Raw genomic sequence first — 57,671 nt, forward strand, 5'->3', positions numbered from 1 at the left:
CCGCGTTGTCTGCGGTGAAGTCGGGGGTGTTGGCTGCGGGTGGTATCGGTGTGGTGGGTGACACGGTGGAGTATGTGGTGGTGGTGACGAACACGGGGAATGTGACGGTCACGGGTGGGGTGTTGGTGGATCCGATGGTGGGTCTGTATGACGTGTCGATCGTGTGGCCGGATGCGGGTGTTCCTGGTCGTGTGGGTGTGGGGGAGCAGGCGGTGGGTCGGGGGAAGTATGACCTGACTCAGGCGGATGTGGATCGTGGGTTCGTGGAGAACACGGCGTCGGTGGCGGCGTCGGCGCCTGGTGGGGGGCGGGTGTCTGCGGATACGAATACGGTGCGGGTGAATACGGTGTTGCCGGCTGCGGGGTTGGCGGTGTCGAAGTCGGGTGCGTTGGTCGGTGGTGGTGGTGTCGGTGATGTGGTGTCGTATGAGTTCGGGGTGACGAATACGGGCAATGTGACGGTGGGCGATGTGGTGCTCTCTGATGTGTTGCCGGGTGTGGCGTTGTCGGGTGTGGTGTGGCCGGATGCGGGTGCGCCGGGTGTGATCGCTCCGGGGGAGACGGCGTCGGCGTCGGGTGAGTATGTGTTGTCGCAGGCGGATGTGGATGCGGGTCGGGTGGTGAACTCGGCGTCGGCGTCTGGTGTGGCGGTGCGTGGTGGGCCGGTGTCTGCGGTGTCGGCGGAGAGTGTGGTGGTGACGGACGCGGCGGCGCCGGTGGTGTCGGTGGTGAATTCGGGGGTGTTGGCTCCGGGTGCTGCGGGTCGTGCGGGTGATGTGGTGACGTTCACGTATGTGTTGACCAACGAGGGCAATGTGTCGTTGTCGGGTGTGGTGTTGGCGGATGCGTTGGGTGGGGTGTCTGCGCCGTCGTATGTGTGGGAGGGTGCGGCGGGTGTGTTGGTGCCGGGGCAGTCGGTCACGGCGACGGCGTCGTATGTGCTGACGCAGGCGGATGTGGATGCGGGTGGGGTGACGAGTGTGGTCACCGGTACCGGCACACCACCCACCGGCGCACCGGCGACCGCCATCGCCCCGGCGACGGTCTCGCTGGCTCCCGCGCCGGGCCTCGTCTTCACGAAGACCGCAGCCCTCGACACTCCCGGAGCGAACGCCGCAGGCGACGGCGTCACCTTCGGCTTCCGCATCGAGAACACCGGCACGGTGACGCTGTCGGGCGTCGCCATCACCGATGACCTCGCCGGCATCGGACCGCTCACGATCGACTGGCCGGGTGCGGCGGGCACGCTGGCGCCGGGGCAGATCGCGCGCGGCACCGCGGCGTACGACATCAGCCAGGAGGATGTCGATCGCGGATCGGTGCAGAACACGGCATCCGTGCGGGCGACGACCCCCGCCGGCGGCGTGCTGACGAGCCGCTCGACGATCGAGCCGCTCAGCACTGCGGACCACGCGCCCTCCATCCAGACGGTCAAGGGCGGCAGTTACGTCAGCGGCACGGGCGGCGTGGGCAGCATCATCGAGTACACCTTCGACATCACCAACACGGGCAACGTCACGCTGCGTCTGATCCGGCTGCAGGACGACCTCGAAGGTCTCGGCATCCCACAGCTCGACTTCCCGTCGGCGACCGGCATCCTGCCGCCTGGGGGCACAGCGACCGGCGTCGCACGCTACACGGTGACGCAGGCCGACGTGGATGCCGGCTCGATCACGAACGTGGCCACCTCTTTCGGGACATCGCCGCGCGGCGTCGTCGTCTCGGACAGCTCGGCGCCGTTCACGATCGCCACCGACAGCCCGACGAATCCGGAGCAGGCGATCCGCACCACCCAGACCGCGCAGCTCGCCCCCGGTGACGTCGGGGAGCTCGGCGACGCGATCGACTACACCTTCACCATCGAGAACACCGGCAACAGGACGCTGACCGACGTGGCGCTGAGCAACACGCTCTCGGGTCTCGGCGGATTCGCCTACACCTGGCCGGACGCAGCGAACCCCGGCCGTCTGCTTCCGGGGCAGAGCGTGACGATCACCGCCTCGCACCCTGTCACGCAGGCGGAGGTGGACGCGGGCACGGTGCGCAACGTCGCGACCGGCAGTGGCACGCCGCCGACGGGTGCAGCGGTGGCGCATTCGACTGCCGCCACCATCGTCCCGCTCGCCGGCGGCACCGGATCGCTCGAGGTGACGAAGTCGGGCACGCGCCTCGGCGACGGCAGCGTCGGCACGGAGATCCGATACGACTTCGTGGTGCGCAACACCGGCACTCTCACCCTGTCGTCGGTCGCACTGACCGACGCCCTCGACGGACTCTCGGAGATCTCCTACGGCGACTGGCCGGCCACCGAGGGCACTCTTGCCCCTGGTCAGTCGGTCCTCGCCACGGCGACCTACACGCTCCGGCAGACCGACGTCGACGAAGGATCGGTCCGCAACATCGCGGCGGCCAGCGCTCGCACTCCCGGTGGCGACGCCATCGCCGTCGAGTCGCCGGAGTCCGTCGTGACGACCATCGGGGGTGCACCCGCGATCGATGTCGAGAAGCAGCAGGTGCTGGCGGACGGTGCCACCGGACGCCCCGGCGATGAGGTCGAGTACGCGTTCACGGTGACCAACTCCGGCAACGTCACGCTGCGCGGCGTCTCGCTCACCGACGCGCAGCCGGGCCTCGCCGGACTCGTGATCACCTGGCCGGGAGAGGTCGGCGTGCTCGCCCCCGGGCAGACCGCGACGGCGATCGCGCGGTACACGCTCACCAGGGCGGATGTCGATGCGGGCCGCATCCAGTCGCCGGCTGTGACGACGGGAACCGCAGGGGAGACGCTCGTCCGCGACGAGGATGCCGCGGAGACGCTGATCGCCGCGGCGCCTGCGCTGACCCTCGAGAAGACCGCCGAGCTCACCGGTGCTGCACAGCAGGGTGGCGGCATCCGCTACCTCGTCACCGCGACGAACACCGGCAACGTCACGCTCACCGATGTCGCCGTGACCGACGAGCTCGTCGGTCTCGGCTCGCCGACCGCCACCTGGCCCGGCACCCCCGGTGTCCTCGCGGCCGGCGAGAGCGTCACGGTGCGTGCCGACTATGTCATCACCTCGGCCGACGTCGTGCGCGAGCGCGTCGACAACACCGCATCCGTGACGGGAACCTCGCCGGGAGGTGCGACCGTCGAGGCATCCGATTCCGTCCGCGTGGACGTGCCGAACGAGCCGCGCATCCACCTCGGCATGAGCATCACGGTGAAGGACGGCCAGCAGGGCTATGCCGGCGACACCCTGATCTTCCGCTACACCGCCACGAACACCGGGACATCGGCGCTCACCGGCGTCCGGATCATCGATCCGTACCCCGGCCTGTCCGCACTCACCTATACCTGGCCGGGTGAGCCGGGCGTGCTGCTCCCCGGTCAGAGCGTGACCGCGATCGCGAGCGTCGTGATCACCGAAGCCATGGAGGGCACCGTGATAACGTCGCGTGCCGTGGTGACCAGTGTCGAGGCGGAGTCGGGTGTGCAGGTGCTCGACGTGGCCTCGGATGCGGTGAACCTCCCCGCTCCCGAGCCGACCGGCCTCCTGCCGTTCACGGGCGGTGACGACCCGATGCCCCTGGTGGCCGGATCCGCCGCGCTGCTCCTCGCCGGTCTCGTGCTGATGCTCCTCGCACGCCGCCGCCGTACTGAGCGCACCCCGAACCTCTTCTCCTAGCGATCTGCACTGAAAGGCGACACGATGCTGAACCTCCGCTCCTCCCTCCCCACCTCCTCCGGCCGCACGACGGCCAGAGGAGCGATCGTGGCCGGATTCGCCGTTGCGCTCGGTCTCGTGCTCGCCGGATGCACCGACTCCGCTCCGGAACCGAAGCCCACGCCCACGGCGACGGAGCAGGCAGAGGCCGGGATCACCGACATCCAGGACACCCCCGGCTCGGGAGAGGGCCTCGAGGGTGCGCTGGCCGATGCCGAGGTCAAGACCTGCGAGCTCGCGGGCGACCACTGGGAGGTCGCGGGAACCGTGACGAACTCGAGCGAGGCTGCGGCGTCGTACCGCATATACGTCTCGCTGCTCACCGAGGGCGGCGACACCCGGTCGCTGACGCAGGTCGACGTCGATCCGATCGACGCAGGGGAGAGCGCCGACTGGAAGACCTCGGTCGACGTGCAGGACGAGGCGCTGGACTGCGTGCTGCGGGTCGAGCGCTACGCCTCCTGACCCCTGTCGGTCGGCCCTTCGGGCGCGCGGTCAGGACGGCGTGGTCATCCGCCTGACGACCTCGTAGGCGGCGAGCGCCGCCTTGCGGGTCTCCGCGAGATCCACGATCGGCTCGGTCGGCGCATCGGCGGCCCACTGGGAGATGTAAAGGTTCTGCGGGTCGAACTTCTTCGCCTGCAGCTCGGGGTTGAACACCCGGAAATACGGTGCGGCGTCCGCGCCCGACCCCGCCACCCACTGCCAGTTGAACGGATTGCTCGCGCCGTCCGCGTCGACGAGCGTGTCCCAGAACCACTCCTCGCCGCGCCGCCAGTCGATCAGCAGGTTCTTGACGAGGAAGGATGCGGTCACCATGCGCACCCGATTGTGCATGAAGCCGGTGTGCCACAGTTCGCGCATGCCGGCATCGACGAGAGGGATGCCGGTCGATCCCCGCTGCCACGCGTCGAGATGAGAGGGCCTCAGCCGCGGCCACGGGAAGGCGTCGTACTGTCGGCGGAGGTTCTTCGTGGCGATGTCAGGCGCGTGGAACGTGGTGTGCCAGGCGAACTCGCGCCATCCGAGCTCCGAGAGGAACCCCGCCGTGCCGTGCGCTTCCACGGCCTCGTGCCACACGGTGAACGGACTCAGCTCGCCCCAGCGCAGGCGAGGGGAGAGGAGCGAGGTCGCTCCGGCCGAGGGTTCGTCGCGTGCGCGGTCGTACGAGGGGACGTCATCCTGCAGGAACGAGCGCAGCCGCGCGGCTGCGGCAGGTTCCCCCGGCTCCCAGGTCTCGCGCAGACCGCCGGCCCAGTCGGGGCGGGTGGGCAGCAGACCCCAGTCGTCCAGCTCGTCGGAGGACGGAGGCGGGGTCAGGCCGTCGAGTGCTCGCGGAGCAGGGAGCGGCGCGCGTGGGGCGGGAAGCGCCAGGCAGGCCCGCCAGAACGGTGTGAAGACCGAGAAGTGCGTGCCGCCCCCGGTCGTGACGGTCCACGGTTCGTGCAGCAGCGAGCCCTGGAAGGAGGCGACCTCGACGCCTTCCTCGCGGAGTGACGATTTGAGCGCTGCATCGATGTCGCGCTCCGCGCCTCCGTAGCGACGATTCCAGAACACGGCCCCGGCGCCGGTGTCCGTGACGGTCTGACGGACGACGCGCTCCGCGGGGCCGCGGCGGAGGGTGAGGACGCCGCCGAGTTCGCGCACCCGCTCGCCCAGGGACGCGAGGGAGTGGTGCAGCCACCAGCGCGCGGCGCCGCCGTGCGGGCGGATCCCGGGCGATTCTTCATCGAGCACGTAGAGGAGCACCACGGGTTCGCCGCGATCCATGGCCGCCCTCAGCGCGGGGTTGTCGGCGAGTCTGAGATCGTCGCGGAGCCAGACGAGTGAGGGGGAGGCCATGGCTCCATTCTCGCGCCCTGGTGCGACCCGCGGCTCGGGACGCGCCCGTTCGGCAGCGGGCAGCGGCAGCGGTCAGCGCGCGCGGCGTCGCGAGCGACGGCGCAGAGGAACGCGACGTGCCGGCTCGGCAGCCGTGCACCACAGTGCCCAGAGCACGAGGACCGGCTGCAGGAAGAGGCGTCCGAACCGCCGAGCCTCCGTGTCGAGGCCCGGCGTCGACCGGTGCGTCCGCCACTGGTGGACGTTCCCGGGGAGGACCGCGACGAAGAACGCGGCGGTGGCGATGCCGATCCGTCGGCGCTCTCGCGGCAGCGCCAGCAGCCCCGCAGCCAGAGCGACCTCTGCGGCCCCGGATGCGATCACGATCGCGTCCTTGTCCAGTCGAGTGACCCTGGTCGCCCAGTCGGGAACGACGACCCTGAACCCTCGTGTGCTCACGAAATGGACGACGCCGATGGCGCCCAGCGCGAGGGCGAGTATCCAACGGGCGGCTGCTCTGACCATCCGCTCACGCTACCGTGATCGCCCCGACACCCGACGCTTTGCCACACTGGGTGCATGACCGTCCTGCGCATCAGCATCCTCTTCGTGCTCGCCGCCGTCGCCGAGATCGGGGGCGCCTGGTTGATCTGGCAGGCCGTCAAGGAGAACAGGGGCTGGGTGTTCGCAGTGCTCGGCGTCATGGCGCTCGGGGCCTACGGCTTCCTCGCGGCCCTACAGCCGGACGCCAACTTCGGTCGTGTGCTCGCCTCCTACGGCGGCGTGTTCATCGCCGGGTCCCTCGCGTGGGGGATCATCGTCGACGGCTTCACGCCCACGATCTGGGACTGGGTCGGCTCCGCGATCGCGCTGGTCGGCGCGGCCATCATCATCCTGGCTCCGACGTCGACGGACGCGACGGCGGAGACCGCGCTGTAGCGGTCAGCGGCCCCCGGGCATGCGAGTAGCCTAGATCCAGACCCAGATGGAGTGTGCAGTGCCTGAAAATGCTCAGCCGAAAGACGGCTTCGCCCTGTTCTCTGACCGTTCCGTCGTCGCGATGCGCGTCGGCGGCGTCCTCAAGGACCTCGCCGCGACCGTGACGGATGCCGACGACGTCGAGCCCGTCACCATCGACAGCCCCGACGGGCTGAACATCCTCCGCCACTCGGCCGCGCACGTGCTCGCGCAGGCGGTGCAGCGGATCAACCCGCAGGCGAACCTCGGCATCGGCCCGCCCATCACCGACGGCTTCTACTACGACTTCGGCGTCGACACCCCGTTCACGCCCGAGGACATCAAGGCGATCACCAAGGAGATGCAGCGCATCATCCGCGAGGGGCAGCGCTTCGTGCGCCGCGTCGTCACCGACGACGAGGCACGGGCCGAGCTCGCCGACGAGCCGTTCAAGCTCGAGCTCATCGGACTCAAGGGCGGCAAGGAGGCCGCAGAGGGCGCATCGGTCGAGGTCGGCGAGGGCGAGCTGACGATCTACGACAACACCACGCGCGACGGCGAGGTCGTCTGGAAGGACCTCTGCCGCGGGCCGCACCTGCCCAACACCCGCATGATCGGCAACGGCTGGGACCTCACCCGCATCGCCGCCGCCTACTGGCGCGGCAGTGAGAAGAACCCGCAGCTGCAGCGCATCTACGGCACGGCGTGGCCGTCGAAGGATGAGCTGCGCGAGTACCAGCACCGCCTCGAGGAGGCCGCCAAGCGCGACCACCGCCGCCTCGGCAAGGAGCTCGATCTGTTCTCCTTCCCGGAGGAGATCGGCTCGGGGCTGTCGGTCTGGCACCCGCGCGGCGGCATCGTGCGCGGCGAGATGGAGCAGCACGCCCGCAAGCGCCACATCGCCGGCGGCTACACCTACGTGTACACCCCGCACATCTCGAAGGAAGACCTCTTCCTCACCTCGAACCACCTCGTCACGTACAAGGAAGGCATGTACCCGCCGATCGTCATGGACGAGGAGCGCGACGACGAGGGGAACATCACCAAGCAGGGCCAGGACTACTACCTGAAGCCGATGAACTGCCCGATGCACATCCTGATCTACAAGGAGCGCGCGCGCAGCTACCGCGATCTGCCCCTGCGGTTCGCGGAGAACGGCACGGTGTACCGCAACGAGCTGTCGGGTGCGCTGCACGGCCTCACCCGCGTGCGCGGCTTCACCCAGGACGACTCGCACCTCTTCGTCACCCCCGACCAGCTCGAGGGCGAGGTCGCGAAGGTCCTGGAGTTCATCCTCTCGATGCTCCGCGACTTCGGGCTCACCGACTTCGAGCTCGAGCTGTCGATGAAGGACGACGAGAAGTCGAAGTGGATCGGCTCCGACGAGTTCTGGGAGTCCTCGACGGATGCGCTGCGGCGCGTCGCCGTGGCATCCGGTCTGAAGCTCACCGAGGTGCCGGGAGAGGCCGCGTTCTACGGTCCGAAGATCGACCTGAAGACGCGCGACGCGATCGGCCGCACCTGGCAGCTGTCGACGGTGCAGGTCGACCCGAACCTCCCCGAGCGCTTCGAGCTCGAGTACATGGACAAGGACGGGCAGAAGAAGCGGCCCATCATGATCCACCGCGCTCTGTTCGGGTCGATCGAGCGGTTCTTCGCCATCCTCCTCGAGCACTACGCGGGTGACTTCCCGGTCTGGCTCTCGCCCGTCCAGGTCGTCGGCATCCCCGTCGCCGACGAGTTCGCCGACTACCTCGGCGAGGTCGTGGACACGCTGCGCAGCCACGGAGTACGTGCCGAGCTCGACACCTCCGATGACCGGATGCAGAAGAAGATCCGCACGCACACCACCGGCAAGGTGCCGCTGCTGCTGATCGCGGGGGAGAAGGACCGCGACGCGGGCACCGTCTCGTTCCGCTACCGCGACGGCACGCAGGAGAACGGCGTGCCGATCGCCGACGCGGTGGCGCGCATCCGTGCCGCGATCGACGCGCACACCCTCGTGCAGACAGCAGGGGACCTGGCGTGACGACGCCTTCGGAGCCGTGGGAGGACGCCGGCGAGTTCGCCGGCGTCCCCGACGAGTTCCAGCGGCTGTGGACCCCGCACCGGATGGCGTACATCCAGGCCGGTCCCGAGCCGCTGCGCGAGGAGTGCCCGTTCTGCGAGGCGCCGAAGTTCCCGGATGCCGAGCGGCTGATCGTCGCCCGCGGTGGGACGGCCTACGTGCTGCTCAACCTGTTCCCGTACAACTCCGGGCATCTGCTGGTGTGCCCGTACCGCCACATCGGCACGTATGACCAGGCCATGCCGGAAGAGGTCGCCGAGATCGGCGCCCTCACCCAGACGGCCATGCGGGTGCTGCGAGAGGTGTCGCGCTGCGACGGCTTCAATCTCGGCATGAATCAGGGTGCGGTCGCGGGCGCCGGCGTCGACGGCCACCTGCACCAGCACATCGTGCCGCGGTGGACGTCTGACGCGAACTTCTTCCCGATCATCGCGAAGACGAAGGCGCTCCCGCAGCTGCTGGGCGAGGTCCGCGACGCCGTCGCCGAGGCGTGGCCCCGGCCGTAGCGTCCTGCCGATCGGCAGCCCCGGCGGCACGCGCCCCGGCGGGCAGTGCCCTTCCGGGGAGCCGCCGTGCTCAGCGGACCTGGCGTGCCGTGAACTGCATCCGCGGGTGCGCGTAGTACTCCTGAGCCTCGACCAGCTGCAACTCGCGCTCGCCCGAGTCGAGCGTGGCGGAGAGCAGGTCGAAGACGCTGGATGCCGTACGCTCGAGCGCCGTCTTCGCATCGGACGTCTCGACGTAGTGCGCGGTGAAGAGCGCTGCGGTGACATCGCCGGAGCCGTTCGCCTTCATCGGCAGCCGAGGAGTCTGCACGATCCAGGCGCCGGTGGCGTCCGCGACGAGCATCTCGATCGTGCCCTCTTCGCGATCCGGGCGCTCGACGCTGGTCACGAGCACCGTCCGCGGACCCATCGCCATCGCGAGGTCGACCGAGGCGAGGGTGGATTCCAGCGTGTCGGGCTCGGTGTCGGTGAGGAATCCGAGCTCGAACTGGTTGGGCGTGATGATGTCCGCAACCGGGACGACCTTCTCGCGCAGCAGGATCGGGATCGCCGGGGCGACGAAGCAGCCGGACTTCGCGTTGCCCATCACCGGGTCGCAGGCGTAGATCGCGTCGGGGTTGGCCGCCTTGACCCTCGCGACCGCATCGATGATCACGTCGCCGATGCCTTCGCCGCCCTGGTATCCGCTGAGGACGGCATCGATGGAGCCGAAGACGCCGCGCTCCTCGATGCCGGTGATGACCTCGCGGACATCGTCGGGGGAGATCATCGGACCGCGCCACGCGCCGTATCCGGTGTGGTTGGAGAAGTTCACGGTGTAGACCGGCAGAACCTCGACGCCGATGCGCTGCAGGGGGAAGACGGCGGCGGAGTTGCCGACGTGTCCGTAGGCGACAGCGGACTGGATGGAGAGGACCTTCATTCTCCGATCCTTTCATTCAGGGCGGGACTGCTCCCGCGGCGGTGGGTCATCGCGCGGCGGCGACGAGGTCGGCGACGAGCGTGTCGGCATCCTCGTCCGACAGATCGTGCACGGTGAGGCGCAGGTGATGCGAGGGGTCGGCGCGCTCGTCGAGCGCGAAATCGTCTCCCGTGCGGGCGAGCCATCCACGCCGCATGAGTCCCTCCGCGACCACCCGGGCGGGCTTCGGCAGGCCGATCCACAGGCTCAGCCCGTCGGGTGTGGGGGAGTCGAGGCCGTGCTCGCGCAGACGCGCGGCGAAGGCGGCATTGCGTGCGGCATAGTGCTCGCGGGCGTCGGAGATCCGCGCCGTGACCGCTGGATCCGTGAGCTGGGTCAGGGTCAATCGCTGCAGCAGGTGGCTCACCCAGGTCGTGCCCGGGCTGAGCCGCATCGCCAGACGTTCAGCGGTGGTGGGGTCGGTCGCCGCGATGGCCAGGCACATGTCGGGGCCGAGGAACTTCGACACCGAGCGGACCAGGGCGAATCGCCGATGCGCCGGCCCGATGAGCGATTCGTACGGGCGCTGCGACAGCATCGAGAAGTGGTCGTCCTCGATGATCAGCACATACGGATGATCGGCCAGGACCGCTCGCAGCTCCGCTGCCCGCGTGGCGGTGAGGCTCGCGCCCGTGGGGTTCTGGGCGCGAGGCGTGCAGATCACGGCGCGGACGCCCGCATCCAGTGCCGCGCGCAGACCGTCGACCGTCATGCCCTCGTCGTCCACCGGCACCGGGACGGCGCGGTAGCCGCCGAGACGCACCGTGTGGATGCTGGCGAGGAAGCACGGGTCCTCCAGCGCCACCGCGTCGTCGCGCATCAGCGCCTGGGCGAGCAGTCGCTCGACCGCGTCCACCGCACCGCTCGTGATCGTGACGGCGAAGTCGAGGTGACCGAGGTCCTGTGCGATCCACTGACGCGCCCACTCGTCGAGTCCTCGGTCGATGACGGGCTCGCCGTACAGCACGGGGCGCCCGGCGACGGTCGCGAGCGCCTGCGACGGATCGGGGATCAATCGCGGGTCGGGATTGCCCGTCCCCACGTCGCGGAGCACGGTGTCGGACGCGTAGCCCTCCTGCGCGACGGATTCGTGACCGGTGATCACGGTCCCGGCGCGGCCGCGCGAGACGACCAGGCCGGCCTGCGCGAGCTGACGGTAGGCGGCGACGGCCGTGTTGCGATTCACGCCGAGGGTAGAGGCGAGCTCGCGCACCGGAGGCAGCGGGCTGCCGGGAACGAGGATTCCGCGGTCGCGCAGCGCACGCACACTGTCGGCGATGTCCGCTGCGGTCGTTCCGGTGATCTGGTCGCTCATGGGTCCTCGTGTCGATTCTAGGTCGTTGTGGACAGTGCTATCGTTTGGCCTAGATCAAACGAGATTTCGTTCGGTCCGACCCGAACCCGTGCTTCAGCCGACAGGAGCTCCCATGACCGAACAGACCACCATCGGATCCTCGCGCGTCAAGCGCGGTCTCGCCGAGATGCTCAAGGGCGGCGTCATCATGGACGTCGTCACCGCCGAGCAGGCGAAGATCGCCGAGGACGCCGGAGCGGTCGCCGTGATGGCGCTCGAGCGAGTGCCCGCCGACATCCGCGCCCAGGGCGGCGTCTCACGCATGAGCGATCCCGACATGATCGACAGCATCATCGATGCCGTCTCCATCCCCGTCATGGCCAAGGCCCGCATCGGTCACTTCGTCGAGGCCCAGATCCTGCAGGAGCTCGGCGTCGACTACATCGACGAGTCCGAGGTGCTGTCCCCGGCGGACTACGTGAACCACATCGACAAGTTCGGCTTCACGGTTCCCTTCGTCTGCGGCGCCACGAACCTCGGCGAGGCGCTGCGGCGCATCAACGAGGGTGCGGCGATGATCCGCTCCAAGGGCGAGGCCGGCACCGGTGACGTCTCAGAGGCGATGAAGCACATCCGCAAGATCCGCGGCGAGATCGCGGCCCTCACTGCGCTGCCGAAGGACGAGCTCTTCGTCGCCGCGAAGGAGCTGCAGGCACCGTACGAGCTGGTGGCGGAGATCGCCGAGACCGGCACACTGCCTGTGGTGCTGTTCGTCGCGGGCGGCGTGGCCACGCCGGCGGATGCCGCGATGATGATGCAGCTCGGTGCGGACGGCGTCTTCGTGGGGTCGGGCATCTTCAAGTCCGGCAACCCCGCTGAGCGCGCGAAGGCGATCGTCAAGGCCACCACCTTCTTCGACGACGCGAAGGTGATCGCCGAGGTCTCCCGCGGACTGGGCGAGGCGATGGTCGGGATCAACGTCTCCGACCTCCCCGCACCGCACCGCCTCGCCGAGCGTGGCTGGTAACCCTCGGGTCGGAGTCCTGGCGCTGCAGGGCGACGTGCGCGAGCACGCCGCCCTGCTGTCCGGGCTCGGTGCGGACGTCGTCCTGGTGCGTCGTCCTGAGGAGCTCGCTGCGGTCAGCGGCCTCGTGATCCCCGGGGGAGAGTCGAGCGTCATCGACAAGCTGTCCCGCGCCTTCGGCATGCAGAAGCCCATCCGCGATGCCGTCGCCGCAGGGCTCCCCGTCTACGGCACCTGCGCGGGACTGATCCTCCTCGCCGACGAGGTGCTCGACGGCATCGCCGGGCAGGAGTCGTTCGGGGGGATGGACATCGCGGTGCGCCGCAACGCGTTCGGGCGCCAGACGGAGTCGTTCGAGACGTCCCTGTCGGTTCCGGTGCTCGGGGATGCTCCGGTGCGGGCCACGTTCATCCGCGCGCCGATCGTCGATCGCGTCGGCCCACAGGTCGAGGTGCTCGCCGCGCTGCCGGACGGCGGAGTCGTCGCCGTACGGCAGGGAGCGCTGCTCGGGACGAGCTTCCATCCCGAAGTGGACGGGGAGACGCGCTTCCACGCGCTCTTCCTCGAGAACGCGCGCGCCTACCGTCGTTCGGACGCCTGAACGACGAGACCGCGGATGGCCGCGACCGTGCGGTCGATGTCATCCCGCGTTGTCGCCCAGGACGACATCGAGCACCGCAGTGCGGCGTGACCGTCCCAGGCGGCGCCGGTCAGCGCCGCCGTGCCCTCGAGGAGCACGGCCTCGCCGAGGGCCGTGGTCGCATCATCCGAATCCAGCCGGAACATCACCTGCGTGTAGTCGACCTCGTTCAGGACGCGGATGCCGTCGATCGCGGCGAGGCCGGCGGCCATGGCCACCGCGTTCTCGTGCAGCCGATCGATGAGGTCCGACACCCCGCGCCGACCGAGGCCGCGCAGCGCCGCCCACGCGGGCACTCCTCGCGCACGGCGGGAGAGCTCCGGGGTCACGTCCCACGGATCGAGGCTCGTATAGAGGAGGTAGTCGCCGCCGGTGCGGAAGGCGGCGATCGAGTCGGCCGGATCACGGACGATCGCCATGCCGCAGTCGTACGGCACATTGAGCGTCTTGTGGGCGTCCGTCGCCCAGGAGTCCGCCGCCTCCATCCCGGCGGTCAGCGGACGCAGCGACTCCGAGGCGGCGGCCCACAGGCCGAAGGCCCCGTCGACGTGCACCCAGGCGCCGTGCTCGTGGGCGATAGGGATGAGGGAGGAGAAGTCGTCGAAGGCGCCGGTGTGGACCTCGCCCGCCTGAAGGCACACGATCAACGGCCCCGATGCGTCGGCGAGGATCCGTTCGAGAGCGTCCGGACGCATCCTCCCCTGATCGTCGGAGTCGACGATCAGGAGTTCCTGCCTCCCGATGCCGAGGAAGCGGGCCGCTCTGTCGATCGAACCGTGACGGTGCGCGCCGACGACGAAGCGCAGCCGCGGCGAGTCGCGGATTCCCTGTTCGCTGAGGTCCCATCCGGCTCGGGCGAGGACCGCGTTGCGCGCGGTCGTCAGACACGTGAAGTTCGCCATCTGGCAGCCGGTGACGAAGCCGACGCTGGAGGAATCCGGAAGGCCGAGGATGTCGAGCATCCAGCGCCCGGCGACGCGCTCCATGGCGACCGTCGTCGGGGTGAGGGTCGCGGACCCGGAGTTCTGGTCCCACGCCGACACGAGCCAGTCGGCGGCCAAGGCCGCGGGATGTGTGCCGCCGATGACGAAGCCGAAGAATCGTCCTCCGGGGATGGCGACGAGTCCCGGATCCGCAAGACGCGCGATCTCCTCGATCACCGCCTCGGCGTCTGCGCCCTCGTCGGCGAGCGGGCCGCCGAACGCGTCCAGCATGTCGTCGAGGTTCGCACGCGGCCACACGGGCCGATCATCCAGCGTGCCGAGGAAGTCCACGGCGGCGCGGTGCGCGGCGTCGAGGCCGCGGGCTCTGTCTTCGGTGACATCGTCGTCCATGTGTCCGGACTACACCCGCGCACGGTCCCGCGCCAGAGGGATATCAGCGGAGACGCCGGTGGGAGAGCAACCAGTCGTAGAACCGGGGGTTCTCGTAGGTCGCGGTCCAGGAATCGTGACCGACGCCAGGGTAACGCGTGAACTGCACGTCAGCGCCGAGTGAACGGAGCTCGGTCACGATGTGCTCCGTGGCGGAGATCGGCACGACATCATCCGCATCTCCATGGAACGCCCAGACGGGCAAGCTGCGGATCGGTGCAGCGCTCTGCAGCCAGAGCCCGCCGCAGACGGGCGCGATTGCAGCGAACCGATCGGGATACCGCACCGCCAGGCTCCAGGTTCCGTAAGCGCCCATGCTGAGTCCGGTCACCGAAATGCGTGCGGCATCCACGCGATGCTCCGCGACGACCTCGTCGAGCAGCACGGAGAGCGTCGAGAGTTCCGCGACCCACTGGCTCGTCGCGCCGCACTGTGGCGTGACGAGGATGAAGGGGAACTCGTGGCCGGCATCCGCCAGCTTCGGTGGGCCGTGCAGCGCGGCCAGGTCGAGGTCGGAACCCCGTTCGCCTGCACCGTGCAGGAACAGCACGAGCGGCCAGCGCCTGTCCGGGTCGGCGTCGTAGTCGTCCGGCAGATGGATCAGGTATCGCAAGGTGTCGGCCGGCATCGGCTCGTGGGCGCGCACCTCGGATGTGCGGAGGACAGGGGCGACGTGTCGGGATCTGCGCATATGTCCATCCTGAACCACTCGCGTGGTTCGATAGAATGGACGATGCCCTGGGCCGAGCCCCCGGGCGGATACGACGAGCGGAGACTTATGTCCGGGCATTCCAAGTGGGCCACCACGAAGCACAAGAAGGCCATCATCGACTCCAGGCGCGCCAAGTCCTGGGCCAAGCTCATCAAGAACATCGAGGTCGCCGCGAAGCTCGGCGGACCCGACCTGCAGGGCAACCCGACTCTGTTCGACGCCGTGCAGAAGGCGAAGAAGACCTCGGTCCCGAAGGACAACATCGACCGCGCAGTGAAGCGCGGAGCGGGCATCGGCGGCGAAGCGGTCGAGTACACCTCGATCATGTACGAGGGCTACGGACCCAACGGCGTCGCGATGATGATCGAGTGTCTGACCGACAACAAGAACCGCGCAGCGGCAGAGGTGCGCACGGCGCTCAGCCGCAACGGCGGAACGCTCGCCGACCCCGGCAGCGTCGCCTACAACTTCAGCCGCAAGGGCGTCATCGTGGTCGGCTCCGAGGGCACAACCGAGGACGACGTCATGATGGCGGCGCTCGAGGCGGGCGCCGAGGAGATCGAGCCGCATGCCGAGGGCTTCGAGATCATCACCGAGGCGACCGATCTGGTCGCGGTGCGCAGCGCGCTGCAGGATGCCGGCATCGACTACGAGTCCGCCGACGTCGAGTTCGTCCCGAACCTCAAGGTCGAGATCGACGCCGACACCGCTCGCAAGATCTTCCGTCTGATCGACGCGCTCGAAGACAGCGAGGACGTGCAGAACGTCTTCACCAACTTCGATCTCAGCGCCGACGTCCAGGCAGAGCTCGAGAACGACGACGCGTAGGCGCGCCGGACGCCCTGGCGGCGGTACGCCGAATAGCCTGGGGGAGTGACCTCCTCTCTGCGCGTCCTCGGGATCGACCCTGGGCTCACCCGATGCGGCGTCGGCGTGGTCGACGTCGACAGGGCGCGACGAGGCACTCTGGTGCACGTCGGGGTCATCCGGTCCGCTCCGGAGATGCCGATCGGCGAGAGGCTCGCGCTGGTCGCCGCCGGCATCCGCGAGGTCATCGCCGAGCATCGTCCCGATGCCGTCGCGGTCGAGCGCGTATTCGCGCAGCAGAACACCCACACGGTGATGGGCACGGCCCAGGCGAGCGGTGTCGCTCTGCTGCTCGCGGCCGAGGCAGGACTGCCCGCCGCGACGCATACGCCGAGCGAGGTCAAGGCGGCCGTGACCGGCTACGGCTCCGCCGACAAGCGTCAGGTGCAGTCCATGATCGCCCGCATCCTGCGTCTGGATGCTCCGCCGCAGCCCGCGGATGCGGCCGACGCCCTCGCCATCGCGCTCTGCCACGCGTGGCGGCGCGGCGCGGCCGGCGCCCCCGGGCAGGAGGCGCTGACCCCGGCGCAGCAGGCCTGGGCCGACGCCGAGCGTGTCGCTCGAACATATCTACGATCCGGTGCGTAGGCTGGAGCGATGATCTCCTCGCTGCACGGCGCCGTCCTTCACTCGACCGCCGATCAGGTCATCATCGACGTCGGGGGAGTCGGGTTCTCCGTCGCGGTGCCCGCCGATGTCGCGCACACAGCGACGGTCGGCGAGAAGCTGCTGCTGCACACGAGTCTGATCGTCCGTGAGGACGCTCTGTCGCTGTACGGATTCATGGACCGCAGCGAGCTGGAGATCTTCGGACTCCTGATCAGCGTCACGGGCGTCGGGCCGAAGTCCGCGCTCGGGGTCCTGTCGCACCTCACCGTCGACCAGATCGCCGAGGCGGTCACCGCGGAAGACGACGCGCCCTTCCGCCGCGTCTCGGGGATCGGACCGAAGACGGCGAAGCTGATCGTCCTGCAGCTCGCCGGCAAGGTCCACCCGGTCGGAGCGCCCTCGAAGCAGGCTGCGAGCGGACCCGTCGATGTCGTCGACCAGGTCACCGCCGCGCTGGTCGGACTCGGCTGGTCCGAGAAGGTCGCCGCCGAAGCCGCAGCCCAGACCGCAGCAGAGGCGACCGAGGCCGAGCGCGCGACCGTCGCGCCGCTCCTGCGCCGCACTCTGGCACTGCTGGGGCCGGCGCGTGTCTGACGCGCGCGACGTGACGGAGCCCGTCGACGACACCGAGCTCGCGATCGAGGGTGCGTTGCGCCCGACGAGTCTCGACGAGTTCGTCGGTCAGCAGAAGGTGCGCGGCCAGCTGCAGCTCCTGCTCGACGCCGCGCGCATCCAGCACCGCCCACCGGACCACATCCTGCTCGCCGGTCCTCCCGGACTCGGGAAGACGACGCTCGCGATGATCGTCGCGCACGAGAGCGAGCGGCCGCTGCGCCTGTCGAGCGGTCCTGCGATCCAGCACGCCGGTGATCTGGCAGCCCTGCTGTCGAGCCTGGTGCCGGGTGAGGTGCTGTTCATCGACGAGATCCATCGGATGGCGCGCTCCGCAGAGGAGATGCTGTACCTCGCGATGGAGGACTTCCGCATCGACATCATGGTGGGCAAGGGGGCGGGAGCGACGAGCATCCCGCTGGAGCTCGCGCCCTTCACCCTCGTCGGCGCGACCACCCGCTCGGGCCTCCTGCCCAACCCGCTGCGCGACCGCTTCGGGTTCACCGGGCACCTGGAGTTCTACGACGAGCCTGAGCTCGAGAAGGTGATCGAGCGCTCGGCACTCGTGCTCGGTGTCGACGTGCCCAGGGACTCGCTCTCCGAGATCGCCCGGCGCTCGCGCGGCACGCCCCGAATCGCCAACCGCCTGCTGCGGCGTGTGCGCGACTATGCGCTCGTGCACGGGGGAGGGGCTGCGACTCTGCAGGGCGTCCAGGCGGCGCTCGAGCTGTACGACGTCGATCCGATCGGCCTGGACCGGCTCGACAGGGCGGTGCTCGAATCGCTCGTCCGCCGGTTCCGCGGCGGACCGGTGGGGCTCAGCACGCTCGCCGTCGCGGTCGGCGAAGAGGCCGAGACGGTCGAGAGCGTCGTGGAGCCCTACCTCGTTCGGATCGGCTTCCTCGGGCGCACTCCGCGCGGACGAGTCGCCATGCCCGAGGCATATGCGCATCTCGGCGTCGCGCACCCGGACGGGGCGCTTCGCCTCGATGACCTATAATCGCTGAAGACTTCCCCTGATAGAACTGCGCGTGCATTCCGGCGCGCGCACCTGAGAAAGGCCTTTCGCCACCATGCCCATGGAAATCCTGCTCTTCGGCCTTCTCGCCGTGCTCGTCGTGTTCATGTTCGTCAACGGGCGCAAGCGTCAGAAGCAGATGAAGGCGGAGCAGGAGGAGAAGGCGACCAAGACGGTCCCCGGCGTGAAGGTCCTGCTCCAGGGCGGCATCTACGGCACGATCGTCGCTTACGACCACGACGACCTCGACTCTCCCGCTCTCGTCGAGATCGCCCCCGGCACGGTCATCGAGGTGCACAGCCAGGCGATCCTCCGCATCGTGGAGCCCAAGGATGTCGTCGCAGACGACCTCGACTCCGACGTCGTGGTCGTCGACGAGACCCCGCTGGCCGATCAGGCGCCCCTGGCCGACCAGGCGCCTCTGACGGACGACGCACCCTCGATCGAGACCGCCGAAGAGACCCGCCGTCGCCTCGAGCGCGACGCCGACGACAAGTAACCGCCGCACCGCAGCGGCAGCTCGGCACTCCGGCATCTAAGAAAGCTGATCACACGTGGCCACTTCTTCCCCGGTCCGTCACGCCTGGCGGGTCCTTCTGGGCCTGCTCCTGGTGACGGGCGTCCTCTTCGGCATCAACGCGCTCGGCGTCCACGTCTTCGAGAAGAGCTCGTGGACTCCTGAGCTCGCGCTCGACCTGCAGGGTGGGACGCAGATCGTGCTGAGCGCCGAGACCGAGGACGGAGCGGCTCCCTCGAGCGAGCAGCTCGACCAGGCTGCGGCGATCATCCGTCAGCGCGTGGACGCATCGGGTGTGGCCGAGGCCGACATCACGACCGAGGGCGGCCGCAACATCGTGGTGCAGATCCCCGGTGTGGCGGATGAGCAGACCCGCGAGCGCATCCAGTCGAGCGCGCAGCTGCAGTTCCGTGCGGTGCTGTACACGACCGCAGGGACGAACACCTTCATCGGGGAGGACGGCAACGAGACGCCGTTCCCGACGCCGGACGAGTCGCTCAGCGACACCCCGACGGCGGAGCCGACCGACCCGAGCGACCTCTCCTGGGTCACCGAGAAGCTCGCGGCCGAGTTCCAGGCGTACGACTGCTCGAACCCCGAGAACGACCCGTCGCGCGAACCGGCGGACGAGCCGCTCATCGCCTGCGACCCTTCGGGTCAGGCCAAGTACATCCTCGGCCCGACCGAGCTCACTGGCACCGCGATCACGGATGCCACGGCCGGCCGCGACCCGAAGTCCGGCGCCTGGCTCGTGCAGCTCACGATGAACGGCGACGGCACCGAGGCGTTCGGCAAGGTCAGCACGCGCCTGAACCAGAACCGTCTGGCCAACCTGTCGCCTCGCGACCAGTTCGCCTTCGTGCTCGACGGCTCCGTCATCAGCGCGCCGCAGATGAACGGTCAGATCCTCGACGGTCGCCCCAGCATCTCGGGCAGCTTCACGCAGGAGACCGCGACGACGCTCGCCGACCAGCTGAAGTTCGGTGCGCTGCCGCTGAGCTTCGAGGTGCAGAGCTCCGACACCATCTCGGCGACCCTCGGCACGCAGCAGCTGCAGATCGGCCTCATCGCCGGCCTCATCGGTCTCGCGCTCGTCGCGATCTACTCGCTGATCGTCTATCGCGCGCTGGGATCGGTGATCATCGCCTCCATCGCGGTGATGGCCGTGCTGACGTACATCATCATCTGCATCCTCGCCTGGCGCCTGGGCTTCCGCCTGTCGCTGGCAGGTGTCGCCGGTCTCATCGTGTCGATCGGGTTCACGGCCGACTCGTTCATCGTGTACTTCGAGCGAATCCGAGACGAGCTCCGCGACGGGAAGTCGATCACCTCCGCGGTGGAGGACGGCTGGGGCAGGGCCAAGCGGACGATCTACATCTCGAAGTCGATCAACATCCTGGCGGCTGTCGTGCTGTACATCCTCGCGGACGCCACGGTGAAGGGCTTCGCCTTCACGCTCGGTCTCACGACCCTCATCGACGTGTTCATCTTCGTGATCTTCACGCACCCCGTGATGCAGCTGCTGGCACGCACGCGGTTCTTCGGCGGAGGGCACAAGCTGTCCGGGCTCGACCCCGAATCGCTCGGGGCCGTCTACCGCAGCCGCTCGCAGTTCCGCGAGGTCTCGTCCGCCACGGCGGGGCGAGGCGCGAAGAACTCGCGCGCCCGCGGCGAGGCCGAGCGCCGCCAGACCATCGCAGAGCGCAAGCGCGCCGAAGCACGAGCCGGTGACAGATCCACCAGCACCGGAAGCGAGGGGGACGCCTGATGGCTTCCATGAACGAGTTCGGCAACAACCTCTACACGGGAAAGACCTCCTTCCCGTTCGTCGGCAAGCGCCGCCTGTGGTTCATCATCGCGATCGCGCTCGTGGTCGGTTCGGCCCTCGTGCCGCTGATCCGCCCGATCCAGTTCTCGATCGAGTTCACCGGCGGATCGCAGTTCACCGTCCAGGCGCCCGACAGCACCGACCAGCAGACGGCGACGGATGCGGTGCAGTCGGTCGTTCCGGGAGCGGCGACCAAGGTCGTCGTGATCAGCGGCAACGACATCCGCGTGCAGACCGACCAGATGAGCGCGGACGAGACCCAGCAGGTCTCCAACGCCCTCGCTGAGGCGTACAGCGTCGAACCCGACAGCGTCACCTCGTCGTTCATCGGCCCGGCCTGGGGAGAGAACGTCACGAGGCAGTCGCTCTGGGGCCTCGCGATCTTCCTCGCGCTGACGTTCCTGATCCTCGCGATCTACTTCCGCACCTGGAAGATGTCCGCCGCCGCGATCATCGGCCTCCTCGACGTCCTCGTCATCACGGTCGGCGTCTACGCGCTGGCCGGCTTCGAGATCTCGCCGGCCGCCGTCATCGGCTTCCTGACGATCCTCTCCTACTCGCTGTACGACACCACGGTCGTCTTCGACAAGATCAGGGAGAACACGACAGAAGACGGCGAGCAATCGTCCCGGCTGTTCGGGGAGTCGGTCAACCTGGCGGTCAACCAGACGCTCGTGCGGTCGATCAACACGTCCGTCGTGGCTGCGCTGCCGGTCGGCGCGGTGCTCTTCATCGGAGCCTTCTGGCTCGGTGCGGAGTCGCTCACCGACATCTCGCTCTCGATCTTCGTCGGCATCCTCGTGGCGACGTACTCGACCCTGTTCGTGGCCGCCCCGCTGTACTCGCTGTTCCGCGAGAACGAGCCGGGGATCGCCGCCCGCGATGCCAGGATCCGCGAGTCGCGCAGCCGCGCCACCGTCGAGGCCTGATCGTTCCCGCTCTGCGGGGCCGCACCCCGCAGAGCACGCGTAAGATTGTGTGATTCGGAGGTGAGCGGATGGCGGAACCGCAGACGGCGTCGCAGGGATCGAGCCTGAGACGACTGGTTCCCCGCATCTTCTCCCGCGCGCCCAGGGTCAACGACCTCGACAATCTCACCCGCACGGTCCGCGCGAACCACCCCAAGGGTGATCTCGCGGTCATCGAGCGGGCATACGCGGTCGCCAAGGAGAAGCACTCCGGGCAGCAGCGTCAGAGTGGCGAGCCGTACATCACCCACCCGCTCGCGGTCGCGCAGATCCTCGCGGAGATGGGCCTCGGTCCTCGGGCGATCGCCGCAGCGCTGCTGCACGACACCGTCGAGGACACCGGCTACGCGCTCACCGACCTGACCGCCGAGTTCGGCGACGAGGTCGCGATGCTGGTCGACGGCGTCACGAAGCTCGACAAGGTCAAGTACGGTGAGAGCGCGCAGGCGGAGACCGTCCGCAAGATGATCGTCGCGATGTCCAAAGACATCCGCGTCCTCCTGATCAAGCTCGCCGACCGGCTGCACAACGCGCGCACCTGGGGCTTCGTCCCGCCCGAGAAGGCGGCGAAGAAGGCCAAGGAGACGCTCGAGATCTACGCGCCGCTGGCCAATCGACTCGGCATCCAGGCGATCAAGTCCGAGCTCGAGGATCTGTCGTTCGCGGTGCTGCATCCGAAGATCTACAACGAGATCCACAACCTCATCGCCCAGCGCACCCCGCAGCGCGAGAAGTATCTGACGCAGGTCGTCGAGGAGATCGACGAGGACCTGCGCGACCTGCGCATCAGGGGCAAGGTCGTCGGACGTCCGAAGCAGCTCTACTCGGTGTATCAGAAGATGGTCGTGCGAGGTCGTGAGTTCGACGACATCTACGACCTGATCGGCATCCGCGTCCTCGTCGCCTCGGTGCGGGACTGCTACGCGGTGCTGGGCGCCATCCACGCGCGCTGGACGCCGCTGCCCGGTCGCTTCAAGGACTACATCGCGACGCCGAAGTTCAACCTGTACCAGTCGCTGCACACGACGGTGATCGGCCCCTCCGGGCGCACCGTCGAGATCCAGATCCGCACGCACGAGATGCACCAGCAGGCCGAGTACGGTGTCGCGGCGCACTGGATGTACAAGGAGCGGATGAACGGCGGCAAGGCCGAGGTCCGCGCCGCCGACAACGACATGGCCTGGCTCGCGCACATCTCGGACTGGCAGGCCGAGACCGCGGATCCGGGCGAGTTCCTGGATTCCCTGCGGTTCGAGATCGGTGCGAAGGAGGTCTACGTCTTCACGCCGAAGGGGCGCGTCATCGGGCTTCCCGCCGGCGCGACCCCGGTCGACTTCGCGTATGCCGTGCACACCGAGATCGGGCACCGCACCATGGGGTCCAAGGTCAACGGACGTCTGGTTCCGCTGGAATCCGAGCTGAAGAGCGGCGACGTCGTCGAGGTCTTCACCTCGAAGAACCCGGATGCAGGACCCAGCCAGGACTGGCTCGGGTTCGTCAAGAGCACGAGAGCGCGCAACAAGATCCGCGGCTGGTTCACCAAGGAGCGCCGCGAAGAGGCGATCGAGCAGGGCAAGGAGGCCATCGCCCGCGCGATGCGCCGCCAGAACATGCCTCTGCAGCGACTGATGAGCCAGGACTCCTTCGCCGAGGTGGCACACCAGCTCCGCTACGAAGACGTCTCCGCGCTCTACGCCGCCGTCGGCGAAGGCCACGTGTCGACCCAGTCGGTCCTCGAGAAGGTCACCGCGCTGGTCGCGGCGTCCGACCCGGTCACGGGGGCGATCGAGCTGCCGGGCAGCATGCCCTCCCGAGAGCCGCGCTCCGGCGACTCGGGCGTGCTCGTGCGAGGGGCGTCCGACATCCTCGTCAAGCTCGCCAAGTGCTGCACACCGGTGCCCGGTGATGCGATCGTCGGGTTCGTCACCCGCGGCAGTGGCGTCTCGGTGCACCGCTCCGACTGCGTGAACGTGAAGGCGCTGGCCAGCGAGGAGGACCGTTTCGTCGAGGTGTCGTGGGCGCCGACCACGAAGAGCGTCTTCCGGGTGCAGATCCAGGTCGAGGCTCTCGACCGCTCTGGCCTGCTCTCCGATGTCACCCGTGTGCTCAGCGAGCATCACGTCAACATCCTGTCGGCGACCGTCAGCACCACCGACGAGCGCCTGGCGATCAGCCGGTTCGTCTTCGAGATGGGCGATGCCGTGCACCTCGACAGGATCCTCAACGCAGTCCGCCGTATCGACGCGGTGTACGACGTGTATCGCGTCACCTCGTCCTGACCGCGAGCCTCTCGAGGGCCCCGCGTGCTGCGCGGGTGCCCGGCACTCGGGAGAGGGTCGACATCGCGGTCGCCGCTTCGGCGGCGAGGCTCGCATCGACCTCCGCGAGCAGGACCATCCACCGGCGCAGCGATTCGTCTCGGTGCAGCCCCAGCGCGAGATCGACCATCGTGCGCACCGGGGTCATGACGGCGATGCCGCCGAGCTGCACGAAGGCGTCGACCGGCAGCGCGGTGTCGTGGAACCTGACGCGGTGCGTGAGCACGGGGCGGATCCGACGGGCGACGGCACGCCGCACGTGATGGATCGGCGGCGGCACGTCACCGGCACCGTGGATCCACGCCGAGGTCGGACCGGATGCCGCCGTGTCGACCGGGACCAGCGCCGCGATCGCCGAGGCCCTTGCTGCAGCGCTCTCCACGAGATCGGCGGGGATGTAGCCCTCGCCGAGCTCGATCAGGTGCCCGTCGAGGCGGGCAGCGCTCAGCTCGGAGACTGCCAGTCGCCCACCGGGCAGATACAGGAACGCGGGATGCATCCCGCCAGTGTGGCGCGCTGCATCCCGCGTTCCGGGTGGATCCGAAGATCTGTGGAGAGGTTCAGCCGCCCAGGGCGCTGAGCCACGTGCGACGGGCCTCGAGCGCGTCGGCCGCTTCCTTCGCGGCCTTCTTGTCGCCGGCCTTCTCCGCTGCCGCGAGCTCGGACTCGAGCTTCTCGATCGCCTCGAGGAGCTGCGAGCTCATGTCGTTGGCGCGAGCCTTCGTCTCGGGGTTGTTCTTCTTCCAGTCGACCTCTTCGCGGGCCTTGAGAGCCTGCTCGATCACGCGCAGACGATCGTCGAGCGCGCGCTCCTTCTCGCGGGGGAAGACGCGGCCGATCTCGTCCCACTGGCGCTGGATGCCGGTGAGCAGTGCCCGTGCGCGCTTGATGTTCGGCTCGTCGGCGACAGCCTTGGCCTCTTCGAGAAGCGCCTGGCGCGCCTCGATCTTCGGGGCGGAGTCGGCTTCCTCGGCCGCGGCCTGCTCGGCACGCGCTGAGTACAGCGCGTCGCCGGCGGCCTTGAACCGTGCCCACAGCGCGTCATCGGCCTTTCGACCGGCACGGCCGGCGGCCTTCCACTCGTCGAGCAGGGTGCGGTACGCGGGGATGCCGTCGACGCCTCGCGGTGCGAGTGCCTCGGCGCGTTCGACGAGACGGGTCTTGGCGTCGCGAGCGCTCTTGTGGGTGTCATCGAGCTCCGAGTAGAAGGCACGGCGTGCCTTGTCGACCGTGGCGCGGGCATCGCGGAATCGCTTCCACAGCTGCTGCGACACGCTCTTCGAGAGCCGCGGACCGTTCTGCTGGTGTGCCTGCCAGGCGTCGAAGAGCTCGCCGAGCTCGGCGGTGACCTGCTTCCACTGGACCTTCGACAGATCCCGCGCCGCGATCGCCTCGGCGCGCTCGACGAGGGCGGTGCGCTCGGCGATCGCCTTGTCGACGAGCTCCTTGGCCTGCTGGGCCTCCTGCGCGGTCGCCTCGGAGAGCGAGGAGGTCAGGGTGTTCAGACGTTCCCGGAGCCCGGCGAGATCGCCCACGGCCGCGGCATCCGTCGCCTCGGCGAGGAGGTGTCCGGCCTGCTTGACCAGGTCACCGGCACTCGCGCCGCCCGACTGGTGACGCTGCTCGAGGGCGTGCACCTTGAACGCGATGTCGTCGTACTTGCGGACGAAGTAGGCGAGCGCCTCGTCGGGCGTGCCGTCCGGGTACTGCCCGACCACGCGCCAGGTGTCGTTCTCGCGGACCTCGACGGTGCCGTCCTCGGAGACACGGCCCCATTCGGCGGCGTCGGACGACGAGCTCCCGGTGGGGACGGCCGGTGCGGCCGGAGCGACGGCTGCCGGTGTCGGCAGCTTGCGCGGCAGAGGCTTCGCCGGGGGAGCGGGAACGGGGGGAGTCGGCTTCGACGGCTCTGTGGCAGACACGTGATTCTCCTTGCGCGGTAGGGCCCGCGGGAGGCGGAAAGGACGAGGTTCAGCCTAGTACGCCCGCGAGCTTCCGATGTGGTGAGCGCTTCTCACAATGATCGTTACCGTTCTGTGAGCAGATCGTTCGACGCGTGAAACACCCCGCGTCACATCCGGGAAACACCGCGCTCCTATCGTCACCATCACGGCATCTCTGCGGCGATTGGAGCACAATGAGCGATTCGGTCCTCACCCCGGTTGAGATCGTGGTCGTGGGCGCCGGCATGGTGGCCCACCGTTTCGTGGAGAGCCTGCTCAGCAGAGCCGACCACCCGCTGCACGTCACGGTGATCGGTGACGAGGGCAGGAACCCGTATGACCGGGTGGGCCTGACGGGCTTCTTCTCGGGGGCGACCGCCGAGGAGCTCGAGCTGGACCGCTCGGTGCTCGACGACTTCCGGGTGCGCTTCCTCGCTGACGACCGCGTCCTGCGCATCGATCGCGCGGGACGGACGGTGACGACCAGGTCACGTCGGACCGTCGCGTACGACACCCTCGTGCTCGCCACGGGCTCGTACGCCGCGAAGGTCGCGGTCGACGGCGCCGATCTGCCCGGGTGCTTCGTCTATCGCACCCTCGATGACGTGCAGGGACTCAGGGACTTCGTCGAGCGGCGGAGCCGGGCACTCGGTCGTCCGCTGCGCGGTGCGGTCATCGGGGGTGGGCTGCTGGGGCTCGAAGCCGCAGGAGCGCTGCAGGGCATGGACGTCGAGGCGACGGTCGTGCAGTACTCGGATCGCCTGATGTCCGCCCAGCTCGATTCCGCGGGCGGCGGGATGCTGCGGCGGCTCCTCGAGGCGCGGGGCATCTCGGTGCGCACCGAGTCCCGCACCACGCGCATCGACCCCGACGCCTCCGGCGCCGTCACGGCGCTGGAGTTCCAGGACGGCTCCCTGCACCGTGCCGATGTCGTCGTCTTCACGGTCGGCGTCCGCCCGCGAGACGAGCTGGCCCGCAATGCGGAGATGCGGGTGGACCCGCGCGGCGGCGTCGTCATCGACGAGCGCTGCGCCACCTCCGATCCCCACATCCTCGCGATCGGCGAGGTGGCCAACTACGACGGGCGCTGCGTGGGTCTCGTGGCCCCCGGTTACGCGATGGCCGAAGTGGCGGCGACCCGCCTGCTGGGTGGCGACGCGGTCTTCCCCGGATATGACGACTCGTCCAAGCTCAAGCTCTCGGGCGTCGATGTCGCGAGCTTCGGCGATGCGATGGCCGTCACTCCGAACGCGCTCGACGTCGTGTACGCCGACCCGGTCGCCGGGGTCTACAAGAAGCTCGTGCTCTCCGACGACGCGCAGACGCTGCTCGGGGGGATCCTCGTCGGTGACGCCTCGGCCTACGGCGCCCTGCGCCCGCTCGTGGGTGCCCGGCTCGGCGCCGACCCCGCCGCGTATCTCCTTCCCGAAGGGGGCAATGAGGCGCCGGGCGGGGAGCTCCCCGATGAGGCCGTGGTCTGCTCGTGCTCGAATGTGACCGCCGGTCGCATCCGCCAGGCCGTGCACGAAGAGGGCTGCGCCGACGCTGCGGCCGTCAAGGGCTGCACCAAGGCAGGAGCGACCTGCGGCTCGTGCGTCCTGATGGTCAAGAAGGTCGTGGGGCAGGAGCTCACCAAGCTCGGGCAGACCGTGTCGCACGCCCTCTGCGAGCACTTCGACCTCTCCCGTCGTCAGCTGTTCGACGCCGTGAAAGTCGCGCAGCTGACCACCTTCAGCGGCATCGTCGAGCGGTTCGGCCGAGGCCGCGGCTGCGACGTCTGCAAGCCCGCGATCGCCAGCATCCTCTCGGTGCTGGTCGGGTCTCACGTGCTCGACGGCGAGAACGCGACGCTGCAGGACACCAACGACCACGTCATGGCCAACATGCAGAAGGACGGCACCTACTCGGTGGTGCCGCGGATGCCGGGCGGCGAGGTGACCCCGGAGGGACTGCTCGCGATCGGTCAGGTCGCAAAGGACTTCGCGCTCTACACGAAGATCACCGGCGGCCAGCGGATCGACATGTTCGGTGCCCGTCTCGAGCAGCTGCCGCAGATCTGGCAGCGCCTCGTGGATGCGGGGTTCGAGTCGGGTCAGGCGTACGGCAAGTCGCTGCGCACGGTGAAGTCGTGCGTCGGATCGACCTGGTGCCGCTACGGCGTGCTCGATGCCGTGGGCATGGCGGTGAAGCTGGAGCTGCGCTATCGGGGCCTGCGCGCCCCGCACAAGCTGAAGCTCGGGGTGTCCGGCTGCGCCCGGGAGTGCGCGGAAGCTCGAGGCAAGGACGTGGGGGTGATCGCGACCGAGACCGGATGGAACATGTACGTCGGCGGGAACGGCGGCTTCTCGCCCCGTCATGCTCAGCTGCTCGCCTCCGACCTCGATGACGACGGGCTGATCAGGGCGATCGACCGGTTCTTCATGTACTACATCCGCACGGCGGACCGCCTGCAGCGCACCGCCCCGTGGTGCGAGGAGCTCGAGGGCGGGCTCGACGGACTCCGCAGCGTCATCTTCGACGACAGCCTCGGGATCTGCGCCGACCTCGACGAGGCGATGGCGCAGCACGTCGACCGCTACGAGGACGAGTGGGCCGCGACGCTCCGGGATCCGGAGAAGCTCGAGAGGTTCCGCTCGTTCGTCAACGCCGCGGACACCCCTGATCCCTCGCTGGCGTATGTCGCCGAGCGCGGCCAGATCAGGCCGGCGACGACTGAGGAGCGCCGCAGCGGCGGCGTCCTGATCGCCGGGACCGCGCTGGAGGTGCGACGATGACGCTCTCGATCGACACGGCCGTCGCCGTGCGCGTGTGCACCGTGGACGATCTCGAGGTCGAACGCGGCAGGGCCGCTCTCGTGGACGGCGACCAGGTGGCTCTGTTCCTGCTGCCGGACGGCACCGTGTGCGCGGTCGACAACCTCGACCCGTACAGCGGCGCCCATGTCATCTCGCGCGGGATCGTCGGGTCCCGCGGCGAGGCGCCGACGGTGGCGTCCCCGTTGCACAAGCAGGTGTTCGATCTGCGCACCGGTGAATGCCTGGAGACGCAGGGCAAGGATGCGGCGGCATTGCGCGTCTGGCCCGTCTCTGTGGTCGACGGCGAGGTCCACGTCATCCGCCCCGGGGAGCGATCCTCATGAGGCGTGCGCTGGTCGGGCGGGTCGACCTCATCGGCGGAGGGCCAGGGCCTGCTGATCTCCTCACGCTGCGGGCGTATCGCCTGCTCATGGCCGCCGACGTCGTCGTGGCCGACCGGCTCGGGCCCTTCGAGGAGCTGCGGGACGAGCTGCCCGCGCACGTCGAGGTAATCGATGTCGGCAAGACCCCCGGCCACCACCCCGTGCCGCAGCACGAGATCAACGCGCTGCTCGTCGCGCGGGCGCTGGCCGGCCGCCGCGTGGTCCGGCTCAAGGGCGGCGATCCGTTCGTCCTCGGGCGCGGCGGCGAGGAGGTGCTCGCCTGCGAGGCGGCCGGAGTGCCCGTGACGGTGACCCCGGGGATCAGCAGTGCGATCTCCGTGCCGCAGGCCGCAGGGATCCCGGTGACGCACCGCGGTGTCGCCTCTGCCGTGCACGTCGTGAACGGGCACGGCGATCTCTCCGCCGGCGCGTTCGCAGCACTGGCCGACCCCACGGTGACCACCGTCATCCTGATGGGGGTGGCCTCGCTTCCGCGCCTGACCGCAGCAGCCCTCGCAGCGGGCGTGGCCGGCGAGACCCCGGTGGCGATCGTCGAGAACGGTCACACCGAGCGACAGCGCACGATCCGCAGCGTCCTCGCAGACATCGCCCGAGACGCGGCTGCCGCGCAGGTCGTCAATCCCGCCGTCATCGTGATCGGCGAGGTCGCGCGAGCCGGTCTCCTGCTGCCGACGTCGGCGATGCTGTCGGAGAGCATGTCATGACCACCGCGCGCACCCTGGATTCCGCGCTTGCCGGCTGCACGATCATCGTCGCGGCCGACCGGCGTTCCGTCGACCTCGCGACCGCGCTCGAGCGGCGTGGGGCCGTGGTGCACCGAGCCCCCGCTCTGAGCATCGTCACGAATGCCGATGACGCGGAGCTGCTGGCGCGTACCGAGCAGGTGATCGCGTCGCCCCCCGACATCGTGATCGTCACGACCGGGGTCGGATTCCGTGGCTGGATGGATGCGGCGCACGAGCACGGGCTGGATGCGCAGCTGGACGCCGCCCTGCAGGGGGCGCACTTCGTCGCCCGAGGTCCGAAGGCGCACGGCGCCATCCAGCAGGCCGGGTTCACCGCCGACTGGGTGGCCGAATCCGAGACCTCGGCCGAGGTGGGCGAGTACCTGCTCGCCTCGGGTGTCGCCGGCAAGCGCATCCTCGTCCAGCATCACGGTGCAGGCTCGGACGGTCTCGATGATCTCCTGCGTGATGCGGGCGCCGAGGTGCTGAGCATCACGGTCTACCGCTGGGGTCCGCCGCCGAACCCCGAGGTCGTGCGCAGATCGGTGCTCCAGGCCGCCGGCGGCGAGGCCGACGCTGTGCTGTTCACCTCTGCGCCGGGCGCTGCGTCGTGGATCGGCGTCGCCCGCGAGGAGGGCGCACTGGACAGAATCCGCCGCCGCGCGGACTCCGGACGTCTGCTGCTCGCCTCGGTCGGCCCGATCACCGCAGCGCCGCTGCATGCGGCCGAGCTGCGCACGACGATCGCCGACCGCGGACGCCTCGGTTCCCTGGCGCGCACCGTGATCGCCCATTTCGGCGGTGGCCGCGCTCCGTCGCTTCCCACGGATGCCGGTCGGGTGGAGGTCCGCAGCGGCGGGGTGCTGGTGGGTGGCGAGTTCATCCCGCTCTCGCGCTCGGCGGCCGCTTTGATCGAGGCCCTCGCGTCCGCCGGTGGTCGTGTGCTGTCCCGCGCGGAGCTGGGCGGCGTTCTGCCGGGTGCCGAACGCAACGCCCACGCGGTCGAGGTCGCCGTCGCGCGCCTGCGCGAAGCGCTCGGCAGCAGTGAACTGGTCCACACGGTCGTGAAGCGCGGCTATCGCCTGGCCGTCACCGAGGACTGAAGACCAAGAGGCCGGGTGAGCGTCGCGCCCCCGGCCTCGGGGGGGGCGCCAGGTCAGCTGACGCCGGCCGGCTCCGGCGTGCGCTCGACCTCGACGGCGGCGGGGGAGGGCGCGGTGCTCTTCCCGGCGGTGGTCCGCAGCCGCGGAGCCTTGACGCGGCGGGTGGCCGTGCGTCCGTAGGTGAGGTACAGCGGCAGCCCGGCGAGCAGAAGGCCGCCGACCAGGTTGCCGATGACCGTGGGGATCTCGTTCCAGATCAGGTAGTCCATGATCGTGAAGTCCGCGCCGAGCAGGAGGCCGGAGGGGAACAGGAACATGTTCACGATCGAGTGCTCGAACCCCATGTAGAAGAACAGTGAGATCGGCAGCCACATCGCGATGACCTTGCCGGGCACGCTCTCGGTGACCATGGCGAGGATGACGGCTGTGGACACCATCCAGTTGCAGAGCACGCCGCGGATGAACAGCGTCAGCATGCCCGCCGCGCCGTGATCCGCATAGCCGACCGTGCGGCCGTGGCCGATCTCGCCGATCGCGAGCCCGACCGGGCTGGGGTCGGCCGAGAAGCCGTAGGTGAAGTACACGGCCATCAGCACCGCGACGAGGATCGCGCCACCGAAGTTACCGAGGAAGACGAGTCCCCAGTTACGGAACATCGCGCCGACGCTCGCGCCGGGGCGCTTGTCGAGGACGGCGAGCGGGGCGAGGGTGAACACGCCGGTGAGCAGGTCGTACCCCAGCAGGTAGAGGAGCACGAATCCGATGGGGAACAGCAGGGCGCCGAGCAGCGGCTGACCGGTCTGCGTCGAGACCGTGACGGCGAATGCGGCGCCGAGAGTCAGGATCGCCGCGCCCATGAAGGCGCGGAGGAGTGTGTCTCTGGTCGAGAGCTGCATCTTGTAGGCACCGGCGTCGACCATCCGGGTGACGAGGGCGGCGGGTGTGGCGTACGACATGGGCGACCTCCATGGGGCGGGGGAGCGGGATGCTCGTGCCGTCCATGCTCGCGCCGGAGGGTTTCGGGTGATCGCGCGCTGCGTTACGGATGTGGAGCGATCCGCTCACAGGGAGCGTCCGTGCGATGTGAGGACCCGGCACGATGAGTGCCGGACCGCGCGGACTAGCCGGCCGGCGTCTCGGTCGGCAGCGGCTCGGGCAGCGGCGTCTCGGGGGCAGGGGCGTCGGTCGGCAGCGGAGCGTCGGTGGGCTCCACGCTCGGCGTCGGGGAGGGAGCCGGCGGATTCGCCTGCGCATACGCGACCTGACTGGCGACGGCGCCCGCGATCACCAGCACCCCCGCGATGACGGCGACCGTGTTGTCGCGGACGCGACGACGGATCTGTCCCTCATGCCAGGACTTGCGTGCGGCGTGCAGTCGGGCGCGCTCCGCTTCGGTGCGCGACTGCCGCGTGCTCTTACCCCGTCCGGCCATTGCGTTCTCCCTCACTGGACGTGAATCTGCGACGTCGCCTGAGAGCCTACCGTCGCGCCGGATGCCGGACCGATCCCGACCGCTGTGTCCGTGGTCCGCGTTAGCCTGGACGGATGACCTCCGCCGCCGCACTGCTCTCCGGGCAGACGCCCCTCGCCGTGCGCATGCGCCCCGTCTCGCTCGACGAGGTCGCCGGGCAGAAGCACCTGCTGCGCGCCGGTTCGCCGATCGTGGCCCTGGCAGACCCCGACGCGACGTCTCCCGGCGCGGTGTCGATCATCCTGTGGGGACCGCCCGGCACCGGCAAGACGACGCTGGCACAGGCCATCGCGCGTTCCTCGGGACGCCGATTCGTCGAGCTGTCGGCGATCACCGCCGGCGTCAAGGACGTGCGCGAGGTGATGCAGGAGGCGATCACCCAGCGCGACCTCTACGGTCAGACGACCATCCTCTTCCTCGACGAGATCCACCGGTTCACCAAGGCGCAGCAGGATGCTCTGCTCCCCGGGGTCGAGAACGGCTGGGTCATCCTGATCGCGGCGACGACCGAGAATCCGTCCTTCTCCGTGATCTCCCCGCTGCTGTCGCGGTCGCTGCTGCTCACTCTGCAGCCGCTGACCGACGACGACATCGGTCTGCTCGTCGACCGGGCCGTGACAGACGCCCGCGGTCTCAATGGTGCGGTCTCGCTCGCGGACGACGCCCGCGCCGCGTTGATCCGGCTCGCATCGGGCGATGCCCGTCGCGCACTGACCGGACTCGAGGCGGCGGCCGCCGTGGCGCTGTCGAACGGCGAAGGCGGCACCGCCCCGGTCGCGACGGCCGACGACGTCGCGCAGGCGGTCGACAAGGCACTGCTGCGCTACGACCGCCAGGGCGACGAGCACTACGACGTGATCAGCGCCTTCATCAAGTCGATCAGGGGGTCCGACCCCGATGCCGCGCTGCACTACCTCGCGCGCATGATCGAAGCGGGGGAGGACCCGCGCTTCATCGCGAGGCGTCTCGTCATCTCGGCCTCCGAGGACGTCGGGCTCGCCGACCCTCAGGCACTCGCGATCGCGGTCGCCGCAGCGGATGCCGTCGCCTTCATCGGCATGCCCGAGGGGCGCATCCCGCTCGCCGAGGCGACGGTGTACCTCGCCACCACGGCCAAGTCGAATGCCGCGTACGTCGGCATCGACGCCGCGATCGCCGACATCCGTTCGGGAGGGTTCGGTCGAGTGCCCCTGCATCTGCGCGACGCGCACTACCCGGGCGCCAAGCGGCTCGGCCACGGTCGCGGCTACGTGTACCCGCACGACAGCGAGTTCGGCATCCTGCCGCAGCAGTACCTGCCTGACGAACTGCAGGGCAAGCGCTACTACGAACCGAAGAATCTCGGTGCAGAACGAGACATCTCCGCGCGCCTCGAGCGCATCCGGCGCATCCTCGACGGGCGCTGATCGCGCATCTGTTAGACTGGATCGGCTCGAAACAGAGTTTTCGGGCATCTCCTCGTTCACACCACACCTTGCTGGCGCCCCGGCGTGCGCTCCAAGGCAGAACGCGGACGATACGTCCGTGAGTCGTGAAAGACGCGACCACGTCATCGGAAGGATAACTTCGTGACCACGAAGTCCCAGGACCGCCGCAAGGTTCGTCTGAGCCGTGCACTCGGCATCCCGCTCACCCCGAAGGCCGCCCGCTACCTCGAGAAGCGTCCCTACGCTCCGGGTGAGCACGGCCGCACCAAGCGCAAGGCAGACAGCGACTACGCCGTCCGTCTGCGTGAGAAGCAGCGTCTGCGCGAGCAGTACGGCATCCGCGAGAAGCAGATGCGTAACACGTTCAACGAGGCTCGTCGTCAGGACGGCCTGACCGGTGAGAACCTGGTCGAGCTGCTCGAGATGCGTCTCGACGCCCTCGTCGTGCGTTCGGGCTTCGCCCGCACCACCGCGCAGGCTCGCCAGCTCGTCGTGCACCGTCACATCCTCGTCGACGGTCAGCTCGTCGACCGCCCGTCCTTCCGCGTGAAGCCGGGTCAGCTCATCCACGTCAAGGCCAAGAGCGAGGGCACCGAGCCCTTCCAGGTCGCAGCAGCCGGCGGTCACGCCGAGGTCCTGCCTCCCGTTCCCGGCTACCTCGAGGTCGAGCTCGACAAGCTCCAGGCCCGCCTGGTCCGTCGCCCGAAGCGCGCAGAGGTCCCCGTGACCTGTGAAGTGCAGCTGGTCGTCGAGTACTACGCGGCTCGCTGAGTTCAGCTTTTCCGCAGAAGGCGTCGGGGTCACCCGACGCCTTCTGTCGTTTCCGCATACGATGGTGACACCGCGCCTTCGCGGGTCAGAGGCAAGGATGGCGACATGAAGAACGTGCTGTGGTTCCTGATCGGTGTGATCGGCGGCTTCGTCGCGGCCCATTTCATGAACAAGGACCCGCGCGGTCACGACATCCTCGCCGAGGTCGACGCTCGCATCAACGAGTTCACCGGGATCATCGGCGACGCCTACCGCGAGCAGCAGGCGCGACTCACAGACCCCGCGGACGACTGAGCGCCCCCGACGGTCGCCCGTCGCAGCGCATCCGGACGTTCCGCTCTTCCACACCCTGTACGCAAGGACACCTGGCACCCCTATGAAAACTGCGGAGATCGCGCAGCGCTATCTCGATTACTTCGAGAAGAACGACCACGTCATCGTCCCCTCGGCCTCGCTGGTCAGCGACGATCCGTCGCTGCTCTTCACGGTCGCCGGAATGGTGCCGATGATCCCGTACCTCACCGGTGTCGTCCCCGCGCCGCACCCCCGCATCGCCGACCTGCAGAAGTGCATCCGCACGAACGACATCGAAGAGGTCGGCAAGACCGCGCGTCATGGCACGTTCTTCCAGATGATGGGCAACTGGTCGTTCGGCGACTACTTCAAAGAGGGCGCGATCCGCTACGCGTGGGAGCTGCTGACGAGCTCGGAGACCGACGGCGGCCTGGGCTTCGACGAGAAGGACCTCTGGGTCACGGTCTACGAGACGGATGACGAGGCCGAGGCGATCTGGCGCGACATCATCGGGCTCAAGCCGGAGCGCATCCAGCGTCTCGGACGCGCGGACAACTACTGGAACACCGGTCAGCCGGGCCCTGGCGGTCCCGACAGCGAGATCTTCTTCGACAGAGGTCCCGCGTACGGCAAGGACGGCGGCCCCGCCGCCGACGACTCGCGGTTCCTGGAGATCTGGAACCTCGTGTTCATGCAGGACTTCATCGAGAACATCCGCGGCAAGACCGAGTTCGACATCGTGGGCGAACTGCCCCAGAAGAACATCGACACCGGCATGGGACTCGAGCGCGTCGCGTTCCTCAAGCAGGGCGTCGAGAACATGTACGAGACCGACCAGGTGCGCCCGGTCCTCGATCGTGCCGTCGAGCTCTCCGGCCGGCGCTATGGCGCAGTGCACGAGGACGACGTCCGTTTCCGCGTCATCGCCGATCACGTGCGCTCCTCGCTGATGCTGCTGTCCGACGGCGTGCGCCCCTCCAACGAGGGTCGCGGCTACATCCTGCGCCGCCTGATGCGCCGCACGGTCCGCGCGATGCGCCTGCTGGGCGTCGACGAGCCGGTGTTCCCGGAGCTGTTCGCGACGTCGCGCGACGCGATGAAGTCGGCGTACCCGGTGCTCGAGAGCGACTGGTCGACGCTGTCGGCGTCGGCATTCGCCGAGGAGGAGACCTTCCGTCGCACGCTCGCCCAGGGCTCGACGATCCTCGACCTCGCGCTCGACGACACCAAGAAGGCGGGCGGCTCGACCCTGAGCGGACCGGAGGCCTTCCTGCTGCACGACACGTACGGCTTCCCGATCGACCTCACCCTCGAGGTCGCCGAGGAGGCAGGTCTCGACGTCGACCGTGCCGCCTTCGACTCCCTGATGCACGAGCAGCGCTCCCGGGCCAAGGCGGATGCTCGCAACCGCAAGCGCCAGCTCGCCGACGTCTCGGTGTATCGCGACCTGCGTGCGCTCGGCGAGACCGGCTTCGACGGCTACTCGGAGCTCGAGGTGGACTCCCGCATCCTCGGCATCCTCGTCGACGGACAGCCGGCCCGCAGCGCGTCCGAGGGGCAGATCGCCGAGGTCGTGCTCGCGGAGACGACGCTGTACGCCGAGTCCGGTGGCCAGGTCGCCGACAAGGGCGTGATCGTCGGACCGGGCTTCGAGCTCGAGGTGCTCGACGTGCAGCGTCCCGTCCCGGGTCTCATCAGCCACACGGTCGAGGTCACGCGCGGCGCGGTCGCGGTCGACGACGCCGCCACGACGGTCGTCGATGCCGCGAACCGACGCGCTGCGCGACAGGCCCACTCCGCGACGCACCTCGTGCATGCCGCACTGCGCGACACCCTCGGACCGACCGCCACCCAGGCGGGGTCGCTCAACCGCGCAGGTTACATGCGCTTCGACTTCTCGTGGTCGCAGGCGCTGTCGTCCGATACGCGCACCGAGATCGAGGAGATCACGAACCGCGCCGTCAACGACGCCCTCGAGGTGACGACGAGGATCGTCACGCTCGATGAGGCCAAGGAGGCGGGCGCCATGGCGCTGTTCGGCGAGAAGTACGGCGATGTCGTGCGGATGGTCGACATCGGCGGCCCCTGGTCGCGCGAGCTGTGCGCGGGGACCCACGTCTCGACCAGTGCGGAGATCGGACTCGTCAGCGTCGTCGGAGAGTCGTCCGTCGGCTCGTCGAACCGCCGCATCGAGGCACTCGTCGGGCAGGACGCGTTCCGTGAGCTCGCTGCCGAGCGCGCGCTGGTGTCGCAGCTGACCACGTCGCTCAAGACGCCTCGCGACCAGCTCGCCGAGCGCATCGCCGACCTGTCCGCGAGCCTCAAGGCCGCGGAGAAGCGCATCGCGCAGTTCGAGTCGAAGGAGCGCGCAGGACGCGTTCCGGCGATCGCGGACGCTGCGGCACGCGTCGGCTCGTTCCGAGTGGCCGCGCAGTCGCTCGGCGAGGTCGCCTCGGCCGACGACGTGCGCGAACTCGTGCTGGGCGTCCGCGACCGACTCGGGTCCGACCCTGCCGTCGTCGCTCTCGGCGCCGTGGTGAACGGTCGTCCCGTCGTCGTCGTCGCGACGAACGACTCTGCACGTGCCGCCGGCGCCAAGGCCGGTGCGCTCGCGAAGCGCGCGGCATCCGTGCTCGGCGGAGGAGGCGGCGGCCGCGATGACGTCGCGCAGGGTGGTGGCACGGATGCCGGCGCGCTGCCTGCCGCGCTGGAAGCCATCTCGCAGGAGCTGCAGACAGCGTGAGTGGCTTCCGCCGCGGCGTGCGGCTCGGGATCGACGTGGGACGAGCCCGCGTGGGAGTCGCGCGCTGCGACCCGGACGGCATGCTCGCCGTCCCGGTCGAGACGGTGCAGCGCAACGAGACCGCGATCGACCGCATCACGACGATCGCCGCGGACTACGAGGTGCTCGAGTTCGTTGTCGGCCTGCCGGTGAACCTGATGGGCGCCGACACGGCCTCGACGACGGATTCCCGCGAGTTCGCCGCAGACCTCCAGGCGCGCACCGGCACCCCGGTTCGGCTCGTCGACGAGCGTCTCAGCACTGTGACCGCACACGCCGCCCTGCGTTCTTCGGGCAGAACCCAGAAGAACTCTCGTAGCATTGTGGATCAGATCGCCGCGGTGGTCCTGCTGCAGCAGGCGATCGACACGGAGAAGAGCACCGGAAACCCGCCCGGCGCCACGATTCCGCTCGATGAGGAGTCCCCCCGATAATGCCCGAACGTGAGAGTGCTTCCCCCCAGCACGATCCGGATGCCCGTCTGGGCGACCTGTTCGAGAATCTTCCCGACCCCACGCATCAGCTGCCGACGGTGGACAACACGCCGCCGCCGCCGGGATCGCGGAGGGCGGCCCGTGAGGCCGCACGCTCGGCGAACACCCCGGCCGGGGGTTCGGCGGCTGTTCCAGGATCCGCAGCCGCGGCCGGTTCCGGGGCGGCGCCCGTTTCGGATGCCGCCCGGGGTCGCCGCGCCGACCCCGAGGCTCAGGACGCGTCAGAGGCCCGGCCGGCGTCGACGACGTCGTTCACGTCGGCACGCGATCGGTCTTCCTCCGACCCGTCGACGGCGTCCGACATCGCTCCCGGCGAACCGGAAGACCTCTCCACTCGAGCGCTCCCGGTGACCGGCGGCGCTGCCGCGCCGCGCCCGAGCGACTCGATCTCCGACCCCGAGCAGACCGGCTCCTCCGCTCTCGATTCCGCTCCCGACGCGCCTTCCGGCGCCGAGGCTGCGCCGGCGACTCCCGCATCCTCGACGTCTCAGGCCCCCGCCGGCGGTGGCCTGGAAGACCTCTTCCAGACCCACTCCGACGATGACGTGGCGGACGGCGCGCCCACGAAGAAGAAGCGTCGCACCGGCTGCCTGGTGGCACTGATCATCGTGCTCGCGATCCTCGGCGGCCTCGCGGCCGGCGGAGTCTGGGTGTGGAACACCTACGGCGACAAGATCAGCGACGCGCTCGGCTGGGGTGAGCCGGCCGACTGGGAGCCGGGCGTCGCGACCGGCGAGGTGCTCGTCACGATCAAGGACGGCGACACCGGATCCCCCGTGTCCACCGCGCTGCACGAGGCCGGGGTCACGCGGACAGAGGAGGTCTTCTACGACTACCTCGTCAAGGAGAACATCTCGGTCACGTTCTACCCTGGCATCTACCGTCTTCAGGAGAAGATGACGGCCGAGGCCGCTCTGGAAGCGCTGCAGAATCCGGAGAACAAGCTCGAGAACTCCGCCAGCATCGGAGAGGGAGCGACGATCGAGTCATCCCTTCCGGCGATGGCCGAATCCCTCGGGATGCCGCTCGAGGAACTGCAGGCGGCAGTGGACGCCGACCCGTCGACCTACGGGGTGGAGGCGTCGACCCTGGAGGGCTGGCTCTTCCCTGCGGTCTACACGTTCGACCCTGGCGTGACGGCGGAGCAGGTCATCCAGCGCATGGTCGACCGCACCCGCGAGTCTCTCGACGCGGCGGGAGTGCCCGCCGCCGATGCGCAGCGGATCCTCACGATCGCGTCCATCATCCAGCGTGAGGGACGCACCGACGACTTCCCGAAGGTCTCGCGGGTGATCCAGAACCGTCTCGACATCGACATGAAGCTGCAGATGGACTCCACGGCCCAGTACGGCTACGGATCCCTGCACGAGGGCGTCGTGTCGAGCTCCGCCGAGGCGCTGGAAGACCCGAACGAGTGGAACACCTACGTCCACACCGGCCTGCCGATCACTCCCATCGCGAGCCCGAGCGACGCCGCCATCGACGCCGCGATGCACCCCGCTGACGGACCGTGGCTGTACTTCGTCACGATCAACCTGGCGACGGGGGAGACGCAGTTCTCCGAGACGTATGAGGAGCACCTGCAGGGCGTCGAGAAGTGGGAGCAGTGGTGCCAGGAGAACCCCGACGGGGGCTGCTCGGCCGGATGAGCGCGAGTCGTCTCGCGGTCTGGGGAGACCCGATCGCGCACTCCAAGTCGCCGCAGCTGCATGCGGCGGCCTACGAGGTGCTCGGCGTGCCGTGGGAGTACACCCGACGCCGGGTCGACGCCGACGGGTTCAGCGACGCGCTCGCGGGTCTCGACGACTCGTGGCGCGGACTCTCTCTCACGATGCCGCTCAAGGAGCAGGCGTTCCGCGCGTCGACCGCGCTCGACCGCCATGCCCGACTGACCGGAGCGGTGAACACCCTGCTGCTCACCGACGGTCGGCGAGGGTTCAACACCGACGTCGGCGGGATCGTCGACGCTCTCGGCGCGGAAGGCATCCGAGGGCTCGATCGCGTGCGGATCCTCGGCGCCGGAGCGACGGCGGCATCCGCCCTGGTCGCGAGCGTCGATCTCGGAGCGACGGCAGTCGACCTGCGTGCGCGCCGTCCGGAGCGTGCGGCCGGTCTCGTCGCGCTCGGCGGGCAGCTGGGCGTCGCCGTCACCGCGACGTCGTTCGACGTGCCCCTCGAACCGGTCGACCTCACGATCGCGACCCTGCCGAGCGGCACGATCCTGGACGACCGTGTCGCCGCCGAGGTCAGCGGGTGTGGGGGAGTCCTCTTCGACGTCGCCTATTCGCCGTGGCCGTCCGCGCTCGCGACGGCGTGGGCGGGTGGGCGTGCGCTCTCCGGCGAAGGCATGCTGCTGCGCCAGGCCGTCCGCCAGATCCGCATCTTCGTGCACGGCGACCAGGGCATCCCGTTGTCGTCCGAGGCCGCGGTGGTCGAGGCGATGCAGGCCGTCCTGTAACGCGCACGACACGCGGCACGAGCCGAGGCGAAACGCGTGGGAGACTAGAGCAATGCTCCGCGTGCTCACGGCCGGCGAATCGCACGGTCCAGAACTCATTGCCGTCATGGAGGGTCTGCCCTCCGGCGTCCCGGTGTCCTCCGACGCGATCCAGGCCGACCTCGCGCGCCGCAAGCTCGGCTACGGACGCGGCTCGCGGATGAAGTTCGAGCAGGACGAGCTCACGATCTCCGGCGGCGTGCGTCACGGCAAGACCCTCGGCAGTCCGATCGCCCTGCGCATCGGCAACACGGAGTGGCCGAAGTGGATCGAGGTCATGAACCCCGAACCCGTCGAGCTCACCGACCGGTCCCGCGGCCGCAGCGCCCCGCTGACCCGTCCGCGACCCGGCCATGCCGATCTCGTCGGCATGCAGAAGTACGACTTCGACGAGGCGCGGCCGATCCTCGAGCGCGCGAGTGCTCGCGAGACCGCCGCACGCGTGGCCCTGGGCGCGATCGCTCGCTCCTTCCTGGGGGAGCTCGGCATCCGCCTCGTCAGCCACACCCTGTCGATCGGACCCGTCCGCGTGCCCGAGGGAGCGGCGCTGCCCACTCCCGACGACGTCGAGGCGTTGGACGCCGATCCGCTCCGGTGCTTCGACGCCGCCACTTCGGCCCTCATGGTGGCCGAGGTGGACGACGCGAAGAAGGACGGCGACACCCTGGGCGGCATCGTCGAGGTCCTGGCGTACGGACTCCCGCCGGGGCTCGGCTCGCACGTGCACTGGGACCGGCGGCTGGATGCGCGCCTCGCGCAGGCGCTGATGAGCATCCAGGCGATCAAGGGCGTCGAGGTCGGTGACGGCTTCGAGACGACGCGTCGACGCGGTTCCGCCGCACACGACGAGCTCTTCGCGACGGCCGAGGGCATCTCGCGCGGATCCGACCGTGCAGGCGGCACCGAGGGCGGCATGTCCACCGGGACCGTGCTGCGGGTCCGTGCCGGCATGAAGCCGATCGCCACCGTGCCGCATGCCCTGCGCACGATCGACGTCGCCTCGGGAGAGGACGCCACCGCCCACCACCAGCGCTCCGACGTGTGCGCCGTGCCCGCAGCGGGCGTCGTCGCCGAGGCGATGGTCGCGATCGAACTCGCCAACGCGGTGCTCGAGAAGTTCGGCGGGGACAGCATCCGCGAGACCCGTCGCAATCTCGACGGCTACCTCGAGGGCATCCCGGCGGAGCTCCGCACCACGCCCGCGTCCGAGGCGGCGCTCATCGCGCATGACGAGCGAGGCTGAGCGGCTCACGCTGGTGCTCGTCGGTCCGATGGCGGCCGGCAAGACCAGCGTCGGCCGACGGGTCGCCCGCAAGCTCCGCGTGCCGTTCGTCGACACGGACAAGCGGGTGGTCGCGGAGCACGGGCCGATCCCCACGCTGTTCGCCGAGCACGGCGAGCCGCACTTCCGCGCGCTCGAGCGCGGCGCCGTCGCCGCCGCGTTGAGCGACAGCGGGGGCGGCGTCATCTCGCTGGGCGGCGGCGCGGTGACGGATGAGGGGACACGTGCCCTGCTGCGCGAGTACCCCGTGGTGTTCCTGACGGTGACGCCGGAGGCCGTCGCCACCAGGATCCGCAGCGGCGGGCGCCCGCTGCTGGCGGGAGACGACCCCGTCACGCGCTGGACGCAGATCTTCGAAGAACGTCGCGGCTGGTACGACGAGGTGGCATCGGTGACGTTCGACACGTCGCGACGCCCCATGCAGCGCATCGCCGACGACATCGTCGCATGGAGGAGAGAACTGGCATGAGCACGACCACCATCAGCGTGACGGGGGACACCCCCTACGACGTCAGCATCGGACGCGGCATCCTCGACCGGGTGTCCGCGGCGCTCGACCCTGGCGTGCGGAAGGTCCTCGTGGTGCATCCGCCGACGCTCGCGGCCCGCGCCGCCGAGCTGCGCGACCGGCTGCTCGCCGACGTCGCGGACGGACCGCGCGAGGTGCTCCTGGCGGAGGTGCCGGATGCCGAGCAGGGCAAGCGCATCGAGGTCGCGGCGTTCTGCTGGCAGGTCATGGGCCAGGCGGACTTCACGCGGACCGACGCGGTCGTGGGATACGGCGGCGGTGCGGTCACCGACCTCGCCGGCTTCGTGGCGGCGACCTGGCTGCGCGGCGTGCAGCTGGTGCAGGTGCCGACGACGGTGCTCGGTCTGGTCGACGCCTCGGTCGGCGGCAAGACCGGGATCAACACGGCGGAGGGCAAGAACCTCGTCGGCGCGTTCTGGGCGCCCCGTGCGGTGATCGGCGACCTCGACGAGCTCGCGAGCCTCAGCCCGAACGAGGCGACAGCCGGGTTCGCCGAGGTCGTCAAGGCCGGCTTCATCTGGGCACCGGAGATCCTCGACATCATCGAGTCGGATCCGCTCCGCGCCGTCGACACGACCACGCCCGAGTTCCGCCGGGCCGTGGAACTCGCGATCGACATGAAGGCGAAGGTCGTCTCCGAGGACTTCCGCGAGGCCGGCCAGCGCGAGATCCTGAACTACGGGCACACCCTCGGTCACGCGATCGAGCACGCCGAGCGCTACCGCTGGCGGCACGGCGCGGCGATCTCCATCGGGATGCTGTACGCGGCAGAGCTCTCCCGGCTCGCCGGCCGTCTCTCGGACGCCGCAGCCGAGCGCCATCGCTCGGTGCTCGACTCGCTGGGCCTGCCGACCTCGTACCGGGCCGGCGCGTGGCCGCAGCTGCTGGCGACCATGCAGCGCGACAAGAAGAGCAGGGGAGGCATGCTCCGCTTCATCCTGCTCGACGACATCGCCAAGCCCACGGTGCTGCAGGCGCCCGACGAGTCGCTGCTGTTCGCCGCCTACCAGGAGGTCGGCGCGTGACACGTCGCATCCTGCTGGTCAACGGACCCAACCTGAACCTCCTGGGCAGTCGAGAGCCCGAGGTCTACGGCACGGCGACGCTCGCGGATGTCGAACGGATCACCGCCGAGGCCGCAGCCGCGGCCGGCTTCGAGGTCCGTGCGGTGCAGAGCAACCATGAGGGAGTGCTGATCGACGCGATCCACGCCGCCAGGGAGGACTGCGCGGGCATCGTCATCAACCCCGGCGGCCTCACGCACACCTCCGTCGCGCTGCGCGATGCGCTCACGGGGGTCGCGCTGCCCTTCGCCGAGGTGCATATCTCGGACGTGTACGCGCGGGAGGAGTTCCGCCACCATTCCTACCTCCACGACGTCGCTGCGGTGCGCGTGATCGGCGAGGGAGTGGACGGGTATGTGAGCGCCGTGCGGCAGCTCGCAGCGCTGATCCCGTAGAATCGACTGTCGGCCCACCCAGTCCACCTCGGACGCGAGCGGCCCCCAGACTCTAGGAACGGAAAGTCCCGCGCATGGCATCTACCGCAGACATCAAGAACGGCGTCGTCCTCAGCATCGAGCGCCAGCTCTGGAGCGTCGTCGAGTTCCAGCACGTCAAGCCCGGCAAGGGCGGCGCGTTCGTCCGTACGAAGCTCAAGAACGTCATGACCGGGAAGGTCGTCGACAAGACCTTCAACGCCGGCGCCAAGGTCGAGATCGAGAACGTCGACCGCCGTGACTACACCTACCTGTACACCGACGGCGACGCCTACGTGTTCATGGACCAGACCGACTACGACCAGATCACCGTCAGCGCAGCGACCGTCGGCGACGCGAAGAACTTCCTGCTCGAGAACCAGCAGGTCACGATCGCGCTCAACAACGGCAACCCGCTGTACATCGATCTGCCGGCATCCGTGATCCTCGAGATCACCTACACCGAGCCGGGTCTGCAGGGCGACCGTTCGTCGGCCGGCACCAAGCCCGCCACGCTCGAGACCGGCTACGAGATCCAGGTCCCGCTGTTCGTCGAGACCGGCACCAAGGTCAAGGTCGACACCCGCACCGGCGACTACCTCGGCCGCGAGAAGTAAGGCGTGAGCGCCCGTACGAAGGCGCGCAAGCGCGCACTCGACATCCTGTTCTCCGCCGACGTCCGCGGCGACGACGTCTCGGTGACCCTGGCCGCCGAAGCCAAGCGCGCAGCGAGCGAGCCGGCCCGTGAGGCCTCGTGGCTCTACGCTCGCGAGGTCGTGGACGGCATCATCGACCACCGCGACGAGATCGACGAGCAGATCACGACCCACAGTCGCGACTGGCGTCTCGAGCGGATGCCGGCCGTCGACCGCGCACTGCTCCGCATCGGCGTCTGGGAGATCCTGTTCAACGACGAGGTGCCCACCGCCGTCGCGATCGATGAGGCGGTCGAACTCGCCAAGGAGTTCTCGACCGACGACTCGGGCGCGTTCGTGCACGGTGTCCTCGCGCGGGTCTCGCGCGCAGCCTGAACGACGACTCCGAACGCGGTGCCCTCGATGTCCGAGGCAGCCGGAAGGATGGGACGATGCCTGCGCCGCACGTCGATCTCCGCGACCTGATGCACATCACCGATGTGGGCGGGTACCAGCGCGGTCTCGCCTACTTCCGTGAGGGCAACGTCCTCGACGTGGTCTGGCACGAGGACCTGCTCGAGCTCGAGGGGCATGTGCGCGGCAGCGCCGACGCGCAGTACGTGACGGAGATCGTCTTCCACTCCTCGAACGGCACGCGCCGGATGCGCACGACGCGGTGCACGTGTCCGGTGCGCACCGGCTGCAAGCACGTCGTCGCCACCGTACTGGCGTCGAACGTGCACGAGTACTCGCAGCAGAAGGTCGCGCTGCAGACGCCGCCCGAGCCCTCGCCTGCACCGAGGCCCGCCCCGAGCGCCTCGTGGCGGAGCCTTCTCGACCCGGCTGTTTCGCGGCACCCGCAGTCTCTCGCGCTCGGGGTGGAGCTGCGTCACCGCGACTCCCGCGAGGACAATCACTGGGGGCCGCGGCCCGTGCGCGCGGCGACGCCGAGAGACCTCGCCCGGCCGAGCGGCGAGCTGCTGCTCGCGATCCGTCCGCTGATGCGCAGTGCGCAGACCGGGTCGTGGATCCAGGGCGGCGCGGGGTGGGATGCCGTCCGGCGCGACGTGTCGCAGTTCGGCCGCGAGCAGAACCGCTGGTTCGGTGACCTGCTCAGCATCTCCCGCGATTCGCTGCTGTCGGGCAACGCGGGCGAGTGGCTGGTCCTCGACCAGGTCGAGTCCCCTCTGCTGTGGGGACAGCTGCGCTCCGCCGCTGAGCTCGGCATCCCGCTCGTGTCGAGCCAGAAGAGCACCTCCGTGCGAATCGCCGGGGCCGCCGCGGTCTCGACGCTGATCGCCAGGGCCGACGACGGCTCGCTGTCGGTGACCGCCGACGTGCGCATCGACGATCAGCCGGTGCCCGCGGCGGAGGTCCATCCGATCGGCCGGACCGGGGTCTACGCCGCGCGGCTCGTCGGAGCGCGCATCGAGATCGTGCTCGCGGAGTCGGCGCTCAGCGAGCAGACCCGCGCTCTGCTCGCGACCGCCCAGCCGATCGTCGTGCCTGCATCCGACGAGTCGGCGTTCATCGCCGACGCGTACCCGCTGCTCGCCAGACGCGGTGCGGTGCACACGGTCGGCGCGGTCGTCCTGCCCGACGTGCCCGCGCCCGAACCTGTGCTCACCGTCACGTACGAGCGTGGGGACGTCGTCAGCTACGCCTTCGAGTGGTCCTACGGAGAGTTCGGCCGGGTGCCGTTCGCCTGGAACGGCGCGGCGGTGCGCGACGCCGAGGCCGAGGCGACCGCGCGCGCGACGATCGAGACGGTGTGGCAGGAGTTCCGCAGCACCAGCTTCCGCCCCGCCGGGTCGCTCCACGACATCGATGCCGCCGCGTTCGTCGCCGAATGCGTCCCAGCACTCGAGGCCGCAGGGGTCTCGGTCGAGTCGCGAGGTGCGCGCAAGGAGTATCGCGAGCTCACCGGCGACCCCCAGGTCAAGGTCACCACGGTCGAGACGACGGATTCGGACTGGTTCGATCTGGGCATCCTCGTGACGATCGACGGTCGACGGATCCCGTTCGGTCCGCTGTTCACGGCGATGAGTCGGGGGCGCAAGAAGCTGCTGCTCTCGGACGGCGGCTACTTCTCGCTCAATCATCCGGCTCTCGATCGCCTGCGCGATCTGATCGAGGAGGCCGGGGAGCTCGACGAGTGGGAGACCGGCCCGCGGATCAGCCGCTACCAGGTCGACCTCTGGGAGGAGTTCGAGGACCTCGCCGACGAGGCGGAGCCCGCCGTCAGCTGGCGTGCCACCGCCGACGGGCTGCGTCAGGTCACCGGAGTCCCCGAGAGCCCGGTGCCCGAGGGGGTGCTCGCCGACCTGCGGCCGTATCAGAAGGCCGGCTTCGACTGGCTGGCCTTCCTCTGGAAGCATCGGCTCGGGGGCATCCTCGCCGACGACATGGGGCTGGGTAAGACCCTGCAGCTGCTCACGTTCATCCAGCACACCAGAGCTGAGGGGGAGACGCGGCCCTTCCTGGTGCTGGCGCCCACCTCGGTGCTGAGCACCTGGCGGTCGGAGGCCGCGCGGTTCACCCCCGGACTCCGGGTCGCGGTCGTGGACAGCACCAGCACGGGCGGCAGACGCGCCGACACGCTCGCCTCGGCCGCGGCATCCGCCGACATCGTGGTGAGCTCCTACACCGTGGCGCGTCTCGACGAGGCCGAGTTCGGGAGGATCGAGTGGGCAGGGCTGATCCTCGACGAGGCGCAGTTCGTCAAGAACCCCAAGACGCGGCTGCACCGGGCGATCTCGACGTTCCACGCGGATGTCACCTACGCCGTCACCGGCACCCCGATGGAGAACAGCCTCTCCGAGCTGTGGTCGTTGCTGAAGCTCGCCGCTCCCGGCCTCTTCCCGTCGGCTCGCAAGTTCCGGGACCGCTACATCCATCCGATCGAGAAGGGCAAGGTGCCCGAGAACGAGGAGGGCGGCGCGTATCGCGCCCGACGGCTCGCCCAGCTGCGGCGCCGCGTGCGCCCGCTGATGCTGCGCCGGACGAAGGAACTGGTCGCCCCCGACCTCCCGGCCAAGCAGGAGCAGCTGCTCGAGGTCGAGCTGAGCGCCGAGCACCGCGCGCTGTACGACGTCGTTCTCCAGCGCGAGCGCCAGAAGGTGCTGGGCCTGATCGACGATCTCGACCGCAACAGGTTCATCGTGTTCCGCTCGCTCACCCTGCTGCGCATGCTGAGCCTCGCCCCGGCGCTGGTCGACGATGCGGATGCGGAGATCGGGTCGAGCAAGCTCGACACCCTCCTCGAACGGGTCGTGGAGCTGCAGGCCGAGGGGCATCGCGCGCTCGTGTTCAGCCAGTTCACCTCGTTCCTGGATCTGGCCGCGGCGCGGCTCGAGGCCGCCGGCATCCCGTATGCGCACCTCGACGGATCGACGCGGCACCGCGAGCAGGTCATCGACGGGTTCAAGGCGGGGGAGCAGCCGGTCTTCCTGATCAGCCTGAAGGCGGGTGGGTTCGGGCTCACGCTCACCGAGGCCGACTACGTGTTCCTGCTGGATCCCTGGTGGAACCCGGCGGCCGAGGAGCAGGCGATCGACCGTACGCACCGCATCGGCCAGACCAGCCAGGTCTTCGTCTACCGGATGATCTCGACGGGAACGATCGAGGAGAAGGTGCTGGAGCTGCAGCGGCGCAAGGCGCGACTGTTCACCGCCGTGATGGACGACGACGAGCTGTTCGCGCAGTCGCTCACGGCCGACGACATCAAGGGCCTGTTCGAGGATCGGTGATTTCTCCCGGCCGGGTCACCGCATCCGCCCAGGACCCCATCGGTAGAATCGAACGGCTCACTTCAGGAGGATTGCATGCGGATCACGGGACTCGGCCACGCCGGGATGTTCATCGAGACGGTCGGCGGGAACATCATCTGCGACCCCGTCCTCGGACCCTCCTTCTTCGGCTCCTGGTTCCCGTTCCCCGACAACCGGGGGCTCGACTGGGAGCGGTTCGGACGCGAGGCCGACTTCCTCTACATCTCGCACCGGCACCGCGATCACTTCGATCCGGCGCTGCTGGAGCGGTACATCCGCAAGGACATCGAGGTGCTGCTGCCCGAGTACCCGATCGATGACCTCGAGAAGGACATCAGGGCGCTCGGCTACACGAACATCACGTACGCCCCCGCGGGCGAGATCATCGAACGCGGCGACCTCAAGATCATGATCACGCCGCTGCGCGCTCCGAGTGACGGCCCCATCGGCGATTCGTCGCTGAGCGTCGACGACGGCACGGGTTCGGTGCTCAACCAGAACGACTCGCATCCGCTCGACCTCGACGCGCTGCTGCACTTCGGCAAGCCGGACGCGTACTTCACCCAGGTGTCCGGAGCGATCTGGTGGCCGATGGTCTACGACCTGCCGATGGATGCCAAGCAGAACTTCGCGAAGCTGAAGCGCGATGCGCAGAACAAGCGCGCGATGTACTACATCGACAAGGTCGATGCGCCGCACGTGTTCCCGATGGCCGGTCCGCCGATGTTCCTGCGCGACGACCTGTTCGACTTCAACGGCATGGGGCGCAACGGCGAATCGATCTTCACCGACCAGAAGCAGTTCCTCGCCCACATGAAGGAGCTGTCGCCGCAGTACGCGGGGCACCTCTTCGTGCCCGGCACCGTCGTCACCGTCGACGGGGGAGATGTCTCGACCGAGCAGTCGCTCTACACCGAGGCGGAGCTCGCCCACATCTTCGACGAGAAGTGGGACTACCTGGAGGAGCAGCGCGCCTCGCGTCAGCAGGAGCTCCGCGACGAGGAGGCGTCCCGCGCCGCGGTGCTCCCCGCCGCCGAGATCCTCAAAGAGCTCAAGACCTGGTGGGAGCCGCTGCTGAAGAAGTCGCGCACCATCCGTCTCGGCGTCGGCGGCTGCGTGCGCTTCCGGATCGGCGACCTCGACATGGTCGTCGACTTCCCGCGCGCGAAGGTCCGCGAGTACGCGGGCGAGGAGTGCATCTACTGGTACACCATCCCCGCCGACCTGGTCTCGACGAACATCCGCGACCATGAGATCGACTGGTCGAACTCGATCTTCCTGTCGATGCAGTTCCAGGTCGGACGCAGCGGCAAGTTCAACGAGTTCCTGACGACGTTCCTCAAGTGCCTGTCGGTGGATCGCATCGAGTACGTCGAGAACTGGTACCAGGAGCAGACGGACCAGACCGAGGACGCCGAGATCGGCGACTGGGTCGTGCAGCGCCGCTGCCCGCACCTGCGCGCCGACCTCACCAAGACCGGCAAGGTCGACGGAGACGGCATCCTGACGTGCAGCATGCACGACTGGAAGTGGGATCTCAAGACCGGCCGGTGCCTGTCGACGAGCGGTCACCCGATCCGCTCGACGAAGATCGACGAGGTCACCGACGCCGTGCTCCGCGAGGCCAGCTGATCGTGCCGGGAATCGACCCCGGCGGTCCGCTCAGCGGAGCCAGGTGGGTCGTGCGCTCCACGACGGACCGGCTCGTCCGCGTCGCCCAGGGCTTCCTGCAGGCCGAGGGCTTCGAGGAGCGCCCTGACGACTCTGCGGAGCGGTTCGCTGCCGTGAGCGAGGGGTGGGTGACCGCCGTGCTGAGCGTCGGCGCGGAGAAGCCCGCGCGCCGGCGATGGTGGGCGCTGCGATCGAGCGATGTCACGACAGCGCAGGCAGGCCCTCATCCGCAGACCGTGGTGGTGGCAGCCTCCCGTCCTGTCGCGTCCGGGGTGGCTGAGCTGGTCGTCTTCCCCTACGTCTCCGGCGACGCGGACGCCTCGCACGTCGGGGCCGTCGCACCGCGCATCGCGTCCGCGCTCGCCCGCATCACCGAGGCGGCCGGGTCGGAATCCGCGATGCTCTCGCACGAGTCGCTCAGCGAGCCGCCGTCCGACGGCTTCCCGGCCTCTCGGGAGGCTGTGCGTCACGCACTCGGATGGGCTGGTCCCACCCGCTAGACTGGTGGCACCGAGCAACCTTTAACACCGTCCTGTGAGGCGGAGAAGGGAGCGGCTGATGAGTGCACGCACGATTCTGCACGAAGCCGACATCTCGCGGGCTCTGACCCGCATCGCACATGAGATCCTCGAATCCAATCGAGGGGCGGAGAACCTCGTCCTGCTGGGCATCCCGACCCGCGGCGTGACCCTCGCCCGTCGCCTCGCCGCTCTGATCGGCGAGATCTCCCAGACCTCCGTCCCGGTCGGCGCGCTGGATGTCACGATGTTCCGCGACGATCTCGCCAAGCATCCGACCCGATCGCCGCGACCGACCGAGATCCCTCCGGGCGGGATCGACGGCAGGACGATCGTCCTCGTCGACGACGTGCTGTTCTCCGGCCGCAGCATCCGCGCCGCCCTCGACGCGCTCCAGTCGATCGGGCGTCCCTCGGTCGTGCGGCTCGCGATCCTCGTCGATCGCGGGCACCGCGAGCTGCCGATCCGGCCCGACTTCGTCGGCAAGAACATCCCCTCGTCCCGTCAGGAGCGCGTCAACGTGCGCCTGACCGAGGACGACGGGGCCGAGGAGGTGACGATCGAAGCATGAGGCACCTCCTCGACACCCGCACGCTCGATCGCGCGACCGCCCTGCGCATCCTCGATGTCGCCGAGGACATGTCAGACACCCAGTCGCGCGAGGTCAAGAAGCTCCCGACCCTGCGCGGCAAGACCGTGGTCAACCTGTTCTTCGAGGACTCGACCCGCACGCGCATCTCGTTCGAGGCCGCGGCGAAGCGGCTCTCGGCCGACGTCATCAACTTCGCGGCGAAGGGGTCGAGCGTCTCGAAAGGCGAGAGCCTGAAGGACACCGCCCAGACGCTGCAGGCGATGGGAGCGGATGCCGTCGTCATCCGCCACCACGCCTCCGGTGCGCCGCAGACGCTCGCGACGAGCGGCTGGATCTCCGCCGGGGTGGTCAATGCCGGGGACGGCACTCACGAGCATCCGACCCAGGCACTGCTGGACGCGTTCACGATCCGCAAGCGCTTCTTCGGCGCCGAGAGCCGGGGCCGCGATCTCTCCGGCCTGCGGGTCGTCGTGGTGGGGGATGTGCTCCACTCCAGGGTCGCGCGGTCGAACGTGTGGCTTCTCACGACGCTCGGCGCCGAGGTCACCCTGGTCGCGCCGCCGACGCTGGTGCCGCAGAACGTCTCGCTGTGGCCGGTCAGGATCGTCTACGACCTCGATGAGGCGCTGGCCGAGGGCCCGGACGCCGTCATGATGCTGCGCATCCAGCTCGAGCGGATGAGCGCCGCGTATTTCCCCACTGAGCGGGAGTATTCCAGGCGCTGGGGTCTGGACGCACGGCGAGTGGCCGGGCTTCCGGACGGTAGCATTGTGATGCACCCCGGACCCATGAACCGTGGGTTGGAGATCTCCTCCGAAGCCGCCGATTCCCCGCGCTCGACAGTGCTGGAACAGGTGACAAACGGAGTGTCCATCCGCATGGCGGTGCTGTACCTGCTGCTGGCAGGCGAACGAGACGACGAACGAGGGGGAGACCAGTGAGCGAGACCCTCGTCATCACCGGCGCACAGCTTCTCGGCGCACAGAGCGCCGACATCATCGTGGAGAACGGGGTGATCGCCGAGATCGGCTCGGGACTGAGCCGTTCGGGTGCCCGCGTCATCGACGCGGCCGGCCTCGTGGCGCTCCCCGGGCTCGTGGATCTGCACACCCACCTGCGCGAGCCGGGGTATGAGGCCTCCGAGACGATCCTCACCGGTACCAGGGCCGCAGCGGCCGGCGGATTCACCGCGGTGTTCGCGATGCCGAACACCTCACCGGTGGCCGACACGGCAGGCGTGGTCGAGCAGGAGCTGGCACTCGGCGAAGCCGCGGGCTACGCCACCGTGCAGGCGATCGGCGCCGTCACGGTCGGGCAGAAGGGCGAGCGCCTCGCCGAGCTCGGCGCCATGGCGTCGTCGCGCGCTCAGGTGCGCGTGTTCAGCGACGACGGCTTCTGCGTCTTCGACCCGCTGATCATGCGCCGCGCGCTGGAGTACGTGAAGTCGTTCGGCGGAGTGATCGCGCAGCATGCGCAGGATCCCCGCCTCACCGAGGGCGCCCAGATGAACGAGGGCACCGTCTCGGCCGAACTCGGACTCGCCGGATGGCCCGCGGTCGCGGAGGAGTCGATCATCGCGCGTGACGTGCTCCTCGCCGAGCATGTGGGCTCCCGACTGCACGTGTGCCACCTCTCGACGGCAGGCTCGGTCGACATCATCCGCTGGGCCAAGAAGCGGGGCATCGACGTGACTGCGGAGGTCACCCCGCATCACCTGCTGCTCACCGACGAGCTCGTGCGCGGCTACGACGCCCGGTACAAGGTCAACCCGCCGCTGCGTCGCGAGGAGGACGTCCTGGCTGTACGGGAAGGACTCGCCGACGGGACGATCGACATCGTCGCGACCGACCACGCGCCGCACCCCAGCGAGCACAAGTCGTGCGAGTGGCAGGCGGCCGCCAACGGCATGGTAGGTCTCGAGAGCGCTCTGCGCGTCGTGCACCAGTCGATGGTCCAGACGGGTCTCATCGGATGGGACGACGTGGCACGGGTGATGAGCGCCGCACCGGCGCGCATCGGTCGTCTCGTCGGCCACGGCACGCCTCTCGAGGTCGGCGCCCCCGCGCAGCTCACGCTGTACGACACCTCAGTCGCCGGAGTCTTCACGGAGGCCGACCTGCACGGTCGCAGCGCGAACTCGCCGTATCTCGGGCGCGACCTCCCCGGGCGCGTCGAGTACACGGTGCACGGCGGCACGATGACGGTCGACCGCGGCACCGTGGTCGAGGAGCTGGGCGCATGAGCGCTCGGGACATCGCCGTCGCCATCACGATCGGCGCCGCCATCCTCGTGCTGATCGTGATGTTCACGGCCTGGCGACGACGACTCCGACGCGACTCGGGGCTGACCGCACCGCTCGGCGTGCCGGAGCATGCCGAGGTCCTCGATCGGCACGAGGTGCTCTACGTCTCCACGACGAAGCACGATCAGCCGCTCGAGCGGCTGGCGATCCATCCGCTCGCGTACCGCGCCCGCGGCGAGGTCGCGGTCACGGACAGGGGGCTCGCCCTCTGCCTCGACGGAGCGCCCACGGTGTTCCTCGCGTCCTCGCGACTCGAGAGCGTCGGACGGGCCACGGTCACGATCGACCGGGTCGTCGAGCCCGGCGGCCTCGTGCGCGTGGCCTGGGAGGTCGACGGCGGCACGATCGTCGACTCCTACCTCCGTCTGACCGACGGCGACCCGAAGAACTTCATCTCAGAACTGCAGCGACTCGTCCCCGCCCCCGGCGCCAGGGACGACATCGCCACCCCCGACACAGGAGCAACGTCATGACAGCCCTCCCCGAACCCGCAGTCCTCGTCCTCGAAGACGGCACCCGCCACACCGGCCGCGCCTACGGCGCGCTGGGCACCACGATCGGCGAGGTCGTCTTCGCCACCGGCATGTCCGGATACCAGGAGACCCTGACCGACCCGTCCTACGCCGGACAGATCGTGCTGCAGACGGCTCCCCACATCGGCAACACCGGCATGAACGACGAGGACACCGAGTCCCGCCGCATCTGGGTCGCCGGATACATCGTGCGCGACCCCTCGCGCGTCGTCTCGAGCTGGCGGGCCAACGCCTCGCTCGACGAGATCCTGGTGCAGGACGGGATCGTCGGCATCAGCGGCATCGACACCCGCTCGATCACCCGCCACATCCGCTCGGCGGGGTCCATGCGCGGCGGAGTGTTCTCCGGCGAGGCGGCGACGCTCGACGCCGAGGAGCAGCTGCGTCTCGTGCGCGAGGCACCGCAGATGGCCGGTCAGAACCTCTCCGCGCAGGTCTCCGTCGAGACGGCGACCGTGACCGAGGCCGTGGGGGAGAAGGTCGGCAATCTCGCCGTCCTCGACCTCGGGGTCAAGCAGGCCACCGTCGACAACCTCGCCGCTCGCGGGTTCGAGGTGCACGTCCTCCCGCAGGACGTCTCGATCGAGGGCATCCGCGCGATCGAACCCGTCGCGGTCTTCTACTCGAACGGCCCCGGCGATCCCGCAGCCTCCGGCGACCACGTCGAACTGCTGCGCTCGGTGCTCGATGACGGCCTCCCGTTCTTCGGCATCTGCTTCGGCAACCAGCTGCTCGGCCGCGCGCTCGGACTCGGCACCTACAAGCTGCCGTTCGGACACCGCGGCATCAACCAGCCGGTCCTGGACAAGTCCACCGGGCGAGTCGAGATCACCGCGCACAACCACGGGTTCGCCGTGGAGGCACCGCTGGAGGGCTCGTTCGACAGCCCGCACGGCTACGGCAAGGTCGAGGTCAGCCACGTCGGTCTGAACGACAACGTGGTGGAGGGGCTGCGCGCCCTCGACATCCCCGCGTTCTCCGTGCAGTACCACCCGGAGGCGGCCGCAGGCCCGCACGACGCCAACTACCTCTTCGACCGCTTCCGTGACATGGTCATCGCCAGCAAGAAGGACACCAAGTAATGCCCAAGCGCGACGACATCAACTCCGTCCTCGTCATCGGCTCCGGCCCGATCGTCATCGGCCAGGCCTGTGAGTTCGACTACTCCGGCACCCAGGCGTGCCGCGTGCTCCGCGAAGAGGGCGTCAGGGTCATCCTGGTCAACTCGAACCCGGCGACGATCATGACCGATCCGGACTTCGCCGATGCCACCTACATCGAGCCGATCACCTGGCAGGTCATCGAGACGATCATCGCCAAGGAGCGGCCGGACGCGATCCTCCCGACGCTCGGCGGCCAGACCGCTCTGAACGCCGCGATCGAGCTGCACAACCACGGCATCCTCGAGAAGTACGACGTCGAGCTCATCGGCGCGAGCTTCGAGGCGATCAACAAGGGCGAGGACCGCCAGATCTTCAAGCAGCTCGTGCTGGATGCCGGGGCGGACGTCGCCCGCAGCATCATCGCGCACACCATGGACGATCTGCTCGAGGGCGCGGCCGAGCTCGGCTACCCCCTCGTCGTGCGGCCCTCGTTCACGATGGGCGGTCTCGGATCGGGCTTCGCCTACGACGAGGAGGATCTGCGCCGTATCGGCGGCGCGGGCCTGCGCGACTCGCCCACCACCGAGGTGCTCCTCGAGGAGTCGATCCTCGGCTGGAAGGAGTACGAGCTCGAGCTCATGCGCGACACCGCCGACAACACGGTCGTCGTCTGCTCGATCGAGAACGTCGATCCGGTCGGCGTGCACACCGGCGACTCGATCACGGTCGCGCCCGCACTGACCCTGACCGACCGCGAGTACCAGAAGCTGCGCGACATCGGCATCGACATCATCCGGGCCGTCGGAGTGGACACCGGCGGCTGCAACATCCAGTTCGCGGTGGATCCGAGCAACGGTCGCATCATCGTGATCGAGATGAACCCGCGCGTCTCGCGCTCGAGCGCCCTGGCATCCAAGGCGACCGGATTCCCGATCGCCAAGCTCGCCGCGAAGCTGGCACTGGGCTATCGGCTCGACGAGATCCCCAACGACATCACCGGCGTGACCCCGGCGAGCTTCGAGCCCACGCTCGACTACGTCGTGGTGAAGGTGCCCCGTTTCGCGTTCGAGAAGTTCCCGGCGGCGGATGCGACGCTGACCACGACCATGAAGTCGGTCGGCGAGGCGATGGCGATCGGCCGCAACTACGCGACGGCCCTCCAGAAGGCGCTGCGCTCGCTCGAGAAGCGCGGCTCCAGCTTCCACTGGGGCGACGAGCAGCGCTCGATGGAGGAGCTGCTCGAGATCGCGAAGGTCCCGACCGACGGCCGCATCGTCACGCTGCAGCAGGCGCTGCGCAAGGGCGCCACGATCGAGCAGGCCTTCGAGGCGACGGCGATCGACCCGTGGTTCCTCGACCAGATCGTGCTGATCAACGAGGTCGCCGAGATCGTCCGCACCGCTCCGGAGCTCGACGCCGCCACCCTCCGCTACGCGAAGGAGCACGGATTCTCCGACGCGCAGATCGCCGAGCTGCGGGGCGAGAAGGAGGCCGAGATCCGCGGCGTGCGCCACGGCTTCGGCATCCGCCCGGTCTACAAGACGGTCGACACGTGCGCGGGCGAGTTCCCGGCCCTCACGCCGTACCACTACTCGAGCTACGACTTCGAGACCGAGGTCGCGCCGTCGGAGCGCACCAAGGTTGTCATCATCGGCTCCGGCCCGAACCGCATCGGTCAGGGCGTCGAGTTCGACTACTCCTGCGTGCACGCGTCGTTCGCGCTCTCGGATGCGGGCTTCGAGACCGTCATGGTCAACTGCAACCCCGAGACCGTCTCGACCGACTACGACACCTCCGACCGGCTCTACTTCGAGCCGCTGACCCTCGAGGACGTCCTCGAGGTGCTCGACGCGGAGGCGGCGAGCGGAACCATCCTCGGCGTCGTCTGCCAGCTCGGCGGACAGACCCCCCTCGGCCTCGCCAAGGGCATCGAGGCGGCCGGCTACACGGTGCTCGGCACGAGCCCCGAGGCGATCGACATCGCCGAGGAGCGGGAGCTGTTCTCGCAGCTGCTCGACTCCGCAGGCCTCATCGCCCCCCGTCACGGAACCGCGATCGACGCGGACGGCGCGGTCGCGGTGGCCGAGGAGATCGGCTACCCGGTGCTGGTCCGCCCGAGCTTCGTGCTCGGCGGCCGCGGCATGGAGATCGTCTACAGCTCCGAGTCCCTGCGCGAGTACTTCGTGCGCACGGCGGGCGAGGTCATCATCGAGGAGGGCAAGCCGCTCCTCGTGGATCGCTTCCTCGACGACGCGATCGAGCTCGACGTCGACGCGCTGTACGACGGCACCGACCTGTTCATCGGCGGCGTCATGGAGCACCTCGAGGAGGCCGGCATCCACTCCGGCGACTCGAGCTGCACGCTGCCGCCCGTCTCGCTCGGACGCACCGACATCGACCGCGTGCGCGAGGCGACGCTCGCGATCGCGAAGGGCGTCGGGGTGCGCGGTCTGCTGAACGTGCAGTTCGCGATCAGCGCCGGCGTGCTCTACGTCATCGAGGCGAACCCCCGGGCGAGCCGCACGGTGCCCTTCGTCTCCAAGGCGCTGGGCATCCCGATGGCGAAGGCCGCGAGCCGCGTCATGGTGGGAGCGACGATCGCCGAGCTCCGTGCCGAGGGGATGCTCCCCGAGCAGGACGGCTCGCGGGTTCCGCTCGACGCCCCGGTCTCGGTCAAGGAGGCCGTGCTGCCGTTCAAGCGCTTCCGCACCGCCGAGGGCAAGACCGTCGACTCGATCCTCGGACCGGAGATG

General features: G+C 69.2%; 51 protein-coding genes (1 of these 51 running past the window's edge). 41 read left to right on the forward strand and 10 right to left on the reverse strand.

What is annotated here, in order from left to right; genetic code table 11:
* The first annotated feature begins 53 nt into the window (after window positions 1-53).
* Window positions 54-3,668 carry a beta strand repeat-containing protein gene (locus tag ACESK8_RS02475; protein WP_372967280.1) on the forward strand — a complete coding sequence of 1,205 codons (3,615 nt, stop codon included), beginning with the start codon at window positions 54-56 and terminating at the stop codon, window positions 3,666-3,668.
* 24 nt (window positions 3,669-3,692) lie between these two features.
* Window positions 3,693-4,172 (forward strand): hypothetical protein, encoded by a 480-nt coding sequence (locus tag ACESK8_RS02480; protein WP_372967104.1) that lies wholly within the window; start codon window positions 3,693-3,695, stop codon window positions 4,170-4,172.
* 30 nt (window positions 4,173-4,202) lie between these two features.
* Here the strand turns inward: ACESK8_RS02480 and ACESK8_RS02485 are convergent, their stop codons facing one another.
* Entirely contained in the window at window positions 4,203-5,549 is a 1,347-nt protein-coding gene (locus ACESK8_RS02485; protein ID WP_372967105.1) for a deoxyribodipyrimidine photo-lyase, read from the reverse strand.
* Between the two features lie 72 nt (window positions 5,550-5,621).
* The gene (locus tag ACESK8_RS02490; RefSeq protein WP_372967106.1) at window positions 5,622-6,053 is read right to left on the reverse strand and encodes a hypothetical protein; all 432 of its coding nucleotides are present in this window, start codon (window positions 6,051-6,053) and stop codon (window positions 5,622-5,624) included.
* Window positions 6,054-6,107: 54 nt separating this feature from the next.
* Here ACESK8_RS02490 and ACESK8_RS02495 point away from each other — a divergent pair, with 54 nt between their 5' ends.
* From ACESK8_RS02495 to ACESK8_RS02505, 3 genes are read left to right on the forward strand one after another with little or no spacing between them, the layout of a single operon-like run.
* Window positions 6,108-6,467: a YnfA family protein gene (locus ACESK8_RS02495; RefSeq protein WP_372967107.1), complete on the forward strand. Its 360-nt coding sequence runs from the start codon at window positions 6,108-6,110 to the stop codon at window positions 6,465-6,467.
* A 46-nt stretch (window positions 6,468-6,513) separates the two neighbouring features.
* Window positions 6,514-8,514 (forward strand): threonine--tRNA ligase, encoded by a 2,001-nt coding sequence (gene thrS / locus ACESK8_RS02500; RefSeq protein ID WP_372967108.1) that lies wholly within the window; start codon window positions 6,514-6,516, stop codon window positions 8,512-8,514.
* Window positions 8,511-9,059 carry an HIT domain-containing protein gene (locus ACESK8_RS02505; protein ID WP_372967109.1) on the forward strand — a complete coding sequence of 183 codons (549 nt, stop codon included), beginning with the start codon at window positions 8,511-8,513 and terminating at the stop codon, window positions 9,057-9,059. Before thrS ends, ACESK8_RS02505 begins: the two co-directional genes overlap by 4 nt.
* A 70-nt stretch (window positions 9,060-9,129) precedes the next feature.
* Here the strand turns inward: ACESK8_RS02505 and pdxY are convergent, their stop codons facing one another.
* Complete coding sequence (gene pdxY, locus ACESK8_RS02510) at window positions 9,130-9,981, reverse strand: pyridoxal kinase PdxY (protein WP_372967110.1); 852 nt, start codon at window positions 9,979-9,981, stop codon at window positions 9,130-9,132.
* 46 nt (window positions 9,982-10,027) lie between these two features.
* Entirely contained in the window at window positions 10,028-11,335 is a 1,308-nt protein-coding gene (locus tag ACESK8_RS02515) for an aminotransferase class I/II-fold pyridoxal phosphate-dependent enzyme (protein ID WP_372967111.1), read from the reverse strand.
* A gap of 112 nt (window positions 11,336-11,447) precedes the next feature.
* On the opposite strand from ACESK8_RS02515, the gene pdxS reads away from it, so the two are divergent.
* Both pdxS and pdxT read left to right on the forward strand, forming a co-directional pair.
* Window positions 11,448-12,341 carry a pyridoxal 5'-phosphate synthase lyase subunit PdxS gene (gene pdxS / locus ACESK8_RS02520; protein ID WP_372967112.1) on the forward strand — a complete coding sequence of 298 codons (894 nt, stop codon included), beginning with the start codon at window positions 11,448-11,450 and terminating at the stop codon, window positions 12,339-12,341.
* On the forward strand, window positions 12,331-12,939 hold the full coding sequence (gene pdxT, locus ACESK8_RS02525; RefSeq protein WP_372967113.1) for a pyridoxal 5'-phosphate synthase glutaminase subunit PdxT: 609 nt from the start codon (window positions 12,331-12,333) through the stop codon (window positions 12,937-12,939). Before pdxS ends, pdxT begins: the two co-directional genes overlap by 11 nt.
* On the opposite strand, the gene ACESK8_RS02530 is transcribed toward pdxT, so the two are convergent.
* Both ACESK8_RS02530 and ACESK8_RS02535 read right to left on the reverse strand, forming a co-directional pair.
* Window positions 12,918-14,312, reverse strand: coding sequence for an aspartate aminotransferase family protein (locus ACESK8_RS02530; RefSeq protein ID WP_372967114.1), 1,395 nt, complete (start codon window positions 14,310-14,312; stop codon window positions 12,918-12,920). The genes pdxT and ACESK8_RS02530 overlap by 22 nt on opposite strands.
* Before the next feature lie 43 nt (window positions 14,313-14,355).
* Window positions 14,356-15,042, reverse strand: coding sequence for a prolyl oligopeptidase family serine peptidase (locus ACESK8_RS02535; protein WP_372967115.1), 687 nt, complete (start codon window positions 15,040-15,042; stop codon window positions 14,356-14,358).
* 87 nt (window positions 15,043-15,129) lie between these two features.
* Between ACESK8_RS02535 and ACESK8_RS02540 the strand changes: the two genes are divergently transcribed.
* The 8 genes from ACESK8_RS02540 (at window position 15,130) to ACESK8_RS02575 (ending at window position 23,761) form a co-directional block, all read left to right on the forward strand.
* The gene (locus ACESK8_RS02540; protein ID WP_060926801.1) at window positions 15,130-15,891 is read left to right on the forward strand and encodes a YebC/PmpR family DNA-binding transcriptional regulator; all 762 of its coding nucleotides are present in this window, start codon (window positions 15,130-15,132) and stop codon (window positions 15,889-15,891) included.
* 45 nt (window positions 15,892-15,936) lie between these two features.
* On the forward strand, window positions 15,937-16,518 hold the full coding sequence (ruvC, locus tag ACESK8_RS02545; RefSeq protein WP_372967116.1) for a crossover junction endodeoxyribonuclease RuvC: 582 nt from the start codon (window positions 15,937-15,939) through the stop codon (window positions 16,516-16,518).
* A gap of 9 nt (window positions 16,519-16,527) precedes the next feature.
* Complete coding sequence (gene ruvA, locus ACESK8_RS02550; protein WP_372967117.1) at window positions 16,528-17,133, forward strand: Holliday junction branch migration protein RuvA; 606 nt, start codon at window positions 16,528-16,530, stop codon at window positions 17,131-17,133.
* Window positions 17,126-18,151 carry a Holliday junction branch migration DNA helicase RuvB gene (gene ruvB / locus ACESK8_RS02555; protein ID WP_372967118.1) on the forward strand — a complete coding sequence of 342 codons (1,026 nt, stop codon included), beginning with the start codon at window positions 17,126-17,128 and terminating at the stop codon, window positions 18,149-18,151. The genes ruvA and ruvB overlap by 8 nt, the downstream gene beginning before the upstream one ends.
* Window positions 18,152-18,230: 79 nt before the next feature.
* Window positions 18,231-18,668, forward strand: a complete 438-nt coding sequence (gene yajC, locus ACESK8_RS02560; RefSeq protein WP_372967119.1) for a preprotein translocase subunit YajC — start codon at window positions 18,231-18,233, stop codon at window positions 18,666-18,668.
* 55 nt (window positions 18,669-18,723) lie between these two features.
* Window positions 18,724-20,454: a protein translocase subunit SecD gene (gene secD, locus ACESK8_RS02565; protein ID WP_372967120.1), complete on the forward strand. Its 1,731-nt coding sequence runs from the start codon at window positions 18,724-18,726 to the stop codon at window positions 20,452-20,454.
* Complete coding sequence (secF, locus tag ACESK8_RS02570; RefSeq protein ID WP_372967121.1) at window positions 20,454-21,443, forward strand: protein translocase subunit SecF; 990 nt, start codon at window positions 20,454-20,456, stop codon at window positions 21,441-21,443. Before secD ends, secF begins: the two co-directional genes overlap by 1 nt.
* 68 nt (window positions 21,444-21,511) lie before the next feature.
* Window positions 21,512-23,761, forward strand: coding sequence for a bifunctional (p)ppGpp synthetase/guanosine-3',5'-bis(diphosphate) 3'-pyrophosphohydrolase (locus tag ACESK8_RS02575; protein ID WP_372967122.1), 2,250 nt, complete (start codon window positions 21,512-21,514; stop codon window positions 23,759-23,761).
* Here ACESK8_RS02575 and ACESK8_RS02580 read toward each other — a convergent pair.
* On the reverse strand, window positions 23,748-24,299 hold the full coding sequence (locus tag ACESK8_RS02580) for a type IV toxin-antitoxin system AbiEi family antitoxin (protein WP_372967123.1): 552 nt from the start codon (window positions 24,297-24,299) through the stop codon (window positions 23,748-23,750). The genes ACESK8_RS02575 and ACESK8_RS02580 overlap by 14 nt on opposite strands.
* 61 nt (window positions 24,300-24,360) lie before the next feature.
* Entirely contained in the window at window positions 24,361-25,722 is a 1,362-nt protein-coding gene (locus ACESK8_RS02585) for a DUF349 domain-containing protein (RefSeq protein WP_372967124.1), read from the reverse strand.
* A 215-nt stretch (window positions 25,723-25,937) separates the two neighbouring features.
* Here ACESK8_RS02585 and nirB point away from each other — a divergent pair, with 215 nt between their 5' ends.
* From nirB to ACESK8_RS02605, 4 genes are read left to right on the forward strand one after another with little or no spacing between them, the layout of a single operon-like run.
* Complete coding sequence (nirB, locus tag ACESK8_RS02590; protein WP_372967125.1) at window positions 25,938-28,517, forward strand: nitrite reductase large subunit NirB; 2,580 nt, start codon at window positions 25,938-25,940, stop codon at window positions 28,515-28,517.
* Entirely contained in the window at window positions 28,514-28,882 is a 369-nt protein-coding gene (gene nirD, locus ACESK8_RS02595) for a nitrite reductase small subunit NirD (RefSeq protein WP_372967126.1), read from the forward strand. Before nirB ends, nirD begins: the two co-directional genes overlap by 4 nt.
* Complete coding sequence (cobA, locus tag ACESK8_RS02600; RefSeq protein WP_372967127.1) at window positions 28,879-29,646, forward strand: uroporphyrinogen-III C-methyltransferase; 768 nt, start codon at window positions 28,879-28,881, stop codon at window positions 29,644-29,646. Before nirD ends, cobA begins: the two co-directional genes overlap by 4 nt.
* Window positions 29,643-30,770, forward strand: a complete 1,128-nt coding sequence (locus ACESK8_RS02605; protein WP_372967128.1) for a uroporphyrinogen-III synthase — start codon at window positions 29,643-29,645, stop codon at window positions 30,768-30,770. Before cobA ends, ACESK8_RS02605 begins: the two co-directional genes overlap by 4 nt.
* A 53-nt stretch (window positions 30,771-30,823) precedes the next feature.
* On the opposite strand, the gene ACESK8_RS02610 is transcribed toward ACESK8_RS02605, so the two are convergent.
* Entirely contained in the window at window positions 30,824-31,726 is a 903-nt protein-coding gene (locus ACESK8_RS02610) for a formate/nitrite transporter family protein (protein WP_372967129.1), read from the reverse strand.
* A gap of 164 nt (window positions 31,727-31,890) precedes the next feature.
* The gene (locus tag ACESK8_RS02615) at window positions 31,891-32,202 is read right to left on the reverse strand and encodes a hypothetical protein (RefSeq protein ID WP_372967130.1); all 312 of its coding nucleotides are present in this window, start codon (window positions 32,200-32,202) and stop codon (window positions 31,891-31,893) included.
* Between the two features lie 113 nt (window positions 32,203-32,315).
* On the opposite strand from ACESK8_RS02615, the gene ACESK8_RS02620 reads away from it, so the two are divergent.
* The 22 genes from ACESK8_RS02620 to carB form a co-directional block, all read left to right on the forward strand.
* On the forward strand, window positions 32,316-33,647 hold the full coding sequence (locus ACESK8_RS02620; protein ID WP_372967131.1) for a replication-associated recombination protein A: 1,332 nt from the start codon (window positions 32,316-32,318) through the stop codon (window positions 33,645-33,647).
* A gap of 162 nt (window positions 33,648-33,809) precedes the next feature.
* Window positions 33,810-34,439, forward strand: a complete 630-nt coding sequence (gene rpsD / locus ACESK8_RS02625) for a 30S ribosomal protein S4 (RefSeq protein WP_052677824.1) — start codon at window positions 33,810-33,812, stop codon at window positions 34,437-34,439.
* Between the two features lie 105 nt (window positions 34,440-34,544).
* Window positions 34,545-34,733: a hypothetical protein gene (locus tag ACESK8_RS02630; protein ID WP_050720929.1), complete on the forward strand. Its 189-nt coding sequence runs from the start codon at window positions 34,545-34,547 to the stop codon at window positions 34,731-34,733.
* A gap of 82 nt (window positions 34,734-34,815) precedes the next feature.
* Window positions 34,816-37,476, forward strand: coding sequence for an alanine--tRNA ligase (alaS, locus tag ACESK8_RS02635; RefSeq protein WP_372967132.1), 2,661 nt, complete (start codon window positions 34,816-34,818; stop codon window positions 37,474-37,476).
* Entirely contained in the window at window positions 37,473-37,949 is a 477-nt protein-coding gene (gene ruvX, locus ACESK8_RS02640) for a Holliday junction resolvase RuvX (protein WP_372967133.1), read from the forward strand. Before alaS ends, ruvX begins: the two co-directional genes overlap by 4 nt.
* Complete coding sequence (gene mltG, locus ACESK8_RS02645) at window positions 37,949-39,658, forward strand: endolytic transglycosylase MltG (protein ID WP_372967134.1); 1,710 nt, start codon at window positions 37,949-37,951, stop codon at window positions 39,656-39,658. Before ruvX ends, mltG begins: the two co-directional genes overlap by 1 nt.
* Window positions 39,655-40,467, forward strand: a complete 813-nt coding sequence (locus tag ACESK8_RS02650) for a shikimate dehydrogenase (protein ID WP_372967135.1) — start codon at window positions 39,655-39,657, stop codon at window positions 40,465-40,467. The genes mltG and ACESK8_RS02650 overlap by 4 nt, the downstream gene beginning before the upstream one ends.
* A 52-nt stretch (window positions 40,468-40,519) precedes the next feature.
* Entirely contained in the window at window positions 40,520-41,749 is a 1,230-nt protein-coding gene (aroC, locus tag ACESK8_RS02655; protein WP_372967136.1) for a chorismate synthase, read from the forward strand.
* Window positions 41,733-42,257, forward strand: a complete 525-nt coding sequence (locus ACESK8_RS02660; RefSeq protein ID WP_372967137.1) for a shikimate kinase — start codon at window positions 41,733-41,735, stop codon at window positions 42,255-42,257. Before aroC ends, ACESK8_RS02660 begins: the two co-directional genes overlap by 17 nt.
* A complete protein-coding gene (gene aroB, locus ACESK8_RS02665; RefSeq protein WP_372967138.1) occupies window positions 42,254-43,342 on the forward strand; it encodes a 3-dehydroquinate synthase in 1,089 nt (362 codons plus the stop codon). The genes ACESK8_RS02660 and aroB overlap by 4 nt, the downstream gene beginning before the upstream one ends.
* Entirely contained in the window at window positions 43,339-43,776 is a 438-nt protein-coding gene (gene aroQ, locus ACESK8_RS02670) for a type II 3-dehydroquinate dehydratase (RefSeq protein WP_372967139.1), read from the forward strand. Before aroB ends, aroQ begins: the two co-directional genes overlap by 4 nt.
* A gap of 74 nt (window positions 43,777-43,850) precedes the next feature.
* Window positions 43,851-44,411: an elongation factor P gene (gene efp / locus ACESK8_RS02675; RefSeq protein WP_372967140.1), complete on the forward strand. Its 561-nt coding sequence runs from the start codon at window positions 43,851-43,853 to the stop codon at window positions 44,409-44,411.
* Window positions 44,412-44,414: 3 nt separating this feature from the next.
* Window positions 44,415-44,825, forward strand: coding sequence for a transcription antitermination factor NusB (gene nusB / locus ACESK8_RS02680; protein ID WP_060926824.1), 411 nt, complete (start codon window positions 44,415-44,417; stop codon window positions 44,823-44,825).
* A 56-nt stretch (window positions 44,826-44,881) separates the two neighbouring features.
* On the forward strand, window positions 44,882-48,178 hold the full coding sequence (locus tag ACESK8_RS02685; protein WP_372967141.1) for an SNF2-related protein: 3,297 nt from the start codon (window positions 44,882-44,884) through the stop codon (window positions 48,176-48,178).
* A gap of 75 nt (window positions 48,179-48,253) precedes the next feature.
* The gene (locus ACESK8_RS02690) at window positions 48,254-49,831 is read left to right on the forward strand and encodes a Rieske 2Fe-2S domain-containing protein (protein ID WP_372967142.1); all 1,578 of its coding nucleotides are present in this window, start codon (window positions 48,254-48,256) and stop codon (window positions 49,829-49,831) included.
* A 50-nt stretch (window positions 49,832-49,881) separates the two neighbouring features.
* Window positions 49,882-50,370, forward strand: coding sequence for a hypothetical protein (locus ACESK8_RS02695; protein WP_372967143.1), 489 nt, complete (start codon window positions 49,882-49,884; stop codon window positions 50,368-50,370).
* Between the two features lie 58 nt (window positions 50,371-50,428).
* A complete protein-coding gene (gene pyrR, locus ACESK8_RS02700; RefSeq protein WP_372967144.1) occupies window positions 50,429-50,959 on the forward strand; it encodes a bifunctional pyr operon transcriptional regulator/uracil phosphoribosyltransferase PyrR in 531 nt (176 codons plus the stop codon).
* Entirely contained in the window at window positions 50,956-51,921 is a 966-nt protein-coding gene (locus ACESK8_RS02705) for an aspartate carbamoyltransferase catalytic subunit (protein WP_372967145.1), read from the forward strand. The genes pyrR and ACESK8_RS02705 overlap by 4 nt, the downstream gene beginning before the upstream one ends.
* Complete coding sequence (locus tag ACESK8_RS02710; protein ID WP_372967146.1) at window positions 51,918-53,222, forward strand: dihydroorotase; 1,305 nt, start codon at window positions 51,918-51,920, stop codon at window positions 53,220-53,222. The genes ACESK8_RS02705 and ACESK8_RS02710 overlap by 4 nt, the downstream gene beginning before the upstream one ends.
* Window positions 53,219-53,755: a hypothetical protein gene (locus tag ACESK8_RS02715; protein WP_372967147.1), complete on the forward strand. Its 537-nt coding sequence runs from the start codon at window positions 53,219-53,221 to the stop codon at window positions 53,753-53,755. The genes ACESK8_RS02710 and ACESK8_RS02715 overlap by 4 nt, the downstream gene beginning before the upstream one ends.
* Window positions 53,752-54,897 (forward strand): glutamine-hydrolyzing carbamoyl-phosphate synthase small subunit, encoded by a 1,146-nt coding sequence (gene carA, locus ACESK8_RS02720; RefSeq protein WP_372967148.1) that lies wholly within the window; start codon window positions 53,752-53,754, stop codon window positions 54,895-54,897. Before ACESK8_RS02715 ends, carA begins: the two co-directional genes overlap by 4 nt.
* Window positions 54,897-57,671, forward strand: the 5' portion of a protein-coding gene (carB, locus tag ACESK8_RS02725; RefSeq protein WP_372967149.1) for a carbamoyl-phosphate synthase large subunit. 513 nt of this gene lie beyond the right edge of the window; 2,775 of the gene's 3,288 nt are visible here — the first part of the coding sequence; it begins with the start codon at window positions 54,897-54,899; the stop codon falls past the right edge of the window. The genes carA and carB overlap by 1 nt, the downstream gene beginning before the upstream one ends.

Source organism: Microbacterium sp. (genome assembly GCF_041641055.1).
GTDB lineage: Bacteria > Actinomycetota > Actinomycetes > Actinomycetales > Microbacteriaceae > Microbacterium.

Coding starts and splice junctions, on each gene's coding strand:
- ACESK8_RS02480 (WP_372967104.1), top strand. CDS start 3,693: ATGCTGAACCTCCGCTCCTCCCTCCCCACCTCCTCCGGCCGCACGACG.
- ACESK8_RS02485 (WP_372967105.1), bottom strand. CDS start 5,549: ATGGCCTCCCCCTCACTCGTCTGGCTCCGCGACGATCTCAGACTCGCC.
- ACESK8_RS02490 (WP_372967106.1), bottom strand. CDS start 6,053: ATGGTCAGAGCAGCCGCCCGTTGGATACTCGCCCTCGCGCTGGGCGCC.
- ACESK8_RS02495 (WP_372967107.1), top strand. CDS start 6,108: ATGACCGTCCTGCGCATCAGCATCCTCTTCGTGCTCGCCGCCGTCGCC.
- thrS (WP_372967108.1), top strand. CDS start 6,514: ATGGAGTGTGCAGTGCCTGAAAATGCTCAGCCGAAAGACGGCTTCGCC.
- pdxY (WP_372967110.1), bottom strand. CDS start 9,981: ATGAAGGTCCTCTCCATCCAGTCCGCTGTCGCCTACGGACACGTCGGC.
- ACESK8_RS02515 (WP_372967111.1), bottom strand. CDS start 11,335: ATGAGCGACCAGATCACCGGAACGACCGCAGCGGACATCGCCGACAGT.
- pdxS (WP_372967112.1), top strand. CDS start 11,448: ATGACCGAACAGACCACCATCGGATCCTCGCGCGTCAAGCGCGGTCTC.
- ACESK8_RS02530 (WP_372967114.1), bottom strand. CDS start 14,312: ATGGACGACGATGTCACCGAAGACAGAGCCCGCGGCCTCGACGCCGCG.
- ACESK8_RS02535 (WP_372967115.1), bottom strand. CDS start 15,042: ATGCGCAGATCCCGACACGTCGCCCCTGTCCTCCGCACATCCGAGGTG.
- ACESK8_RS02540 (WP_060926801.1), top strand. CDS start 15,130: ATGTCCGGGCATTCCAAGTGGGCCACCACGAAGCACAAGAAGGCCATC.
- ruvA (WP_372967117.1), top strand. CDS start 16,528: ATGATCTCCTCGCTGCACGGCGCCGTCCTTCACTCGACCGCCGATCAG.
- yajC (WP_372967119.1), top strand. CDS start 18,231: ATGGAAATCCTGCTCTTCGGCCTTCTCGCCGTGCTCGTCGTGTTCATG.
- secF (WP_372967121.1), top strand. CDS start 20,454: ATGGCTTCCATGAACGAGTTCGGCAACAACCTCTACACGGGAAAGACC.
- ACESK8_RS02575 (WP_372967122.1), top strand. CDS start 21,512: ATGGCGGAACCGCAGACGGCGTCGCAGGGATCGAGCCTGAGACGACTG.
- ACESK8_RS02580 (WP_372967123.1), bottom strand. CDS start 24,299: ATGCATCCCGCGTTCCTGTATCTGCCCGGTGGGCGACTGGCAGTCTCC.
- nirB (WP_372967125.1), top strand. CDS start 25,938: ATGAGCGATTCGGTCCTCACCCCGGTTGAGATCGTGGTCGTGGGCGCC.
- nirD (WP_372967126.1), top strand. CDS start 28,514: ATGACGCTCTCGATCGACACGGCCGTCGCCGTGCGCGTGTGCACCGTG.
- cobA (WP_372967127.1), top strand. CDS start 28,879: ATGAGGCGTGCGCTGGTCGGGCGGGTCGACCTCATCGGCGGAGGGCCA.
- ACESK8_RS02605 (WP_372967128.1), top strand. CDS start 29,643: ATGACCACCGCGCGCACCCTGGATTCCGCGCTTGCCGGCTGCACGATC.
- ACESK8_RS02610 (WP_372967129.1), bottom strand. CDS start 31,726: ATGTCGTACGCCACACCCGCCGCCCTCGTCACCCGGATGGTCGACGCC.
- ACESK8_RS02615 (WP_372967130.1), bottom strand. CDS start 32,202: ATGGCCGGACGGGGTAAGAGCACGCGGCAGTCGCGCACCGAAGCGGAG.
- ACESK8_RS02620 (WP_372967131.1), top strand. CDS start 32,316: ATGACCTCCGCCGCCGCACTGCTCTCCGGGCAGACGCCCCTCGCCGTG.
- ACESK8_RS02630 (WP_050720929.1), top strand. CDS start 34,545: ATGAAGAACGTGCTGTGGTTCCTGATCGGTGTGATCGGCGGCTTCGTC.
- alaS (WP_372967132.1), top strand. CDS start 34,816: ATGAAAACTGCGGAGATCGCGCAGCGCTATCTCGATTACTTCGAGAAG.
- mltG (WP_372967134.1), top strand. CDS start 37,949: ATGCCCGAACGTGAGAGTGCTTCCCCCCAGCACGATCCGGATGCCCGT.
- ACESK8_RS02650 (WP_372967135.1), top strand. CDS start 39,655: ATGAGCGCGAGTCGTCTCGCGGTCTGGGGAGACCCGATCGCGCACTCC.
- aroC (WP_372967136.1), top strand. CDS start 40,520: ATGCTCCGCGTGCTCACGGCCGGCGAATCGCACGGTCCAGAACTCATT.
- ACESK8_RS02660 (WP_372967137.1), top strand. CDS start 41,733: ATGACGAGCGAGGCTGAGCGGCTCACGCTGGTGCTCGTCGGTCCGATG.
- aroB (WP_372967138.1), top strand. CDS start 42,254: ATGAGCACGACCACCATCAGCGTGACGGGGGACACCCCCTACGACGTC.
- efp (WP_372967140.1), top strand. CDS start 43,851: ATGGCATCTACCGCAGACATCAAGAACGGCGTCGTCCTCAGCATCGAG.
- ACESK8_RS02685 (WP_372967141.1), top strand. CDS start 44,882: ATGCCTGCGCCGCACGTCGATCTCCGCGACCTGATGCACATCACCGAT.
- ACESK8_RS02690 (WP_372967142.1), top strand. CDS start 48,254: ATGCGGATCACGGGACTCGGCCACGCCGGGATGTTCATCGAGACGGTC.
- pyrR (WP_372967144.1), top strand. CDS start 50,429: ATGAGTGCACGCACGATTCTGCACGAAGCCGACATCTCGCGGGCTCTG.
- ACESK8_RS02705 (WP_372967145.1), top strand. CDS start 50,956: ATGAGGCACCTCCTCGACACCCGCACGCTCGATCGCGCGACCGCCCTG.
- ACESK8_RS02715 (WP_372967147.1), top strand. CDS start 53,219: ATGAGCGCTCGGGACATCGCCGTCGCCATCACGATCGGCGCCGCCATC.
- carA (WP_372967148.1), top strand. CDS start 53,752: ATGACAGCCCTCCCCGAACCCGCAGTCCTCGTCCTCGAAGACGGCACC.